This is a genomic window from Pedobacter gandavensis, assembly GCF_032677645.1.
Classification (GTDB): domain Bacteria; phylum Bacteroidota; class Bacteroidia; order Sphingobacteriales; family Sphingobacteriaceae; genus Pedobacter; species Pedobacter gandavensis_A.
The window spans coordinates 230,687-288,357 of record NZ_JAVTSB010000008.1 but is presented as its reverse complement, the minus strand read 5'-3'; the positions used below and the strand labels follow the sequence as shown (position 1 = coordinate 288,357).

Here is a 57,671-nt window from a genome sequence, read left to right as displayed (position 1 = left end):
CTCCGCTTACCGCGATTATGAATCCGTAGACGCTTCTTATGATCATTTTATTGAGTTTTTGAAAAGCAGGGCCACTTTTAACCCGATGTTCGACAAATACGACCAGTATGATTACCGCGCCTGGGCCAGAGGAATTCAGCGTGGAGGTTATGCCGCCAGTCGCTCCTGGGCCTCCCAAATCGTTGGTCTCATCAAAAAATACGAGCTTTACCAGTATGATGAAAGACCGGAAGATTATGTAGAACCCGCAGTTGTGGTGTCAAAAAGGCCTGCAAAAAAGGCTTCTACAACCTCCGGAAGGCGATATACAGTAAAAAGCGGAGATAATTTGAGTACCATCGCCAAACGTTACCACACCAGTACCAAAGCAATTATGAAAAAGAACGGATTGAAGAGCATACGCCTGAAGCCCGGACAAAAAATAAGAATCTAATGAACAATAATTTTCTAATTAAAAGTAGAATCGTACTTCTTGCACTGATTCTCCCGCTATTCTTTGCCTGTAAAACCAAACAATACAGTCGCAATAACAAGCAAATAGAGAAAGCAGCCACGAAAGCCAATCCAAATGCCCCTTCTTATACCACTTTAAACTACATTGATTCCTTTAAAGGGGTGGCGATTGAAGAGATGAATGCTTTTGGAATCCCTGCAAGTATTACCCTGGCACAAGGAATCATTGAATCAGGTAGCGGGAATAGTAGTCTGGCCAAATTTGCCAACAACCATTTCGGCATTAAATGTACTTCTGAATGGAAAGGAAAGGCTTATTATAAAGATGACGACAAAGCTGACGATTGCTTTCGCGTGTATAAAGATGCGAGAGAATCCTATAAAGACCATTCACAGTTTCTCAAAAGAAAACGTTACAGTTTTCTTTTTGAACTGGACAAGAATGACTATAAAAACTGGGCTTACGGGCTAAAGCAGGCAGGTTATGCCACCAATCCGAAGTATCCAACCATGTTGATCAATATTATTGAAAAGTATCAATTGAATCAATACGACCAATCGGAGACGGAAAGAGAGAAATTGAAAAGAGAAGACAAGGTGTTTTCAGAAATCAATGCAGGCATCACTCAGGAAAAGAAAAAGTTTACGCCGGTAGCTACTCCGCCCTCTAAACAAGTGATCAAAACGCCATCAGATACCACAGGAACCGTAGTTGCCAGACCAGATTCGGTAGACAATTCGGGCCTTGGCAGAACGTATACCGTACAAAAAGGAGATACCCTTTACAACCTTTCTAAAAGATTCACCATTAGCATTGAGGATATCAAAATGCTGAATAACCTTGCAGAAGAAGGAATAAAAATCGGCCAGAAACTAATCTTAGTTAAATAATGTTAATCTTTAATCCGGAGCGCTGGATATCTTGTAATTTTGTATTTAATGAAGCGGTTAGGTTTATTCTTTATACTTTCTTTTCTAAGTTTTAAAATCTTTGCACAGCAATCTGGTTTTCAGCAATCCGGATTTCAGCGACCTGGTACGCAAAAACCTGGCCTGGCCCCATCAGCTGTTCCACAAGATGGTGTGCGTGGTTTTGTGATTGATAATGACTCGAAATTACGTCTGGCAAAGGTTTATATCTATAATTCCAGTCAGGACGAAGGGATTTACAATAACCCCAAAGGAGAATTTACCATCAAAGCATCCGTTGGGGATACCTTATTCGCTGTTTTACAAGGCTATGCCCTGGACACCATGGTGTATAAAGGCCAGAAAGCCGTTTATTTTCAATTGAAATCTTTGGGAATTAACCTGCGGGAAGTGGCCATTTTAGGGGAGAAATATAATCCTCAGCAGCGCCATGAACAGACTTTAAAAGAATACAAATATGCCCTGGATAAAGGCAAGGCAAAAGACCTGTTGAATCTGGGAACCGGGGGCGTAGGGCTCGGTATTGATGCCATTTACAACCTGTTGAGCCGCGATGGTAAGAACGCCAGACACCTGCAAAAGATCCTTGAAAAAGACTATAAAGAAGCTATTATTGACTATCGGTTTAAGCCGGAATATGTCAAAAGAGTACTCCATATCAGTGATTATGAAGCCGCAGATTTTATGGAACAATACCGGCCGACCTATCAGTTTGCTTTAACGGCATCTGACTATGCGTTTATCGTGTTCCTGAAAAACAGTTATGCCAGTTATAAGCGTAATCCGGCCGCATTCAGACTGAAGCCACTCCCGAAATTAACCGTTGATGAGTTTTGAGGTATTTCTTTGTGATACGGCCCCGGATGTCTGCCAATGCAATGGCCATCTTTCCCTTTATCCTGCTGCAACATAAAAATCAAAAGAACAATGCGGTCTTAATCAATCATGAGCGGATTCACCTGCGTCAGCAACTGGAATTACTGATTCTACCCTTCTATATTTTGTATGGATTGAACTATTTACTGAACCTTTATCGCTTTAAAAATCACTATCTGGCCTACTTTAACATCCGCTTTGAACGCGAAGCCTATGCCAATGAGCGGAATTTGAGCTACTTAAAGCAACGTAAGTTCTGCGCCTGGTGGCCTTATCGTGCCGAAAAACCGTAATTACCTCAGCATCTGCAATTAGTTTGCTATTAAACTTTTAATAAGCCACATTTTTGTTTTTCTTTGTAGGAATGAAGATTTTTTACGCCAGCTTCTTATTGATTTTAGTCGTGTCCCTAAATTCCGCCTTTGCCCAGGAAGTAGATAGTATTCCTATTGACACTAAAGGTTTAGACATCAAACTTAAACGCAGTCCCCTGCCTTCCAGAACGGGGAACCTGAATTTCAAGCCTGTAGCACTCGCTCCGGTTGTAGTAGACGCGAAAGTGAATTACTGGAAAACCAGAACCTCTGTCGGCATCAATTTTAACCAGGCAACCTTTTCGAACAACTGGAAAGGTGGTGGGGTAAACTCTCTGGCTATCGGTGGATTGGTGAATTATAAAGCAGAATACAGCAAAGAAAGCTATAGTTATGTGAGCGAACTGATCCTGGAATACGGAAAAGTGAGAAATAAAGGACAACTTCAGAAAAAGACCAGAGATCGTATTTTCTGGGACAACAAGGCCGCTATCCAGATGTCTAAAAACTGGTACTTCTTTGGTTCCATCAACTTTGAATCTCAATTTGACAAAGGTTTTAAATATTCTACCAATAGTGATGGTGTGGAATCAGAGATCCTGATTTCCAGATTCATGGCTCCGGGGTATCTAACAGAATCCATGGGTTTTGAGTATAAACCGAATAAGTATTTCTCTACGAGGATTGGTACCGGTACCGCCCGTCAGACTTTTGTATTAGACACCACGATTTATAAAAATAACAACAGCAATTACGGTTTGGAAAGAGGCAAGAAGTTCAAGAATGAGCTCGCTTTCCAGGTGGTTGCCAATTTTGAGAAAGAAGTATTTACAAATACCTTCTTAAAATCAAGGTATCAGATGTTTATTCCATACGACAGGCCTTTGGCGCATATCGATCACCGTCTGGATGTAGAGGTAAGATCGAAGCTAAACAGGCTGATGAATGTATCCCTTACCTGCGTAGGACTGTTTGATAAGGATAATGATCCGCGGATTCAAGCCAGTCAGGTCCTCGCCCTCGGCGTGATGTTTGTTTTCCCGAGGTAATACTTTATAAATATTCCCCATTCATTCCGCCAAATTTAATAACTTTGGCTTTCACAAAAAATTGAACACTAAGCATTAAAGAAAATGTTTGAAAATTTACAGGATAAACTAGACCGTGCATTTAAAGTTTTAAAAGGACAAGGCAGTATTACAGAAATCAACGTGGCCGAAACCATGAAGGAAATCCGTAAGGCTTTGTTAGATGCCGACGTAAATTACAAAACAGCCAAGAGCTTCACTGATGAGGTGAAAGAAAAAGCACTGGGCTTAAATGTACTTACAGCTGTTTCTCCAGGTCAGTTGCTGACCAAAGTAATGAACGATGAACTGACTGCCTTAATGGGTGGTGAAGTGACAGAGTTAGATCTTAAAACCAATCCTACCATCATATTGATCGCCGGACTGAATGGTGCAGGTAAAACTACCTTCGCCGGAAAACTGGCCAATCACCTGAAAAGTAAAGGCAAAAAACCTTTATTAGTTGCCGGTGATATGTATCGCCCTGCGGCGGTAGACCAGTTGCAGATCCTTGGGGAGCAGATTGGGGTGCCTGTTTATGCGAATATCGCGTCGAAAGATCCGGTTGCTATCGCCATGGAAGGTATTGCTGAAGGTAAAAAGAACCACAACAATGTAATTATTATTGATACGGCAGGTCGTTTAGCAATAGACGAGGAGATGATGAACGAGATCGCTGCCGTAAAAGAACATACCAAACCTCACGAAATTTTATTCGTGGTGGATGCCATGACCGGTCAGGATGCGGTGAATACGGCAAAAACGTTCAATGAGCGCTTAGACTTTACCGGTGTGGTGTTAACCAAACTGGATGGTGATACGCGTGGTGGTGCGGCATTATCGATTAAATCGGTAGTGAACAAGCCGATTAAATTTATTGGTACCGGTGAGAAAATGGAAGCCCTGGATGTGTTTTATCCGGAAAGAATGGCTTCCCGTATCTTAGGTATGGGTGACGTGGTTTCCCTTGTTGAACGTGCACAAGAGCAGTTTGATGAGAAAGAAGCAGCAGAACTTCAAAAGAAAATCCGTAAGAACAAGTTCGATTTCAACGATTTCTACAGCCAGATTCAGCAGATCAAGAAAATGGGTAACATGAAAGACTTGATGGGCATGATTCCAGGCGTTAGCAAAATGATGAAAAATGTGGAGATCGAAGATGATGCTTTTAAAAATGTAGAAGCCATTATTCAGTCGATGACCAAATTTGAACGCGAAAATCCAGATAGCATCGAACAAAGCAGACGCTCTAGAATTGCGAAAGGTTCCGGAAACAAAGTAGAAGATGTAACAAAACTGATCAAACAGTTTGAAGATATGCGTAAAGTAATGAAGCAGTTCTCTAATCCTGCAGCAGCAGCGAAAATGATGAAGAACATGCCTAAAATGCCAATGGGCAGAATGTAGGTTCAGCGCTTAAAAAGAATATTTTTTGATAAATATGGAAAACCCGGTCCTTCAAGGCCGGGTTTTTTATTTGGAATTTATTTGCCGGATTCTAACCACTGTATCCGTTAGGCGCATAGATTAGACCAGAACCTGATCCTGTTAACTATGCTGGTAAAAACTTATGGAAGCGCCGTTTTTGGCGTCGATGCCCTGACCATTACAATTGAAGTCTGCATTGGCGGAGGCAACAAATACCATATTGTTGGTTTGCCGGATAATACGATCAGAGAAAGTTTAAGAAGGATAGAATCTGCGATCCAGTCGGCCGGGTTAAAGATGCCCCGGCAGAAGATTGTGATCAATCTCGCCCCCGCAGATATCCGTAAAGAAGGTTCTGCATATGACCTGCCTATTGCCATCGCCATTCTCGCTGCCTCCGGGCAAATCGAAGCCACAGAGACCGATCAGTACTTCATTATGGGAGAACTTTCCTTAGACGGCGGATTACAGCCAATCAGGGGTGCCTTGCCGATTGCCATACAGGCCCATGCGGCAGGGTTCAAAGGTTTCATCCTCCCCGGAGACAATTCCAGAGAAGCAGCCATCGTAACCGAATTGCTGGTTTATGGGATGAGGAACCTATTGGAAGTGGTTCAGTTTTTTAAGCATCCTTCGGAAAAACCAGCGCCTACTTTGCCACCTGAAGCATTCTTCCCCGAAACGCTCCCTTTACCAGCAGGATTTGAACATGATTTTTCTGAGGTAAAGGGTCAGGAGCAGATCAAGCGGGCTTTAGAAATCGCTGCGGCTGGTGGTCATAATTTGATTCTGATTGGCCCGCCTGGTGCCGGAAAAACCATGCTGGCGAAGAGGTTACCCAGTATTTTACCCCCCTTAAGTATTCCGGAAGCACTGGAAACAACGAAAATCCATTCCGTTGCCGGAAAGCTGAACGGCCTTGATGCGCTGATGACGAGTAGGCCTTACCGTTGTCCCCACCACACGATTTCGGACGTCGCTTTAGTCGGGGGTGGGGCAAATCCTCAGCCCGGCGAGATTTCTCTGGCCCATAACGGGGTGCTGTTCCTTGATGAACTGCCGGAATTTAAAAGAAGTGTGCTGGAAGTGATGCGTCAGCCATTGGAAGACCGGAACATCACCATTTCCAGAGCGAAATTAAGTGTGAGCTACCCGGCGAGTTTCATGCTGATCGCCTCTATGAACCCCTGTCCCTGCGGATTCTATAACCACCCAACGAAAGAATGTACCTGTGGTTCTGGCCTGGTGCAAAAGTACCTGAGCAAGATTTCCGGCCCTTTACTGGATCGGATAGACCTCCATGTAGAAGTGACACCCGTAAATTTTAAAGAGCTAACCTCTTCCGCTCCTGCCGAAAAAAGTGAGGAGATCAGAGCAAGGGTGATTGCCGCAAGAACGATTCAGGCGGGCAGATTTCAGGGCAGACCAGATCTGCATTGCAATGCACAAATGAATTCGGGAATGGTACGACAAGTTTGTCAGATCGATAAAAAAGGACAGGCCCTGATTAAAAAGGCTATGGAAAATCTGGGTTTATCGGCCAGGGCCTATGATAGGATATTAAAAGTAGCAAGAACAATCGCAGATCTCGCCGGAACAGAAGACATCAGAACGGAACATTTAGCGGAAGCGATTAATTACCGCAGCCTGGACCGGGATAGCTGGGCTTCTTAGAGGCCACAGTAAAAAGATCACAAACAGATCATGATCAAAGTTTGATAAGTTGACTTTAATTATGTAAATTTGGTTTAGACTAAAAATCAAATTTATGCAGAGAAAACCACCATAAAAACAACCTAATGAAAGTAAAAATTCAAGATGAATACCTTAATGTGATCCTCACATGCCAGGAGTTATTTGGCAAACAAGACTTTCCAGTTGAAGTGATAGAGAAATTTAAACAAAGAATTTTTCAGATCACTGAAGCAAAAGACACACGAGATTTAAGGGCCATTAAGTCCTTACATTTTGAAAAACTACGATCAGGCCGGTATAAAGGCCGATACTCCATTAGATTAACATTAGCCTATAGGATGATTTTCACCATCGAAAAAGAAGAAATTCATGTTGAAATCATTGTAGTTGAAGAAATAAACAATCACTATGCTTAAAGACAACCTATTATGAACAATCAAGTATTTGATAATAAAGGAACTGAAATCACCATTCAGGCATTTCATCCTGGGATATTCCTACTAGAGGAAATAGAAGAACGTAAGTTAATGAAAAAGGAATTAGCCAGGGAACTTGGTGTACTTCCAAATAATTTGAGCCAGATATTTACTGGTAAAAGGAACATATCTATCACACTTGCCTTAAAGCTGGAAAAGGTCTTAGGAATCAGTGCAGAATATTGGATTGGTTTACAGACCGCCTATGATTTGCAGGAGGCTCGTAAAGAAGCAATGGCCCATTAAAAAGCTATTTCAAAAGGATCAATAGAAAAAAGAGAATTGACGGACAGTTCTAGTATTAAGGCATGTTCAGTTTATCACCCTGTTCACTATTTAGTGAACAGGGTGATAAACTGAACATGGAAGAACGGATCTATCATATATTGCAGATTTTTCAAGAAAACATTGGTATTACAGCAACATTCGAGCCTAATACAAAGCGAAAAGATGTAAGTGGGTATATTGAGATAACAAACGATGATGAAAGACAGCGTATGCCTGCTGTATTCAAAAAGGATGTAAAGTATCTTCACCTTGTTCAATTCCTTGAACTAAAAGAAGAAATAGGCGACTTTATCATAGTTGCAGAAGTGATTTATCCTGCCACCAGGGAACAATTACGGGCACTGAAGTTGAACTATTTAGACCTTGCCGGGAACTCTTACCTTAGAAAAGAAGACTGGTTCTTTTTTTTGGAAGGATACAAGAATAAAGTCCCTACACCCCCTCAAAAAGCACCTGGATTTACGAAAACGGGATTGATGCTCATCTTTCATTTTTTAAATGACGAGACTTATTTGAACGCCACTTACCGCCAAATGGCGAAGGATTATGGAATTGCTTTAGGGAACATCACAAAAATCATCACCGCCCTTAAAAGACCAGTTTCCTTAAAAAAACAGAAGGTGTAAAACAAGTGTCAGCTATAACCTACACAGCCAAAGACACCAATGATTTTACACCCTCCTCTTTTTAACTATTAACTACGCTTCTTCTTCCTCGTCGTCCTGCCCTTCGCCTTCTTCGTCTTCCTCTTCTACTTCCGGCACATATGCCATAATCTCTCTACCGATATTATTGATTTCTTCATCGAACTCGAATAAAGGAAGCGCTGTTTCTTCATCCAGTTTCAACCATTGAAGGTCAGTATCTTTTTGAATATGTGCATATTCTTTACCTTCTTTAAAAATTACATAGGTATCATTTCCTTCTGGAAAAACCGCGTAACTCACATCCCCTATTTCAATATCAAAAGGCTCTTGCATAATTTTTATTCTAATTTATTGATCTGATAATCGCGACTAGCGCAAGCTGGAGTAGTCATAAAACTGCAACCTTCCTGTACCCGTCACTTCTATTGTTTTTGTTTCTTCTGTTCCATTCGCTGCTTTCAAATTCAGCGTAATGGTGTTTTTTCCTTTTTGCAAAGGGATCCGCGCAAAGTTAATCGTTGCGGGCAAAGATTGCCAGTTTCTGGTATCCGCTTTCTCCGAAAGCAGACTGTACAGCTGAACGCCAAAACCGAGTCCTTCTAACAGGCTGTTGTCCTTTCCGTTCTTTCCGGTTCCTTTGGAGCTTTCCTTCAACACATATTCCGCGCTTTTCTTTACCGCAAGGCGGGTTAAAAGCTTACTCATTTCCTTTACGAAACGCTGTTGTAAGGTTTTATAGGCCAGCTCGTTGATGTTTTCTGCTTGTTCAAAGCCAACCGTCGTGGTTCCATCCGTTAAAGTTGCACTGCTATAAAACGGCGCGCGACTCACATATTTCGGGTAGGTAGCTCTTAAACTCTGGATCGCATTGACGTTAAAATTATCGCCAGTACCATAACCACTGCCGAAAGGAATGATGATCGTTCCCCCAACATTGGTAAAGAACAAATTGCCATCTTCTCCTTTGACCAAAGAAAAGAAGAACTCTTCCTGTGCTTTTACCGGTGCTAATCCATTTTCCCAAAAGAAGACCAGTTCGCCACCTTCAGGTGCTTTTTCCGGGACATACTTCAGTTTAAACAGCTCCTCAAAACGGTATAGTTCTGCGGTAAAGCCCATGGCAGCGGCTGTCCGCAAGACATCCTTTTTCAGCGCTTCCGGCATTGGGGTGCCGTAATACGTCTGGTCTTTGCTGTTCAGGTAAACTTCCGCAGCATTACGATAGGCAATAAAAGCATTGTTCATATCGCCATCATACTCGTAAATCAAGCCTTGAAGCATTAACGAAAAAGCATCTTTTGAATAGCGGTTGTCCTTATTATTGAACTTATCGCCCTGCTCCTGTGCCGTTAATCCGATGCGTCTTGCTTCCACAATAGCATCTTCGGGTTTCCCCAGATAAACATAATTCAGGGCCTTATAATAATGGATCATGAACTTCTCAAAGTCTTCTCCTTTATACACCTGATTCATCGGGTTCACTAGAGTGCCAACTACGGCATCCATGGTGCCACCCAGTCCATCTTCCAACAGCTGATCGGCCTCATTAAAGTAGCGGTTGCTATTTTCATACTCGCCCATCAGGTGCGCAACTTTGCCCTTTTCCATCAGGAACAGCAGTTTATTCCGTGGTTTTTGCAGGAGTTTATTCTTTTCCAGCTCCTTCATTGCCTCGGTATAATTACCGGTAGCCATTTGCTTATAATATGGCGCAATCATCTCATTATAGCTGGAACAGCTAAAAAGAAAGAGCATCATTCCGATTAAGACTGATGCTCTAAAAGTATAATTTCGGATATTAACCATGTTATCTTTAGCCTGTTAAGCCAGACTAATTTTTAACGTATTTCGTGATTTTCTTATCGCCAATCCACACCACTTCATTGGTCTGAATGTTGGTCAGTTCCAGATTTACCTGGTAATAAACTACCTTTTGTCTTTTGTGCGAATCTACAATAGAATTGATAGATCCCTGCAAGATATAATCAGCTCCGTTTTCCAATCCGAATTTCTTCATCGTTGATACGGAAGCATTGTCTTGCTGATCTGCTTTTTCTGCACGCAATTCTTCTCTTTTTTTACCGCCCTGAACCAATCTTACACGGCCACTCTGGATAAAAGCCTGCTCTACATCTTTTACGAAAGTCTCTGCATCAATATGCTCATGGCTTTTGTTAGTCACCATACCCACGATCACCACTGGTTTTTTACCCGCATGTGATTCTAAGAATTCCGGCAACCATTTGCTTCCCAAAATGCTTTGTGTCATTTCCTGGGCAACCAATCTAGAATCTGTATTGTTCCAATTACCGCTGATATCGATCGTTTGATCTGGATTTACGCGGGTAACTTGTCTGGAGCAAGAACTGATCATGATTCCAGAAGCGGCAATCGCCACTAAGGTTATTATCTTTTTGAACTGCATATAATTAAAAAATAAATTTTCTGTTGTTGTGTTTTACCAGCTTCCCCAATGTCTGTTGAAGCCGATGTTAAAGCCTCCATGGCGACCATAATGTCCATACCCTAAACCTAAGGAATAGCCAAAGCGAGGGTAATAATTATTGAAAGAAGGGTAATAATAACCGCCATTATAGTCGTAAGGACTATACCAGTCGCTATTGTTTCTTTCTCTGCGCTGTTGACGACGCTCTTCTCTGGCGGTATACCAATCGTAAGCTTTATAGGTATTTTGAACAGTGCTCCCCTGAGTCTGGTTTAGAGAATCTGCCAGTGCCATATATCTGGCGCGGCTTTCCTGATACCTTGGATTCTGGTCGGGAACAAGCCCTGTTTTTTGCGCATAAGTCGTGGTAGAATAAACAAGACTGCTGAGGCAAGCTAAGATAAATATCAAATTTCGTTTCATCTTTTTATGTTTTTATCTGACTTATAAATTAGGACAACATTTATGCCAATCATTTCGCTATACAAAGGTAAACATGAAGCGCTTTCTAACTGCCATTTCAACGTTAAAAAATGTTAATTTTTAGGGTGTTAGTCGGCTTTTAGCTGTTTGATGAAATCGATAAATTTCTTGTTCGCATAATCCGCAGCGCCAACCTCATGGTAAGAGATCCGGCCATGTTTATCCAGTACTACGGTTGTGGGTAATGATCCCGCAAATAATTGCTGAGGAATGCGACTTGCAACCGCAAAAACCGGCATCTGGTATCCTTTTCTATCCATGTATTTCTTTGCTTTTGGAAAATCGCTATCAGCATCCACCATAATGAAAACTACATCAGGATCCGTTTTGAATTGCTCATATAATTTATTGACCGACGGCATTTCCGCCAGACAAGGAGGACACCAGGTCGCCCAGAAGTTAATGAAGATCACTTTTCCTTTTAAGTCGCCCAGATCCAACTCTTTACCCGCAGCATCTTTAAATTTGATACCTGCCAGACTTGCCGGCTGCTCCGTTTCCATCGCTTTTCTATGTTCAATACTGGTATCCGGTGCAAATAAGCCCACTTTCATCAGCCCCTGAATCATTAATGCTTTTGCCGATGGTACAAATAAAACCACCAGAATCAGCGCGCCCATCAGGACATTTATCACATTACTTTTATTGAACATCTTTCTCATCTCGACAAATCTTTAATTGGGATCACCCCAAATTAAAGAAATTATTCTATTTTGTAGAGAATATGCCCGAACCTTTACTAACTTATGATAAAAAAAACTCTTCCGGGATTACTGTTACTCAGCGTAACTTTGTCCTGTACAAACAAAGCGCAGAAAATGGAACCCTATAAATGGCCAAATGCTACTCCACCGGTAGCGGAAGTTAAACCTCTTATCAGAACGATTCATGGTGATACAGTGGTAGACAATTATTACTGGATGATTGACTACTTTAAAAAAGGTAAAGACAGTGCTGCGGTAGTCGATTACCTGACCGAAGAAAACAAATACCTGGATACGATGATGGCCGGAACGAAACAACTTCAGGCAGATCTTTTCAAAGAGCTGAAAGGTCGTATCAAGGAAAAAGATGAGTCGGTTCCGGTACTTAAAAATGGTTATTTCTATTATACCAGAAGTGAAGAAGGCAAACAATATTATAAATACTGTAGAAAAAAAGGAAGTCTGGAGGCCAAAGAAGAGATTCTTTTAGATGTGGATCAGGAGGCAGAAGGTTTACCCTATTATTCCGCAACAGGCTTTACCATCAGTCCAGACAATAAAATGCTGGCTTTTGGTGTAGATAAAGTATCGAGACGCCAATATGTGATCCATGTGAAAAACCTGGAAACCGGGGAGCTCTTTAACGATGCCATCCCTAATACGGAAGGTGATGCCACCTGGGCTGCCGATAATAAAACCATTTTCTACACGGCAAAAAATCCGGAAACTTTACTGAGTGAAAAGATAAAAAAACACGTGTTGAATACCGATGCTAAACTGGATGAGACCGTCTATGAGGAAAAAGACAAGTCAAATTATATCGGGGTAGGCAAGTCAAAATCTGGTAAATACCTTTTCATTTACTCGCAGGCTACGCAATCAAATGAGATGAGGATTCTGGACGCGGATAAACCGAATGAAGCCTTTAAAGTTTTTCAGCCAAGGGTAAAAGATGTGTTGTATGATGTGATCGCTTTAGAAGATAAATTCTTAATTCTAACCAATTGGGAGGCTAAAAACTTCCGCCTGATGGAATGTCCGCTGGATAAACCTGGCAGGGAAAACTGGAAAGAAGTTATTGCACACCGCAAAGATGTTTTACTGGAAGGTGTAGACGAATTTAAAACCCATATCGTAGTTACGGAACGTAAAAACGGATTGACACAACTGGAGGTTCGCCCGCTAAAAGCTGCGGCTTTCCATATCGCTTTTGAAGAGCCAACTTATATGGCGCAGGTAGGTTCAAATCCGGATTACCAAAGCAAAACGCTGCGTTATATGTATTCCTCGCTAACTACGCCAACGACGACTTTTGATTATAACATAGCTACTAAAACTCAACAGCTGATGAAACAGCAGGAAGTAGTAGGTGGCTATGACAAGCAGGATTATGTTTCGGAGCGCCTATATGCGAAAGCGAAAGATGGGACCTCAGTTCCGATTTCTCTGGTCTATAAAAAAGGATTTAATAAGGATGGTAAAGCACCCTTATTATTATATGCCTACGGTTCTTATGGCGCCAGTATGGATGCAACGTTCAATAGCAGCAGGTTGAGTTTACTGAACAGGGGCTTTGTTTATGCGATTGCACACATCCGTGGAGGTCAGGAAATGGGCCGCCAATGGTATGAGGACGGGAAATTGATGAAAAAGAAGAACACTTTTACTGATTTCATTGATTGCGGACAATACCTGATCGATCAGCAGTTTACCAGTAAAGGTCATTTATATGCGCAGGGCGGTAGTGCCGGTGGCTTATTAATGGGTGCGGTAGTCAATATGGCGCCGGATATGTGGCATGGAATTATTGCCCAGGTTCCTTTTGTGGATGTGATCAATACGATGCTGGATGAAAGCATTCCTTTAACCACCAACGAGTTTGATGAATGGGGAAATCCGAAGGAAAAAGCCGCTTATGATTACATGAAAAGCTATTCTCCCTATGAAAACATTGAGAAAAAAGCGTACCCGAATATGTTGGTCACCACGGGGCTGCATGATAGTCAGGTGCAGTATTTTGAACCCGCTAAATGGGTGGCAAAATTAAGAACCACCAAAACCGATAAAAATGTGTTGTTGCTTAAAACAGATATGGATTTTGGCCATGGCGGCGCATCGGGCAGGTTCGATTATCTGAAAGATATCGCCTTAAATTATTCGTTCTTATTTGCCCTGGAAGGGATTAATAAATAAGGATATTTCAAAAAAAGGCCGTTTCTACTGCTCTTAAAACAGCGGAAACGGCCTTTTTACTTTTTTGGATTCTTACCAAGAGTGGTTTTTACCCGCGCTTATTTCTTTGCTTTCAGCAATTCTTTTAACTCCGCAACGGCCTTTTTCAATTCTTCAACTTCTGATTTCAGGCTTTTCAATTCCCTTTGCTGAACCGCAATTTCCTCATCATGTTCCTGCCATCCTTTCAATAAAGGAACGGTCATCGACTGATAATTTAAGGAAAGGGTTTTCTTTTGATCCGTATCAGCTTTCACTAAAGAGGGAAAGAATTCCTGCACATTTTGTGCGATAAAACCAATCTGGTGAAGGGCTACATCGCGACGGTCGTAAGAGACTGCATGAAGTCTTCTCAGCTGTTCAGAAACCGGAGGAAGTGTTTCAATGTTCTTCTTCAAGCGGATATCGGAGTTCGCAGTCACATCACCGGAAGCTTTAATATCTCCGTTCACAATCACCTGCCCCGTTACCGTCAATTCTGAGTTCACATCAAGGGTGGTAAACTTTCCCTGTGCGGGGCTAGAATTACCAATCAACGTCCCATCGATTGCCCCTTTGGTGATTTCGACCGCATCTTTATTCTGAATGGCGAGTGTGCCCAGTCCGAGGTTAGTTCTTGCTTCCTCCGCAGTTGCAGCACCTGTTCCTCCTTTTTCTAAGGCAAGGATACCTGTCTCACCGCCACCAGCACCGCTGCCCATCTTACTTTCTACCCAGTTGCTGTTCGCAATACCGCCTTTCAGCTGGTAAAATTTCTCTTCCTGGATGGAATAGACCAACATCCCCGGCGACCTTCTGGCAGGTGTAATCTCATCTCTTTCCTTATTGCCGGCCACCGATCTGAAACCTCCTTTTCCATAGATATCGCTATGGGTGGAGTATTTATCCGTCAGGTCATTTGGCTCTAAAGCACCGATCACTTTCACTTGTCCGACAGCCGAAAATGAGGCCAGACACAGGAATACACAAAATGTATAAATCGCTTTCATTGGTATATATTTTTCAAAGTTCTTCATTGTTCTTTCAGATTTAGAATCAGGGGGACTATTGAATGGTAAAAGTTAAAGCCGCTGCGGTATTGTCTTTTTGTACAAAAATCACATAATCGATTACACCGCCTGCTGCATTTCTAAAAGACCTGCTGGTCCTTTCAAAAGCACCGGTAGAGTCCAGAATGCCGACCACAATTTTATTTCCGCCCCATTTCGAAGGATAAGCAATCACCAATTTCTGGCGCCCTGTAGGATTAGCCGTTTTATTAGCAACTGCCGCTCCGCTCCCAAATTCACTATGGGCCAGCCCCAGGATTTGTGCATCGCCGGGTGCAAAACTTTCGCCATCCTCTCCCCCGGTTAAGAAGCCATAATAGCGCTTCCACTGAAAGTTTAAAGCGGCATTGGTAGTCGTTTTTTTATTGTCGGCAGTTTTTACGGTCATGCTGAATGATTTGGACTGATTGTCGCCTCCCGCGACCGCAACCGATACGCTAACCGTTCCGCTCGTACTTGCGCCCGGAGCCGGAGAAGTCCCTAAAACTTCCTGTCCTTCTACATTGACACTGGTGATTTCTGCGGTCTCCATTGCCCTTCCGGCCGTCCAGTTCAGGGTAACGTTCGTATTCCCTGCGGGTCCCATTTCTATCGTACCCGATGGACTACTGGTTAAGTTGGCCGTAGGCCCCAGGGAAGGATAAAATACGGCTTCAATCCATTTGGCAAGGTCGTTGGTTCCTGGATTTACCCCCGCATAAGAGCCCCCTGTAATTGGTCGGCTTCCATTGAAAGGCCCCGGGCTTCCGCCACCACCGCCAAGCGTTGCTTTATCCACCCAGGTTACCGCGCCATCTGCTCGGCTGACCATTACCTGATCTGCGGCATCGGATTTTAAATTCGCTACGGTAATTACTTTTTCTGCAATCGAAGGATTCGGATAGGTTCCTGTTAAAGCGCCTCCGGCAGCACCGGCAGGAGTTCCCTGTACTAATAATGCGGGCCAGGTGGCATCTTCTTTCTTCGGACCAAAAAGCGTTTGATCTGTGGTGTTCACGTAAAAATCTCCGGTTTTTCCTGTTGCAGCAACTGGTATTCCCGCACCGTAAATCAGGTTGTTCCCCGCAGCTCCTGATCCGGCAGCCGCAAACAATACCCAGTTGGTATTATTTTCCAGTTCTACCGGCACATCTGCACAGATCAATTGATAGGTTTTTGTTTTCCCTGTTCCATCATCCATGACGGTACAGAGCATCCCCGGCTGGCGTCTTAGCGGACTCAGCCTATCCCGATCTGCTAGGGTGGCTACCTGATGGTGTCCGCCCTTCGCATCATTGGTATAGATGATCACTGATCCCGGAACCGGAATCAGTGGATTGCCCACAAATTGCGCGGCCCCTTGTTTTGGGGCAAAAAGCACAAAACCCATCGCAACCATCGCACATCTGATCCAATAATCTCTTCGTTTTTGTTTGATTTGCATATCCTTTATTTCTTTACAATTTCTATTAATCCATTTTCATTGATCAGGAAAGCCAGCTCATTTCCATAGGCCAGTCCCGATTTATTTACCGCATAAGCTTTCACATAATACGGGATTCCTGTGCTCAATCCTTCCAGATTGATGACCAGCGCATCCGCTCCGGCAATCACTTTAGCATCCGCCACTGTCGGATTTGGCACCGTACTCCAGCAGATTCCAGATTCAGAAATTGCCGATCCCCCATCATCAATTAAAGCCATGCCCGTTAGCACTGCCGTAATGCTGTTGGCTGTAACCGCCACCGTTTTTAGCAATGGCTTTTTAACCGGAGCATAACCATACCATTCCGTCAGTTTGAAAGGAGGCAACTGATCCTCCAGGTGGCTCTTTGCATTTAAGCCTGCCAGGGAGAAGGGTGCTTTTCTTTCTTTCTCATTTAGTTCTCCGATGGCGAGCATATAATCTGCGACCATCTTCATGCTGATTGCTCCTGACGTTGGCAATGGGTTTAGCTTCCAATCTGCATAAAGCGTAACGCTTTCTGTAATTGGGAGGCCAAAATTAAAAACAGTTTCCATATTCTGGTCACTATACCAGGCATAAAATACAGCCCCGGCCTTAGTACTGATACCCGGATTGATCAAAGTCTGATCTTCTACCACCTGTGCGGCCAGCACAGTACCGCCATTACTGTCCCAGGTAATGGTATGGTATGATCTGGAAATCTCCAGAGATCCGTTCACAAAAGTGAAGGCGTAATTGTCGGCTTGTAAAGTTCCAATACTCAGCACCAACGGATAAATGCCTGGTAAGCTGGCCTGGGTAGCTGTGCTGCTGATTTCTGGTTCCCCGATAAGTTTTGCCGCAGCCCTTAAGCCCTGTTCTGTTTCTCCATATTTGAAGTCTTTCATTTGATACGTAAATGAAGGGTTCTCATGGGCAAAGAAACGTTTCAAAATATCTCCATGAACGCTCAATAAAGCTTTACTGATTACAAATCGTTGTTCAGCTTCTGCTTTTTCATAAAAGGCATTTCCCGCCTGAATCGCTTTAATGACTACTGCTCCCGCGCCTTCAATGGTGGCCAGATCGCCATTCAGGTCAAGATGTCCGTCCAGCAATTCAAAAGTAACCGGCAAACCGGAAGTCGCTGTTGCCTGCAACTGGAAGGCTGCATCGCCATACTGCTTATTTGGAATGGCGCTGAAATTGATAACCTGTGTCCCTTTCTGAATATGAATGGTCGCTAACCCTGTTTGCAGCGTCGTGTTGACCGTATTTGGTGCTAAGGTTAGTTCGCCAACCATTAATAAATCGCCAATTGGAGCCGCGGCATAAGCTGCCTGATCCCAGGTTACGTTCAGTTTTTCTGTAGAACCATCATTATAGGTCACTTCGATCTGAGCCGGTAAGCCCAATCCGGAGAAAGGCGTACCGTAAGCCACCGTTATCGGGCTGATTACCGCTACAGAATCAATGTCCTTTTGCAAGGTAATCTTGATTTTTCCTTTGAGGTCTAAGGTATTTCTGATGTCGTTTGTCAATTGTAGTAAGCCCGTAATCGTTTGCTCTTGCAGCAGGTTATTTTGGTAACCTGCCTCTTCCCAAAGTACCGGTAGCTCGTCTTTAGTCCCGTCGTCGTAAGTTACCTTAACTGCTAAAGGCAATTCTAAAGCGCTAAACAGTTTGCCATAAACATCAACCAGGGCGGTAGATTCTTCGACTGAAACGATGTTTTTCTGATCGATGATTACCTCCACTTTTGCCGTGATTCCTGTTGGGTTTGAAGCCCCATCCGCAGGATCCAACAGACCAATAAAGTTATAGCTGCCTACCTCGTTTTCCATAAAGTCGGCAGATTCCCAGACTACTCCTGCAAGGCCTGATGTGCCTACGGTATACGTTACGGGCAAGGTCGCACCCAATTGCGTCATCACCGCTGCTTTGCTGGTTCCTAAAGGAAAATGAACCGGCGTATTTACCGTCACCGCACTGATTTGCAATAATGGAATTTGTACGGTAATCCGGATTGCTGCTGTTTTATTGTCCTTATTTTCTTCCGGACTATCGGGTAACAATACGCCATTTAACAAATAGCTTCCTGCGGTATTTCCGTCGAAAGTTCCAGCTTCCCAGAGTACCGATAGCGGCTCTACCTGTTGGTTATTGTAAGTCACATTCACGAGTGCCGGCAAGGCCAGATTGCTAAATAAAGTCCCATGAGGAACCGTCATATCTGGTATCGCTGCCACAGAAACTACAAATCTTGGTGCGACTTTAACTTCCATAAAGGCGGTTAAATCATTCGGGTTTTCTGTATTTACCGGCATGATCACCGTTCCAATGAACTCATAAGATCCGGTTTCCAGCCCGTTGTAATCTGCATTATCCCATTTGCTGATGCTTAACAATTCTGTAGAACCATCATCAAAAAGACCGGATACTTTAGCTGGTAAACCCAGGTTATTTAAGGCCGTTCCGTTGGCTACCGACAGCGAATCCGCCGTAATGGTCACCAGGGTTCTGATCTTTTCCGCAACCGTTATACTGATGGCAGGTTGCAGCGATTTAGGGTTTTCAATCTCCGAAGGGATCACCATAATCCCCGGAAGGATATAAGTACCCGCTAACATTTCATTGTAACTTCCTTTTGCCCAATCTACCGACAACACATCTTCCGACTGGTCATTGTAATTCACTTTTACTGATTCGGGTAAGGTTAAAGCATCGAATCCAGTGCCATAAGCCACGTTTAAAGGCTCAATTGGCGCGATCTTTACAATCTCTTTCTTCCCTACTTTAATCCATACCTGAGCCGGTAGATTGTTTGGATTTTGTATCCCTTGTGGCAATGACAATTCTCCTTCAAACAGGTAAGTTCCTGCTTGTGTTTCGTCGTAATCCAGACTTTCAAATGATGGGTTCATCACCGGAATATCCTGATTGGTGCCATCGTCTAATTTCGCATTGCGAGAAGTTGGGAAAACCAGGTCTTTTAATTTTGTACCATAAACTACGACTATCGTATCTGCTTTTAAACTGCGGATTTCTTTGGCCCTTGGCAGTACATTGATTTCTATTTTAGGAATGATTCCTTTAGAATTCTCTATATCATCCGGCAGGATAAACGTACCGGTAACCGCATATTTCCCTTCCAGGTTTCCATTGTAGTTTGTCAGATCCCAGGTTACGCCAAGGTCCTGCATGCCGCCACTTACAAACTCTGCTATCAAGGCATCCGGTAAGATCAGGCTTGCTGCATCTGTTCCAAAAAACACGGTTAGGGGATCCGGACTGAGGTAAGATTTAATGATTCGCTTGCCAATGTTTACTTTTAAATCTGCCTTTACACTATCCGGATTAACGAATCCTTCCGGTGTTTCCAGTTCACCGACCAGCTGGTAAGCGCCTGGTTCATCCGCCAGGTAATCACCTTCCAGCCAGGTTACATTTAAGCTTCCTGAAGTTCCATTGTCGTACGTTACCGCAGCCTTTTTAGGGAACAATGTCTTCGCCACATTAAATGGAGTACTGAAAGGAATGTTCACAGAATCGGCTAAGGCAGTAACTACCTTTAATGGTTTCGGGCCAACTTTTACAATCACCTCTGCATAGCGCAGGTTCGGGTTTTCAATCTGATCATGAATCACAATTTCTCCTTTAAAAGTATAGCTACCTTCCTGTAGACGGTTGTAAGTTTCGGAACTCCAAAGGACTCCTTCTGTTCCTGCCGACTGATCATTATAAGTCACTTTTACTTCATCTGGTAAGCCAATCTGATCCGTTTCCGTGCCATATTTTACGTTAATTAAAGCCGGATTTGTGACCGTTAAGATTTCTTTTTTACCCAGGATAACCGTAATGGTTGTACTGCGCAGATCTTTGTTCGCCACACCTGGAATCAGGATCGGATCACCATCAAAAACGTACCTACCGGATAGCTGCGGATTATATCCTTCGGTATCCCAGGTCATATTTAAACTACCGGTACTGCCATCATCATAAGTTACCGGAACCGCTAACTTTAAGGCTTCAATCGCGTTAATTTTAGTGCCGTAGGCTACATTTACTGAATCTGGTTTACTGATAGACACGATGTTTTTAGGTTTAGGCAGCACGGTTAAGACCAGTTTTGCTTCCAGATTCCCTGTATTGTCTACACTCGCATTGTGCAGTAATTTACCGCTTAGGTTATAGTCGGCGGAAACCATAGGATTGTATTTGCCCGGCCTCCATTCTACGCCTACCGTATCTGTAGTCCCATCATCAAACTTCGCTTTAATCGTTTGCGGCAATTCCACATCATCAAATACCGTCGCATAAGGCGTGCTTACCGGAAGAACCGGAAGGATAGAAACGATGTTTCTACGGATGATGACTTTCTGATTTGCGAATAAATTTTTGGTATTTGAGATCAGTGGTTTCAATTGTAAATCACCTTTTAAATCATATTCCCCACCTTTAGCAGGCAGGTAGATAGATTTATCCCAGATCACCGTCAGGAATCCTGTGGTCTGATCATGGTAAGTTACCCGGATCGAAGACTGTAAAGGCAGGTTCGCTGCGGTAGTATGTAAAGGCACCGTAATGTCTGCTAAAGGCTCTATTTCGATCACTTCATGTTGCGCGTATACATCTACACTGGCTTCAAATCCGGCTGGATTGGCATGAATTTCTTTCAATACCAGATCCGCATATAAGCGGTACACACCCGATTTCAGGTCGTAGGCCCCTTGTTTCCAGATTAAACTGAGCATATCTGTGGTGACGCGGTCATCATAAGTGACGCGAACCTGTTTTGGCAATAATGGTAAGACTTCTGAGAAAGGCGTTCCAGACCGTACATATACCGGAGCCAGCTCTTCGAGGGCAATGATATAAGGAAATACAGGGTCTAAAACGGCAACTTTAGCGGTGGCGGTCAGGTTGTTCCTGTTCATTTCCGGCTTAGGTACGGTAATATTTCCAATCAAGGTATAAACACCTTCTACGTTTCCGTTATAATCTCCCGGCAACCAGACTACAGGGAACTTCGCATGGCTCTGATCGCTCATCACCACTTCCACTTGTGCCACCAGTGTTAACTGATTAAAAGGTGTTCCCGTATCAATTTTAACCGGCAGCGGGTAAGGTTTTAAGACCTCTATAATGTAAGGTTCTCTGGTGTTCACTTTCAGTTTAATTTTCAGGGAACCACATACATTATCACCAGCCACGGCAAGGGTAAATTCGTACTCGCCAGACTCGGTTGCTTCTCCGGAAATCAAGCCTCCCGGACTAAGCGTCATCCCATCAGGCAACAGGCCCTGAGACAAGGTAAAGGTGTAATTTCCGGGCTTGGCTAAAGTCACCTGATGTGTATACGGGCTCCATTGATCGGCTTCCGGAAGTTGCTGTTCTGCATTTTCCAGGTACAATCCCTGGAACTCATAAGCCCCGATATCTACGGTATTGTGTTGAATCCTCGTTGCTCCGGCAAGGTCTAGTCCGACACCCGAAATCTTGCTGTTATCCCCCATATTGATGGCCGGAGAACATGGCGAAAGCGACAACTGATCTCCCTCAGGATTATTAAACTGAGGGTCTTTAATAAAGATCATCGTACCGGTTTTATAGCCATTTTCGACCGTGCTATTGGCCACAACGATTCCGGTAGTCAGCTGATCGGCTACCTGATTGCCACGTTTATTGCCCCATAAAATGGTATTGTAAATATTCAGCGTTCCCGTATAACGATATACTGCGCCACCATATTGATTGGCGGCAGAGGTGTTCGCATAGGCGATACTGTTGTTCGCAATAGACGTATTTATCAGATTGGTAACCCCGTTATAATGGTACAAAGCACCACCATAATAGCCAGCCGTACTCGTTACCCTGTTCCTGCTGAACACCGCATTCGTGATGTTTAACATTCCCGAATACTGGTAGATCGCCCCAGCATGTTGTACTGCCGTATTTCCAATAAACCTGGCATTCGTGATCGTTGGTCTTCCATTGCTGGCATTGTACAGTGCACCTCCGGAAACGGAAGCTGCATTGTCTTTGAAATCCACTTTATCCATCGTAATTGCCGAGCTGATGTTGTATAAACCTGCACCGGTTTTAGATTTATTGCTGAGGAATTTTACGTCTTTAAAAGTCGCCGCACCGGAGTTGTACATTCCACCACCTAAGGCATAACTACCCACAACAGCGGTGTTATTTTCCAGGATGACATTGATAAATTCAGCGGCACCACTATTGAAAACACCACCACCATAAGTATAGGCTACATTGTCTTTGATCCAAAGGTTTCTAAAGATGATTTTCCCCAGGGAGTTGTAAATACCTGCCCCATAATATAGCTCACTGCTGGAATTTGAACCTACTGCGGTCTTTCCTCCTACAATGCTAAATCCATCTACGATGGTTGCATTGGTTAAGGCAAGGCGGTTATAAAGGACATGGTAATTTCTGTTTTCTCCGCTTAAAATCGTCTCATTTGTTGTCGAAATTGTTTCCGCTTTCCGGTCTTCAAACTCATTTTCTGTTCCTGCAAAACCACCGAAGAGCTTCACATTTTCTTTGAGGGTATAGTAGTCGGTTAATTTCGGTCCCGGGTTATATTTTCCTTTCGCTACCCAGACCGTATCCCCGGCCAGGGCAGAAGTCATCCCTTTTTGAAGGTCGAGGTAACCATTGGTCCAGTCGGCACCATTGTCCATTCCGGTAGCTGCCTGATTCACATAAATCCGCACGCCACCGATACCTGGTCTCACCTCTACAGTGTACAATCGGTTTCCACAAAGCGTACCGTCATTTGCCGTCACATTAAAGGTATAAACGCCACTATTGATCGGGCGACCAGTAATTGCTCCTGCAGCATTCATCAACAATCCATCTGGTAATTTACCATAGCTGATGGCGTAGGTATAGGTTCCGCTGCCACCGGTAGCGTTTATTTGTTGGGTGTAACGTTGACCGCGGATACCTTCCGGTAATGCCGCTGGCCCTACCATGATTCTGTTTTGCTGATTTTCATAAGCCCCCAGATCTACGGCATCGGCCATGATTCTCGTTTTACCGGCAATATCTTTGGTTAATCCCGCAGCAAAAACATTATCCCCCATATTGATGGCTGGCGAACAATCTGATAAAGAAAGGTCGTCTGGATTGCTGAGGTTGAACATCGGATTGGCAGTGATCACCGTTTTTCCGGCAAGGTATCCGCCCTGGATCAGGGCATTGCTCACCGTCACATTCAGGTTCAACTCATCCGCTACATTGTTACCTCGTTTGTTGCCCCAAAGGATACTGTTTTTTAAGTTAATCGTTCCCGCATTGCGATAAATACCCCCGCCATATTTGGTTACTGCAGCATTCACATAAGCGATACTGTTGTTGCTAAAAGTAACGTTATTGAGGTTAGACGTTGAAGTATACTGATACAAACCTCCACCGAAATAAGCGCCCGTACCGGTCACTTTATTGCTGCTGAACACCGCATTATTTAAGGTTAATACAGAGACGTACTGGTATAAACCAGCACCATGTTGCGCAGAAGTATTTCCGATAAACTTAGCGCCGTCCATGGTAATCGTGCCGGTATAAGCATAAAAACCACCACCGGTTAAGGCTGCCTTGTTCTCTTTGAACACCACATTAGTTAGATTTAATGCCCCAGATACATGGTACAATCCCCCACCGGAATTTGCGCTGTTGTTCAGGAATTCGACCTGGTTCATTTTGATGGCTGCGGAGTTGTATAATCCACCCCCAAAAGAATAGCTTCCCCTGCTCACCGTATTGTTTTCAAAAGTGATCTTTGTTAATACCGATGCGGCCGATGCATTGTACATCCCGCCTCCGTAATTACTGGAATTGTTGTTTTTAATCCAGAGGTCGTTAAAGATCATCGCCCCGGAAACGTTATAAATACCAGCACCGATATAAGGTTCGCTACCGCTATTTCCAACTACTGAACGTCCGCCGCTGATGGTGAATCCATCCAGAACCGTTGCTTTCGTCAGTGCTTTATTATTAAAAACGACGTGTCTGCTGATATTTTTACCGTCTAAAATTGTTTGATGAAGTGTTCTGGTAGTTAAGGTATCTCTTTCTGAAAGCAAGGTTTCTGTGGCAGCAAAACCACCGTATATTTTAACCCCCTCTTTCAACTGGAAGGTAGAAGTGACGAGTGGCCCCGGACTGTAAGTCCCTTTTGCCACCCAGATTTCATCCCCAGTAATCGATACTTTCAGCGCGTTTTGCAGGTCGAGGTAGGCATTGTCCCAGGTGCTTCCGTTATTTTGTCCGCCAACTGCGGCTTGATTAACCAGGATGCGAACCACACCGCTTCCTGCTATAATTTCCATGTTGTACATCCGGTAGCCGCATAGGTTCCCATCTGTTGCTTTGACCACAAAAGTGTATTTGCCGATCACAAAAGGATTACCGCTGATGAGGCCTGTTGGGGTCATCGAAAGTCCGTCAGGAAGTTTCCCGGAAACGATCTGGTAGGTATAGTTGCCAGCGGTTCCTGTGCCTCCGGATCCATTGCCACCTGTTCCGTTGATTCCTTGTAACTGCACGGTAACAGTCTGCCCGCGATTCCCCAGAGGCATAGCCTCTGGTTTTACTTCAATCACACTGTTCTGGTATTCCAATCCACCCATATCTACCCATTCCGACTGGATTCTTTCCAATCCGGCAAGGTCTTTATTGCCTGCAACAACGAGGCTGTTTTCTCCTGTATTTATCGCTGGCGAACATCCGGTAAAGGACAAATCATCCGCTGCTGCGTTTGCAAACATCGGGTCGGCATCAATGATATTCAGGCCTGTTGGATAGCCTCCCTGAATCAGGGAATTGTTGACTTTAATGTTCAGGTTGAGTTGATCCGGGGTTAAATGCCACCTTGTATTCCCCCAAAGCACACTGTTATTTACCGTCACGGTTCCTGCATTTCTAAAGATAGCCGCGCCATAATTTACGAGCCCTGGTTTAGAATAATTGATGCTGTTATTGCTGAACGTCGTATTTGTGATCACTGCTGTTCCGGAGTAGACAAAAATTGCCCCCCCGTAATTGGCGGCAGAAGAAGTGACGCTGTTCCTGCTAAAAGTACTGTTGTCGAGCTTAAACACACTGTTCGTCCAGATCGCTCCACCATGTAATCCGGCGGTATTATTGGTAAATGAAGTTCTGTTTAAGGTTAGCGTGCCACTGGCATAAATTGCTCCACCGCTTCCTGTGGCCGTATTGTCTTTAAAGCTCACATTGGTAAATACCGGTGTTCCGTTGGCGACAAAAACTGCGCCTCCGGTAGTCGATTTATTGGCGGTAAAACTGGCATTGGTAATGGTTAGTGCTGCTCCGGAAGTACTGTAAATCGCACCTCCTTGTCCGTTGGTGATCGTGTTATTTAAGAATTTAACATCTGTTAATTCCGCCAGTCCGGCACTAAACATGGCCGATCCGTAACCCGGATAACTGGCCGATTCAATGATCTTATTGTTTTCAAAAACTCCTCCTTTAAGCTTAAATCCACCGGCATTGTAAACTGCCGAACCACGGGAATTTTGTCCGGTTGTACGGTTATTGCTGAAGATGATATTGCTATAGCTCGCTGCTCCCAAATGGTATAAACCACCACCATAACTGGCCACATTGTTCTTAATCCATAAGTGGTTAAAAATCGCTGCTCCGGCGGTATTGTAAATCCCTGCACCGTAATAATTGCCATTGTAATAGTAGCTGTTGTAGTTTGTTCCGGCATTTCCACCCTGGATAGAAAAACCATCCAGTACTGTTGCATTGGTTACTGCGGTTGTATTGTAAACCACATGGTAACTTGGTTTGCCCAGACTACCATCAAGGATGGTTTCGTTGACACCGCGAATGGCCGTGCTGTCTCTGTCTGTCAATACCGTTTCTGTTCCGGCAAAGCCCCCGTAAATCTTTACTCCTTCTTTTAAGGTGAAGAAAGATCCAACCAGTAAGCCCGGACTATAAGTCCCTTTGGCCACCCAGATCTCGTCTCCTGCAGAGGTTTGACCTAAGGCAACCTGTAAATCTGTAAAAGCATGTTGCCAGTTACTACCGTTGTTATCCCCTGTTGCGGTTTGGTGTACAAACAGCCTTCCGGTACCGTTTAAGATGTTCACCGTATACTGTCTGTTTCCGCCCATGATGCCATCTGTAGCACCGATTACGAAGGTATAACTGCCCACTACGGTTGGTGTTCCCCTTAGTTTTCCATCCGGCAGGAAGATCAATCCAGTTGGCAATTTACCTCCCTGTAAAGACCAGGTAAGCGGCAAAGTAGTGCCTGTTGCGGTTAACTGAATGTCTACATAGGCCCCTCTTTTCAAAGGAGCAATGGTTACCGGATTTAAGATCAGGCTTTCTCCGCCTTCATTTTCATAAGCCCCAAGGTCTACCAGATCGTTGATGATCCTCGGTTTTCCGCCAAGGTCTTTATCGAATCCCTGCCAGCTGTTTCTTCCGGCATCAATAGCCAGCGATCCGCCTTTAAGTTTCAGGTTATCCGCCGCTGCGTCTTCAAACATCGGATCTCCAAACTTGATATCCTCACCGGTAGCATAGTTGTTCTGGATTAAAGTGCTGCCGGCAATGATGCCTGCATTGAGTTGATCCATTACATTATTACCGCGTTTATTCCCCCATAAGATACTGTTGTGAAGCGTTACTACGCCTGAATTCCGGAACAATGCGCCTCCGTAATTTAAGTTGGCATTGGCGTTGATATAATTGATGCTGTTGTTGCTAAAAGTAACGTTATTGATTAGTGCTTCTCCGGAGTTGACAAACATTGCCCCTCCATAATGCCCTGCTGTTGAACTCACTTTATTGCGACTAAAAATACTGTTGTCGATTCTGATGGGACCACTGGTCCAGATGGCTCCACCATGTTGGCCAGAGGTGTTATCAATAAAAGAAACACGGTTTAATACCGGTGTTCCCGAGGTATACATTGCCCCTCCCATTCCTGTAGCCGCATTACCCTGGAAGGTCACTTCAGTGATTTCCGGGTAGCCATTGGCGATAAACAAAGCACCACCAGTAGTTGCTTTATTTCCGCTGAACTCCGATTTAAAGACCTTAATCCCTGCACCGGAGTTGCTGTAAATCGCGCCACCCTGTCCGTTGGCAATGATGTTGTTTAAGAATTTAACCTCCTCCAGTTCCAGCAAACCTGTGTTAAAGATGGCTGCCCCGTAACCGGTGTAACTGGCCGATTCTGTGATTTTATTGCCTTCAAAAACACCCTTGGTTAAATTAAATCCTCTACCGTTATACACTGCTGCACCACGTGCCGCATAACCTTTTGCGGTGTTGTTTGTAAACCTGATGTTGCTGTATGTTGCGTCTCCGGCATGGTATAAACCTGCGCCATACGTAGCAATGTTATCCTTGATCCATAGGTTTCGGAAGATCACTGTTCCTGCGGTATTGTAAATTCCTCCACCATAATAGTTGGCATTGGAAGAAGAGCCGTAACTCCAGGCTGCTTTTCCGCCCTGAATACTGAAACCATCCAGTACCGTTGCCGAAGTTAAGGCTGCGGTATTGTAGACAATGTGGTAGCTGATCACCGCAGCAGCACCGCCAAGAATTGTTTCATTTGTAGTCGCGATGTTTTCTGATATTCTATCCGTTAACAAGGTTTCCGTTCCTGCAAAACCACCATACATTTTGACGCCTTCTTTTAAAGTGAAGGTGCTGCTGGTTAATAATCCCGGCGAATAAGTCCCTTTTGCTACCCAGATTTCATCGCCTGTTTTGACTTGCGCCATGGCAGCTTGTAAATCAGGGAAGGCATGTTGCCAGTTACTCCCGTTATTGTCGCCGGTTGCTGTTTGGTGGACAAATAACCGGGCTGATCCTTCTTTTATAGTTACTGTATATTGTTTGTTTCCTGCGATTGTTCCGTCTCCGGCACCGATTACAAAGGTGTAGCTGCCGGTTAATGTTGGGGTTCCTCTTAATTTACCATCTGGTAAGAAGACCAGTCCGGTAGGCAGTTTCCCACCCTGGAAGCTCCAGGTAACCGGTGATGTAGTTCCGGTAGGTGTAAACTGAAGGTCCAGATAAGTTCCTCTGATGAGGTCTGGAATAACCGGCGGACTGATCATTAATTGTCCGGCACCATCATGTTCGTAGGCACCCAGATCGACTACGTCATTGACTACCCTTGGATTTCCTGCCAGATCTTTATCAAAAGTCTGCCAGTTGTTGCCGCCCACATTGATGGCTAAAGATCCTCCTTTAAGTTTGAGGTTATCCGCCAATTGATCTACAAACATCGGATCACCGATTTTAATATCGGTTCCGGTAGCATAGTTATTTTGAACAATGGAACTGGCAATTACGATTCCTGCGTTCAGCTGATCGGCTATATTATTACCGCGTTTATTGCCCCAAAAGATACTATTGTGAACGTTTACTGTTCCCGCACTGCGGAAGATTGCGCCCCCATAGCTTGCCGTTGCACCCGGGTTTACATAGCTGATGCTGTTGCCCCCGAAACTCACATTGCTGATATTGGTGGTCCCGGAGCCTACAAATATTGCCCCTCCAAAATAGTTGCCCGTACCCGTCACTTTGTTTCTGCTGAAAACGGTATTGTCGATTTTCATAGCACCGGTAGTCCAGATGGCTCCCCCATGCTGAACCGCCATATTTCCGGCAAACAAGATGCGGTTTAAAGCCATCGTTGCTGCGCTATAAATTGCGCCTCCGGTTGTGGAAGCAGCATTGTCTTTAAATGTTGCTGAACTCAGTTCCAGGCTTCCATTAGCCAGGAATAAAGCGCCACCAATTGTAGCCTTATTTCCGGTAAACGTAGCCTCTTTAATTTTGATCAACGATCCGGAGTTGGAGTAAATTGCCCCCCCTTGTCCGCTGTTAATGGTATTATTGATAAATTTAACGTCAGTCAGTTCTAAAGTTCCGGTGTTGAAAATACCGGCTCCATATCCGGTATAACTGGCCGATTCTGTGATCTTATTGTTTTCAAAAACACCGTTCTGCAATTTAAATCCACTGACATTATAAACGGCAGATCCCCTGGCCGCATAGCCTTTCGTTTCGTTATTGCTGAAGGTGATATTGGTATAGCTGGCCGTTCCCTGGTGGTATAAACCTGCCCCGTAAGTGGCGATGTTATTTTTAATCCAAAGGTTGCGGAATACCACTGATCCGGCAGTATTGTAAATCCCGCCGCCGTAATAATTGGCATTAGAAGAAGAGCCATAACTCCATGCTGATTTTCCACCTTCGATACTAAAACCATCCAATACCGTGGCCGCTGTTAAGGCTGCGGTATTGTAGACCACATGGTAACTTGCGATACCTTTACTTCCATCGAGAATGGTTTCATAAAGCCCGCGGACCGCCGCAGAATCTCTTTCTGCGAGCAAGGATTCAGTCCCTGCAAAACCACCGTATATTTTTACCCCTTCTTTTAGGATGAAGTAAGAACTGGCGGTAAGTCCGGCACTGTAACTTCCTTTTGCTACCCAGATTTCGTCCCCTGCCGAGGTTTGTGCCAATGCAGGTTGTAGATCGATAAAGGCATTTGCCCAGTTGCTGCCGTTATTTCCTCCGCTTGCCGCCTGGTTTACGAATAAGCGGGTGGTCCCTCCGGTTACGGTAACCGTATATTGCTTACTCCCGATCAGCTGTCCATCCGTTGCCGCAGCTACAAAAGTATAGCTCCCGGTTAAAGTCGGATTGCCGGTGATTAAGCCTTCCGGCGTTAAGATTAAACCTACCGGCAAGCTTCCCGATTGTACGATCCAGGTATAGTTTCCTGAACCACCGGTAGCGGTCATTTGAATCAATGGATTGATCCCCCTTAAGAAAGGACTAAAGCTCGCTGGCTGAATTTTCAAGCCTGATCCACCTTGATTTTCGTAAGCACCAAGGTCGATCTGATCATTGACTACCCTTGGATTTCCGGATAGATCTGTGGTACTGTTGTTCTTCGCATTGTCTCCGGCATCAATCCCCGGAGAACCTGCTTTTAGCTGTAGGTTATCGGCCTCTGCCTGTTGAAATAAAGGATCACCGATCAGTACATTTGTTCCGGTAGCATATCCGCCCTGCACCAACGATTGAGTCAATACGATGTTGGCATTGAGCTGATCGATCAGGTCGTTACCGCGTTTATTTCCCCAGAAAATACTGTTGTTCACATTGATGACGCCCGTACTTTTGTACAAGCCTGCACCCCCTAAAGTAGTCGCATGTGTGAAAGCGATTTTGTTATTGCTAAAGGTTACGTTGTTCAGCGTTGCAGCTGCGGCAACAAATAAACCACCACCATAGTAATTGCCTGCGGTGGTTACCTCATTTCTGCTGAACAGCACGTTTTCCAGATTGGCTGTTCCTGCGAGGTGGTACATCCCACCGGCCTGCTGACCGGCAGTGTTATTGATAAATGAACTGTTAACTACGTTTAATACGCCACCATTGTGGGCAAATCCACCGGCATAAAGTTTGGCGGTATTTTGTTTGAAAGTGGCATTGTTTAAGGTAATTCCGATGTTTAAGTTGTACATCCCCCCTCCATAAGCAGAGGCTTCGTTATGCTGGAAGAGCAGTTTCGTAAACACTGCTGGCCCCTGATTGTAGATTCCCGCACCGCGGTCTGCTTTATTATTTAGAATTTGCAGGTTATTAAATACTGCTTTAACGGTTGCATAGTTGTAAATACCCCCACCTCGATGGTTGTCGGTATCGCCATTGGCCAGCGCTTGTCCGCCGCTCACTGTAAATCCATCCAGTACCGTGGCATTGGTTAAAGGCAGGTTGTTAAATACAACGTGTCTGCTGGCTACTCCCTGACTACCATCTAAAGTAGTTTGGTTTTCGCTATGGATGTTATTTGCCTGGCGTTCTTCAAGGGTCTTTTCTGTTCCGGCAAAACCACCGTAAACTTTCACGTTTTCCTTCATGGTAAACCAGTCGGTGACCAATGGCCCCGGACTATATTTCCCTTTCGCCACCCTGATCTGATCTCCGCTGATGGATTTATTCCAGGCGTTTTTCAGGTCTGTGAAACCATGTTCCCAGCTGCTTCCATCATTGTTACCCATAGTTGCAGCGACGTTAGCATACAAGACTGTACTGGCCGGGTTGACCACTAAAGTATATTGCTTGCTACCCAGTAAGGTGCCATCGCTTGTGGCTACCACAAAAATGTAAGCGCCCGCAACCATCGGTCTGCCCGAAAGCTCGCCAGTAGGTTTCAGAACAATCCCTACCGGTAAATTTCCAGAGGTAATTCTCCAGGTTAGCGGTTCTGTAGAACCGGTTACCGTTAAAGGAACTTCCAAAGAATCTCCTCTGTTATATGCCGTCAGACTTACAGGCGAAATGATCAGACTGGCTGTCCCTTGATTTTCATAGGCACCCATATCCACCGTTTCGTTCACTAAACGCGGATTGCCATCCAGATCTTTTGAGGTAGATATTTTAGTATTGTTCCCCATATCTATCGCCGGAGATCCTCCTTTTAGACGCAGGTTATCCAGGTCGGCATTCACAAATAAAGGATTTCCGATCACGATATTTGTTCCGCCGTTATAATTGCCTTGTACAATACTCTGGTCGATGGTTACTACTCCTGAAATCTGATCCGGAAGGTTAGCGCCAAAAGTATTTCCCCAGAAAATGCTGTTGTAAACGCTTACCGTACCACCTCCGCGGAACAAACCTCCGCCGCCTGCCGTAGCTCTGGCCACGCTGTTGTTACTGAAAGTGGCATTGATTAAACTGGTATTGGCGCCAGCATACATTCCCCCGCCATAGTAGTTTCCGGTGCCCGTTACCTTATTCCTGCTAAAGAGCACATTGTCTAATTTGGCAACACCGGAAGAAAATAATCCCCCACCATGTTGTACGGATTCGTTGGCAATAAAAGATACCCGGTCTAATACCGGTGTACCGAGATTGTGCATGCCACCACCCGCTGCGGCGGCCTTATTTCCGGTAAAGACAACATCCCTCAATTCCAGGACCCCGCTGGAAGCATAAAGCGCTCCACCGGCTAGGGCCGTGTTTTCGGTAAAGGTGGTTTTTGATATTTTTGAAGAAGCACCTCCGGCATGGTGATAAGCACCTCCCTGTCCATAAGTAGTGCCCTCGAGTCTGTTGTTTTTAAATGAACTGTTGGTCATGGTTACCGTACCGTTGTTCATCATGGCACCGGCAGTGGTGTAGGAACCCATCGTCACCAGGTTGCTTTCAAAACTGGCACTGTCCAGGTTTACCGTAGTCCCGGAACCTACAAATAAAGCGGATGCCCGACCATAACTTCCGTTCGTGGTATTGCCAATAAACTGCGTATTGTTAATGGTCACTATGCCGCCAAGTACCATCATTCCTCCTCCATAAACGGCATTGTTGCCGGTAATGATCAGGTTACTAAATACTGGATTTCCAAGGCTGGTATAAATCCCTCCCCCATAATGATTCGCATTTAAACTGCTGCTGTTCGTGATTAAAGCTTTTCCTCCGCTGATGGTAAATCCATCTAGTATCGTGGCATTGGTTAGGGCGATGGTATTGGAAACCACATGGTAACTTGCTACGCCCTGACTCCCATCCAGGGTACTTTTATTTAAGGTATTTACTGCTGATATTTTTCTTGCGGCTAAGCTTGCTTCTGTTCCGGCGAAGCCTCCGTATATTTTCACATTCTCTTTTAAATTGAAAGAAGAAGTGACGAGTAAGCCGGGACTATAATTCCCTTTCGCCACCCAGATTTCATCTCCGGAAAGGGACTGGGTTATGGCCGATTGTAAGTCGGTATATCCATTTTCCCAATCGCTGCCATCCTTTTTCCCTGTCGCCTTTTCATTGGTGTATAAATGTGTGCCTGCGGTATTGATGAGGTAAGTGTATTGCTTGCTGCCGATAAACTGGCCGTCGGTTACGGAGAGGACAAAAGTATAACTGCCTGCGACCATCGCTCTGCCGGTTAACCATCCTCCGGCACTTAAAGAAAGTCCTGCCGGGAGATTCCCGGAAGATACTGCCCAGGTTAATTTCCCTTCCCCGCCTGTTGCGGTAAATTGCTGGTTTAAGATTGCGCCACGTGTTCCCGGAGGAAGCGTTGCCGGAAGGATGCTCAGACTTGAGCCACCCTGATTTTCATAAGCCCCCATATCTACCTGACCATTTACCACCCTTTCGTTGATGTCCAGATCTCTGGAAGTTCCGGTCGCAGCATTGTCTCCGGCATCGATTGCTGCCGATCCCGCTTTAACGCGTAGGTTATCCTGCGCTGCATCTATAAAAGAGGGGTTGCCGATAGAGATGTTTGTGCCTGCTACATAACCGCCTTCTACGATAGAGTTGGCGATGGTTAAACCTGTACCGGTTAACTGATCCGCCACTTCTCCGCCACGTTTATTGCCCCAGAAGATACTGTTGTAAATGGCCACCGTTCCTGATGCTACTTTGAAAAAGCCTGCACCGGTTGCTGTTGAAGCATGGGTATAGGCCGTGGTATTGTTGCTGAAAGTGGTGTTGGAAAGCGTTGCTGTTCCGGAAGCATGGTACATTCCGGCCCCATATCCGGTGGTATTTGTATTGGTGGTTTTGTTTCTGCTAAAGATCGCATTATCTAACCTGACGATGGAAGAATTGTAAATTCCGGCACCATATTGTGCACTGCTGTTGGCGATAAAAGAACCGCGGTTTAGCGTAAAAGATCCGGTAGTATGTACTGCTCCACCGGTAGTGCCGGCAGTGTTCCCTTTAAAGGTTAAATCTTCTGCGTCGATGACCCCGGCACTTAATATTGCTCCACCGGTAAGGGCAGAAATATTGCCTTCAAAAATTGCTTTTCTGATGGTCAGCAAGCCTGTTCTATGGTACAAACCAGCACCACCACCAGTACTGGCTTTATTGCCTGTAAAGGTCAGGTCTTCCAGCCTGACGTCGCCAATGTAATTGTACATCCCCGCGCCTTGTGAAGCCTCATTCCCGATGAACGTCAGCTTTCTGAAAGTTGCCAGGGCATTGTTGTTGTATAGTCCGCCGCCCATTCCATTACTGGCTGAAACTATGTTTTTTTCCATCCGGATATTTTCGAATGTTGCCGGCGCATTGTTATAAATCCCCGCAGCTATATAAGCCGAATTGTTGTTTTTAACCCAAAGGTTTCTGAATATCGCGAATCCTGCACTGTTGTAAATTCCCGCAGCATAATAAGCCAGTGAAGTACTTCCAGTCAGGGTTTGTCCACCGGTAATACTGAATCCATCCAGCACTGTTGCTGCTGTTAAGGCCAGGGTATTGCTAACCACATGGTAGCTTTTTCCATTCCCATTCAGTACGGATTCATGAGCAGTATACAGTGTATTTGCATCTGCCTGGCGTTCTGTCAGCGCGTCTTCTGTACCTGCAAAACCACCATACATTTTAACGCCTTCTTTCAGGGAAAAAGTGGAAGCCACCTCCGTTCCCGGCAGGTAATTTCCTTTAGCTACCCAGATCTCATCGCCCGTTCCGGCTTGTGTCAGCGCGAGCTGTAAATCAGTAATCGCATGCTGCCAGTTGATCCCTGTCTTTGCTCCCGTAGCGGCTTCGCGCACATAAATCCGCGTTGCTGCCTGTTGTACTTCTACGGTATATTGTTTTGATCCAACCAGGGTACCATCGGTAACGGCAATGGCGAAAGTATATCCGCCAATGACAGAAACCATGGCACGGCCATGGATTTTACCCTCCGGACTGATAAAAAGTCCGGTAGGAAGATCTCCGGAAAGTAAGCTCCAGGTATAGGTTCCGGTTCCGCCAGTAGCCTGTAACTGGACATTTTGTTCTTCGCCACGTATCATGACGGCCAGACTTGCCGGTGTAATTTTTAGGGAAGCACCGCCCTGATTTTCATAAGCACCCTGGTCTACCAGTGTATTGTAAAAACGCGGATTTCCTTCGATATCTTTTGTGGTACTGGTATAAGAATTGTTTCCTTTATCGATGGCCAGCGAGCCGTTTTTCAGACTAAAATCGTCGGTTGCCGGATTGGTAAATAAAGGGTCACCAACCAGAATTGCCGTTCCGCTGGTATAGCCATCTTCTACCGTACTACTCATCAGCGTGATTCCCGTATTCAATTGGTCGGATAAGCCACCGCCTCTGGTATTACCCCAGAAAATACTGTTGTAAACCTTTACCGTTCCACCATTTCTGAACAAGGCTCCTCCAGCATTAACCGTTGCAACGGCAACACTGTTATTGCTAAAGGTGGCATTGCTGATGTTTAAAGTACCACTATAAAAATATACAGCTCCACCGTTAGCGGTTGGGCCTGTTACTTTATTGCGGCTAAACAACACATTGTTCAGGTTACTCGTGATTGTACTATAATAAGCTCCTCCATTTTGCACTGCGGTATTGCCCAGGAAAGACACCCTGTCCATATCCACAGTACCCGTGTTATTCATTGCTCCGGCATAGGACAGCGCTGTATTTTCCCTGAAGACAACATCGCTTAGGGTTATTGTACCTCCGTTAACTACTGCCCCGGCAAAGGTTTCTGCGCGGTTCCTGTTGAATTCGGTATTACTGATGGTCATGATCCCGGCAATATGCACGATTGCTCCACCGGAAGTGGTCACCACATTGTTTTCAAATACAGAGTTACTGATGGTAACACCAGTTGCGTTGTTGTAAATCCCGGCTGCCTGCGCTCCCTGATTTCCTTTGAAAACCGCCTTATTGATCAGCAAATTGGCTCCGGTATTGTAAATTCCGGCACCGTAACGATTTCCTCCAATAAGTACATTGTCTTCAAAAAGAACATTGTCGATTTTTACTGCGGTTGCCTGATTTAAAAAGGCTGCTCCATGATGATAACCTTTATTATTTTTAAGGATCAGGTTTCTAAAAGTACCGTTCGTTGCGGCTGCAAGGTGGTTAATCCCGCCTCCGGAATGGTTAGAATTTCCATCAGCAATGGTAAAACCATCCAGCAAGGTTTCGGGGTTTATCAAGGTGGCATTGGTGATGACATGGCGGTTATATTCATTTCCGCTTAACAAGGTTTCGTTGGCGGTAAACTTACCATTGGCATCGGCTAAGCGCTGATTTAAACTCGTTTCTGTGGCCACAAATCCACCGTACATTTTTACACCGGAAACCATATAAAATGCAGAATCCAGCTCTGCTACAGGAATATATTTCCCTTTAGCCACCCAGATCTCATCTCCGGCTTTTGCCAGTGTCAATGCACTTTGTAGCTTGATGAATCCGTTGTTCCAATCTACCCCATTATTGATGCCTTTAGCGCCGATATTAACATGTAATCTGGTTGCTCCGGGATTTACAACCATTGTATATTGTTTGGTTCCCGCCAGATTTCCCTGTTGGGCACGAAGTACGAAAGTGTAATTTCCGGCGATCATCGGGATCCCGCTGATGATCCCTGTCTGACTGTTTAAAGTCAGGCCCAAAGGCAATACCCCGGTAAATACCGACCAGGTTGCCGGAGCCGTTCCGGTATTCAATGTAAAGGGAAGTTCAACAGCTGTACCGCGCGGTAATGCGGTTAAAGAACCCGGAAGAATCGCTAAAGAAGCAGACATTCCCAGTGGATTTTCAAAGGCGCCAAGATCGACCAGGCCGTTTACAATTCTGGTTTTTCCGGCCAAATCTGTTGCGGTATATACCTCTTGATTTAAACCGGCATCAATGGCAATAGAGCCGTTTTTTAACCTCAGGTCATGTTGATCCGGGTTTTCAAAATCCGGGTTAGCAATCAGGTTATTTGTTCCGGAAGTATAATTGTTCTGGACGATGTTGTTCGCCATGTTTTTAAGTATCGGTCCTCCAATCTGATCCTCCAGCCCATTCCCTCTTTTATTTCCCCAGAAAATACTGTTGTAAATATTTACCGTATTTGAACCATTCCATAGCCCCGCCCCAATAAAGGTTGGCTCGGGAGCCGTTAAGGCTACCGTATTGTTACTGAAAGTACTATTCTGAATATAAACTGTTCCATTTTCTACGAACATCCCTCCCCCGGAATTTCCTGCCAGCACTCCAGTGACTCTATTTTTACTAAGGATCACATTTCGCAGCGTAATTGCCGCATGAGCATGAATCCCTCCCCCTTTTTGTTCCGCTGTATTTTCTATAAAAGACACACGATCCAGGTTTGCGTTTATGGTACTATACAGACCGCCTCCAGTAGTTTTGGCGGTGTTGTTTTTAAAGATTACATCGGTCAGGCTGATCTCCCCGACATTGGAGATTCCACCACCCATACCATCACTGATATTCCCTTCAAAAGTGCTTTCCGTCAGGCTTACATTTTTCCCCGTTGAGGTATTGTGCATACCACCGCCATTAGCTGCTTTATTATTTCTGAACACCACCTGATTCATACTGGTATTAAGGCCTGTGTTATACAATGCTCCACCAATCCTGGGGGTAGTAGTTACTTCATTACCCTCAAAAAGAACATTATTTAACTTTAAGCCCGAAGCCAGATTATAGATCGCTCCACCATAGGAATTGGCCTTATTATTTTTAAAGATTATGTTATTGAAAACCGCATTCGCAGCCACAGCTGCCTGATATACGGCCCCTCCATTAAGATCTATTCCCGGGCCGGTTGCATTACCATCTGAAATGGTAAAACCATCCATTGTCGTGTTTACAGAAAGGGCTAATGTATTGTTTAGGATGACATGTTTGTTGACCCCATTACCGCTTAAAATAGTTTCATTGGCGGTAAATTTACCCGATTGACCTGCCTGGCGTTCCGTTAAATTCGTCTCTGTCCCCGCAAAACCGCCATAAATTTTAACGCCTGAAACCATAGCAAAAGCAGAGTCTATATGCGGACTATATTTCCCTTTGGACACCCAGATTTCATCTCCGTCTCTGGCAATGGCTAAAGCAGATTGCAATCTGTTAAAACCATTGCGCCAGTCGATTCCGTTATTGTCTCCGGAAGCCGATAAATTGACATGTAACCTTGTTAATCCTGGATTAATAACCACCGTATATTGGCGGGTACCCACCTTATTTCCCTGCAATACGCGCAACACAAAAATGTAAGTACCGGCAACGGTTGGAATCCCTGTTAAGGCCCCTGTTTTCGCATCCAGATTAATTCCGTAAGGTAAACTACCTGTCAGCAATGACCATTCTGCAATACCAGAACCACCGGTCAGGATCAGTTCCTGTACCAGGTTTGCTCCACGAAGCTGTGGCGTAATGGTTAAAGGCATAATGGTTAATGAACCCGGCATACCTAACGGATTTTCCAAAGCACCGATGTCCACTGTTCCATTGATCATTCTGGTATTACCGGCAAAATCCGTTGCCGAAGCCACTTTTAAATTATTACCGGCATCAATGGCAATCGAACCGTTTTTAAGTTGGAGATCATGTTGTTCCGGGTTTTCAAAATCAGGATTACCAATCAGGTTGTTTGTTCCGGAGAGACTGTTGTTCTCGACAATGTTATTGGCCATATCCTTAAGGACGCTACCTCCAAGCTGATCCGCAACCTCATTAGCCCTTTTATTACCCCAAAAAATACTGTTGTGAATACTGACTGTAGCTACCCCGGCCCATAACCCGGCACCGGCAAAAGCTGGTGCAACAGCCGTTGAGGCAACCGTATTGTTACTGAAAGTACTGTTCAGAATGGTCGCTGTTCCATTTTCTATAAACATCCCTCCCCCGGTAGGGCCTGCTATGGTTCCGGTTACACTATTTTTACTGAGGATCACATTACGCAGCGTGATTGCTGCATAGGAATGAATCCCTCCTCCTTTTTGTTCCGCGGTATTTTCTATAAAAGACACCCGATCCAGGTTTGCGTTTATGGTACTATACAGACCGCCACCAGTAGTTTTGGCGGTATTGTTTTTAAAGATTACATCGGTCAGGCTGATCTCCCCGACATTGGAGATTCCACCCCCCGTTCCATCACTGATATTCCCTTCAAAAGTACTTTCCGTCAGGCTTACATTTTTCCCTGCTGCGGTATTGTGAATACCACCACCATTAGCTGCTTTGTTATTCCTGAACACCACCTGATTCATACTGGTATTGAGGCCTGTATTATACAATCCACCACCAAAGCTGGTTGTCGTAGTTACCTCATTACCCTCAAAAAGAACATTGTTTAGCTTTAAGCCCGAAGCCAGATTATAGATCGCTCCACCATAAGTATTGGCTTTGTTATTTTTAAAGATCATATTATTGAAAACCCCATTCGCAGCCACAGCCGCATGATATATGGCCCCACCATTAAGATCTATTCCAGTGCCGGTTGCATTACCTTCTGAAATGGTAAAACCATCCATTAAGGTGTTTACAGATAGGGCTACCGTATTGTTCAATATCACGTGCTTATTGACCCCGTTACCACTTAAAATGGTTTCATTGCTTGTGAATTTTCCGAATTGATCTGCTATTCGTTGGGTTAAAACCGTTTCTGTACCGGTAAAACCGCCATACATTTTAACGCCCGAAATCATGGAAAAAGCAGAGTCTATATGCGGACTATACTTCCCTTTTGACACCCAGATTTCATCTCCGTCTTTGGCAATTGCCAAGGCTGTTTGTAATCTGGTATAGCCATTTGCCCAGTCGATCCCATTGTTCGCTCCTGTTGCCGCCAGGTTAACATGTAATCTGGTTGCGCCGGGACTGATCGCAAAATTGTATTGTCTGCTTCCTGTAACCGAGCCATTGCTTGCTTTTATCCCGATTAAATAATTGCCGGCGATGGTTGGAATACCAGTCAACTGTCCGGTTTTCTGGTTTAAGCTAATTCCCGGAGGTAATGCGCCAAACGAAAGCTCCCAGTTGCTTGCCGAACCTCCTTTGATACTGAGCGGCAGGTTAAAAGGTAATCCACGTTGCTGCACGCTGATTGTTGCCGGCAGAATGTCTAAAGTACCGGTCATTCCGGAAGGATTTTCAATCGCTCCAAGGTCGATTTCCTGACCGATTAACCTGACATTTCCAACGATATCCGTTGTTCCGAATTGTTTGGAATTGTCTCCTGCATCGATTGCGATAGAGCCATTTTTTAGTCTCAGGTCGTCCTGATCCGGATTTACAAAATCAGGGTTTCCGATGATATTGTTGAGTCCATAGGTGTAATTGTTCTGCACCAAACTACTTTCCATGGTGATTTTTAGTCCTCCAATCTGATCTGCGATCTCATTTCCCCTTTTGTTTCCCCAGAAAATACTGTTGTAAATCGTTGAGGCAATGTTGGCATGTACAGCCCCTCCGAAAGTGGTATTAGGATCCGCTGCAACATAGGAAATGGTATTATTGCTGAAGCTACTGTTGATGATGTTCATCGCGGTATTTGTGCCATATATTGCCCCACCGAGATTGGCTACAAGTAAGCCCGTGATCTTATTTCTACTGAATATGGAGTTACGAACGGTTAATCCGGAGGTCGAATAAATTGCGCCTCCTTGTAATCCCCCTGTGTTTTGAATAAAAGTTGCACGGTCCAAAGTCAGGATCAAAGAGCTGGAAGTACCGAGGATACTGGTTAATCCACCACCATTTCCTGTGGAGGTATTGTTTTTAAATAGTACATTTTCCAGGGTGGCTGGAACCGTAATGTAGAGTCCGCCACCTGAACTTGCTCCGGTATTGTTCACAAATGAAACGTCTTTGAACACCGCCGCTCCGGAAGAATACATCCCCGCTCCGAAAGTAGCACTGAAAGTTGAATTATAAAAGCTGTTACTTTCGAGTAGGACATTGCTCAGAGTAGGCGTGCCACTGTTAAAAAATCCTGCGCCATAATTACTGGCGATATTGTCTTTAATCCACAGGTTTTGAAAAACCGCAGATCCGGCTGTATTGTAGATTCCGGCACCTCGGTTTGGTATGCCCCCCACATTCGTGTTTAAGGCTCTGCCGCCACTAATGGTAAATCCATCTAAAACCGTTTCTTTGGAAACCGCGGCTGTGTTAGTCAGCACATGGTTGTTGATATTACTACCGGTTAAAATACTTTGATTGATGGTAAACAGGCCATTCGCCCCGGATACACGCTGTGTCAGCGCGTTTTCTGAACCGGCAAAACCACCGTAAATTTTAACTCCTGTTTTCAGGATAAAGGTATCTCCAGCTCCCGGCCCCGGACTATAAGTTCCTTTAGCCACCCAGATTTCATTTCCGGTAACCGATTTAGTAATGCCATTGAGCAAGTCAGTATAGGCATTTGCCCAATCCACACCGGTGTTTGAACCCGTTGCAGTGGCATTTACATAAATTTTTGTTTGAGCGGAAGTTTGAAGAGCGGTAAAGAAAAAAATAGAAAAAGCAATGGCCTTAAAAAGGGAGGTACGCATAATTTGATGAAGGGATTTCTTCTTGAAAAAATTAAGATTCAATATGTATGGGGCAAAATATTTTGTTCGCTTTCCACCAAAGAAAGAAAATTGTGTTTTAGCAATTATTTTCAGAAAAGCATCCCTATAAATGACTACAAGAAAATTGCTTTATCAATGATTTAAACAACAAAATCAACCCAGTAGCAAAGTTATAAAATAAAGTTTGCCTCACAATAGAATTAGCCCTGCTTATAGTAAAAATTTAGCTAGCTAAATCAATAAGTTAGAATAAGTTAGCTAAAATTAGACCCCAGCTTAATAAATAGAAAATTAAACTGGTCTTAAGTATTGATACACCGGTTTTTGAGAACATAAAAAGCAGGCAAAAAAAATGACCAACATCGTCTTATTCGAAGATGTTGGTCATTTTTTAGAATATTGGCCAGGAATACAGCAGATACCGGGCCCAAAAAATTAAAGCTATGGTTAAAGTGCCTTATCCAGCCCTCTGTCTTTTAGCAGATATTTCATGTTTGGTTCTTTTCCTCTAAAGGCTTTATATAAATCCATTGGCTCTACAGTACCACCTTTTTCCAATACATTTTTACGGAAAGAACTGGCCACTTCCGGATTAAAGATGTTCCCACTTTCCTTAAAAGCAGCAAAAGCATCACTATCTAAAACTGCCGACCAGATATAGCTGTAATAGCCCGCTGAGTATCCGGAAGCAAAGATATGTTGGAAGTAAGTGCTGCGGTAACGAGGTGCAATTTGTTTGATCAATCCGTATTTATTCATTTCCGAACTTTCAAATTCCGTTGCATTCACTGCTTTGCCGGCAGGTACGGTATGGAATCCCATATCCAGTAGAGAAGCCGCAAGGTATTCTACGGTTTCAAAGCCCTGGTTAAATTTCGAAGCATTCTTCATGCGCTCGATTAATTCCTGTGGAACAACCGCTCCTGTTTTGTAATGTTTTGCATAAAACTGAAGTACTTCCGGCTCAAAAGCAAAATGTTCCATCACCTGAGAAGGCAGTTCCACAAAGTCGCGGGGAACAGATGTTCCAGCCAGACTACGGTATTGCACATTAGACAATAAGCCATGTAGGGCATGTCCCATTTCATGGTAATAAGTGGTCACCTCATCTGCGGTAAACAAAGCAGGCTCGTCGCCATTAGGTCCGGAGAAATTACAAACGATAGAAACTACCGGTGCAACGCGTTTTCCTTTCTCATAAGATTGAGTGGCATAAGAGGTCATCCATGCACCGCCACGTTTAGACGCGCGGGTAAAGAAGTCCATATAGATGACACCAATATGAGTTCCATCAGCTTCTTTCACCTGGTAGGCAGCAACGTCTTTATGGTATACCGGAACTTCCGGAAGTAAGGTAAAAGTGATGCCATACAATTTGTTCACCACCTTGAAGAAACCATCTCTTACATTGTCGATCTGGAAATATGGCCGTAATGCTTCCGCATCATAATTGTATCTTTCTTTACGTACTTTATCTGCATAATGTGCCCAATCCCAGGCTTCCAGCTTTTCGCTACGGCCTTCTTTGTCCATCACTTTCTGCATGTCTGCTGCTTCCTGTTTAGCCACCGGTAATGCCGCGTCCCAAAGGCCGTTTAGCAAGTCGTAAGCTTCTTTCGGAGACTTGGCCATACTTTCTTCCAGTACAAAATCTGCGTGACTGTTATAGCCCAATAACGCTGCTTTTTCTGCACGTAAGGCTACAATACGGGAAATGATCTTTTTGTTATCATTTTCATCGTCATGATTGGCGCGATTGATATAAGCGTTGTACATTTTTTCGCGCAGGGCACGATTTTCTGAGTATTGCAGAAAAGGCGTTACACTTGGCGTATGCAGGGTAAATCTCCATTTGCCTTCTTTTCCGGCTTGCTTTGCGGAAGCCGCAGCAACTGCTTTTACCGATTCCGGTAAACCGGCAAGATCAGCAGGATTATCGATGATCAGTTCGTAAGCATTGACTTCAGCCAGCAAGTGCTGTCCAAAGTTTAAGGTCAGCAAAGAAAACTCTTTATTGATGGCTCTCATTTGTTGTTGCTGTGCGTCATTTAAGTTGGCGCCACTTCTCACAAAAGATTTATAGGTTTTCTCTAACAAGCGCTGTTGCTCTGCGCTCAGTTTGGCAGCAGCACGTTTATCATATACCGTTTTTACTCTTTTGAATAATTCGGAGTTCAGGTAGATATCGTCACTATGTTTCGACAATTCCGGAGCCATTTGCTGCGCAATTTTTTCCAGTTCAGGGGAAGTATTTGCAGAACTCAGGTTGAAGAATACGGTACTTACTTTCGACAATAATTTACCGCTTTCTTCTAAAGCCACCACCGTGTTTACAAAAGTTGGAACGGAGCGTTGTTTATAAATTGCGGCAACGGCTTGTTGCTGTTGCTTCATACCTTCCTGAAAAGCCGGCACATAATCCGCATTGGTAATTTTGTTAAATGGAGGCACTCCATAGGGAGTGGTATACGTTTCCATAAATGGATTTGTGCTTTGTCCCATAACTGTTTTATCGGTCACCAGAAGCATACCGCAAACGATAAGCATAGAAGGGATTCCTTTTTTTAAGTTCATTCTCTAATAAGTTTATTAATCAGCCAAAAAGCCCGGTAGCCCGGGCCTTCACAAAGATAATTTTTAAAACGGCTGGTGCTATTTTTAAAAAGTATCATTGTTGCAACAATATATAAAATATAGGTATTTAAACAGCGATAGCGCTGCTTTTATGACTTAGAAATCAAATTTCAACCGCAGCCCTGTTCCAATCAGGTAAAGGTTTTCCTGGGTAAACTCCTTAATCGGGAGTTTCACAAATGGCTCTAAGGAAACGGATTTCCCCCTGGAGATTTGCTGTTTGTAACCCAGCGAGAAGTTATAAAACCCAAGGTAAGGGTCTGTTTTAAGATCGGAGGTTTGCTGCTCCTGCGTCACGGTGGTGCTCAATACATTGGCTTTAAAGGTCATTGAGGCTGAGCTCCCCGGATCAACCGGACCGCTTTGCACCTGACTTTCCAGGAAAGTGTTTTTTTGTTTTTGATTCAGGACGGCAAAGGCCGATACGCCAACATTGGCATATAGATTTTTAGTCAGGCGATACCGGATTTCTAAAGGAATATCTATCCCCCGAAGGTTGGCATCTACCGCTTTCAGTTCTTTGCTGTTGCCAGCCAATCCTTTGGTCGTGGTGGAAGGCATATCCATTTGTCCCCCGCCCGGAGCAGAAGGTGTGGTTCTGGAGGCACCCATTTCATTGTAGGAGATTCCCGAATTGATGGAAATCTTTTTACTTAAGGCATAGCCCATGCTCAGACCGTAGCCCATATTTAATTTCTTGCTGCTCCCAAAAGATGGAGCCACCATCACGCCCATTTCCCATTTGTCGTTATTCATGGCTAATGCGGCAAGATGATCAGGAGTTCTTCGTCCTCTGGCATTGCCGTTCTTAGATTCCTGTGCTAAAAACTCTTCCAGACTTTGTGTTTTCAGGGCTACCGGAGCTTCTGCTACTACTGCTTTCTGCTCCTGGCCTACTACAGCTATTGCAGTATTTTCCGGAATAGCCACCGTGCTGGCATGCTCCAAATTATTTGCCGGATTATTTACCGGACGCTGCTGATCCAAAGTACCAGCTACCGTATTTACTTCTTTTCCTGTTGCCACAAATTTTGGATCAGAGCCGCTAACCTTCACTGTTGCGCTGGTCATTTCCGCAGCTTTTAAATCCGCTGCCCCTTCCTCAGGCTTCATAGCGCCCGCCAATGCAGCGGGCTTTGAAGCATTGTCCGCTCTCTCTTTCGGAAATTCTATTTGTTGATTTGAAGGCTTAGTCCCGGTTAATACTTCCGGCTTTAGTCTTTCTTTTTTGTCATTCATAAAAAATACAGCGAAGCCGATCATGATCAATGCGGCAGCACTACTTAAACTTCCCAGCCAGAAAAACATCCCTCTTTTTTTGGCGGGCTTTTCGGAATTGAAATTTTCCCATGAGCCAGGCGCATAGTCTTCCTCATGAGCCATTAATTGCCCCTTGATATGAGCGATCAGCTCATCATCAGGTAACTTTATATGTTCATTCGGTTTCATCCTTATATTTTTATTTTTGTCAATTCCCCTATTCATCCCCTGTTACTCTTTTCGCTCCCGCCTGTTAGTTTGGTTCAAGATCCGTAACCAATGATCTCGAATACAATATTCTTAGTTTATTCTTTGCTCTGGTCAGGTAAACCCGACTAGAACTTACCGGTATATTTAATAGTTTAGAAATCTCCTCATGAGAGAAGCCTTCCAGTTCATACATATTGAAAATCAGTTTATGCATTTCCGGCAAGTCATTTAATAACTTCATGATGTCTTGTACCTGGAGTTGAGAAATGGCATTTAGCTCGGTGATTGGTTGTGGCGGCTCTTCCATATCATCCACGTATAAAAATGTCTTTTTACTTCGTAAAAAATCAATTGCGGTACGGGAAGAAATTTTGGCCAGCCAACCTTTAAATGCTTTTTGTAACTGTTCCGGATCATTGGGCGCCCCAAACTGCCCTAATCCTTTAAAAACCTTAATAAAGCAGTCATTAATCAGCTCTTCTGCATCATGACGATCATTGACATATCTTAAAATAACGCCCATTAAATACCCGTAAAATGATTTATAGATCACCTCCTTGCATTTATTGTCATTTTTCAAACATCCCGTTAAAACGTCCTCAAACTTGAGCATTCTTCTTTAACACCATTAAGATTTTTAAATTCTTGATTATTGTCCGGAGCAACAGCAAAAGAATGCCCTTTTCTCCGGGCTCATCTAAAACAGGAATACCCTGGACTGCTAATTTACGCATTTCCAAATAAACCGTTTTAGAAGCTGGCCCTTTAAAGAGCCAGCTATTTTATGGTGTTATTGTTTTAACGAAACATTGTAAACTGATGCTTTGAATTTTAGAGAATCAGTCTCTGCTTTACCATTATATCCTTTAGCCCAAACGGTATAGAATTTACCTTTTTCAAGCTTCATTGCCGCTATTGTTGCTTTAACTTCTTTGGTTACGTGGTCTTTTACTTCCAGCGTTACATTTTCACCTGGCTCTACATCGGTAAAGATGCTGTATTGTTTAAATGCTTTATTGGTGGCAATTTCTGTTGCTGAACCTGCGATCGTTAAATCTAAAGTTTGTGTTTCAGGGCTGGTATTGATGAAACGAACTTTCGCTTTTTCATTTACTTTGATACTATCTAACTTATCATTGATGGTTAGGAAGGATCTGAGTTTACCGGTATCGACTAAAAAAGTAGTATAAAACTTTCCTGACTGGTACAATTCATTTTTTGTCAAAAGGAAGTTGTTTTTACCTTGTGGCGTGATGCCGATACTACTGGTTCCAGGGTATAATCCCAGGTAGCCAAATCTGGCACCATATTTAAAAGACTCTTTATTTGCTCTCTGCGTACCGACAATAAAGTCAAGCTCCTGAGTATCCGGGCCAGCATGAACAACAGTTAATGCAGCAAGTTCAATTGGCTCCATATCATCGAATTTCTTTTGACATGCAGAAAAGACTACCGAGACAGCAGCTACTGCGATGAAAGTCTTCGTTATTGTTTTAATTTGGTTTGAAACGCTCATAATTAAATTTTTAATATATAAATGGTTAATTGTTGGCCCTTAGCCTTTTCCTTCTTAAACGGGGCTCCATTTGAAAACGCTACAGGCCCAAATAAATTAAAATGAAAAACCCCGTTACATTGCTGTAACGGGGTTTTCGTATCCTATAAAAAAAGACTAGATCAGATTTACACTTCTACTTACAAAAGCAGTTAGTTCCGCACCTGTTAACATTCCCTGTGCCAATAAAGCAAGGTCTATAGCTTGTTTAGCCAATAATCCCTGTTCTTCTTCATTGTCTGTCAAGAGAATCTTACCAATCAGTTTATGGTTACCATTGATGGCTACTTTATAGCTATCCGGCATACTGCCATATAAGCCCATTCCGCCACCCATTTGTGCCATTTCTTTCATGCGGCGCATAAACTCGTCCATCGTTACCGTTACTGGCAACTCTTCCGGGTTTAAACCAACAACCTCTACCTGCATCCCTGGTTTGGTAATCGCTTTAGTAAAGATATCCGTTACCTTTTTCGCTTGTTCTTCTGTTAAAACAGATTCAATAGCCTCATCAGTTTCGATCAGTTTATCGGCAACGCTGGAATCTACACGTTTCAACAAGGTTTTCTCCAGTTTATTTTCTAAGAAGCTGATAAAGTGATTATCGATTGCTGAGTTCATCAACAAGACATCATAATCTTTTTTATTGGCCGACTGGATAAAGGTATCTTGTTTAGACGGGTCCGTTGAATAGATATATACTACCTGACCATTTTTGTCGGTCTGGAAGTCTTTTACCTTATCATGGTATTCATCTAAAGTATAATTTTCGTTTTTAGTATTGGTTAGCAAGGCAAAATCCTTCGCTTTATCGTAGAATTTCTCTTCGCTTACCAATCCGTATTTCACGAATAAACCGATATCTCCCCATTTCTCTTCATAACCTTTACGGTCTTTATTGAAAAGCTCCTGAAGTTTATCTGCTACTTTCTTCGTGATATAGCTATTGATTTTTTTCACATTGCTGTCTGCCTGAAGGAAACTTCTGGAAACATTCAAAGGAATATCCGGTGAATCAATTACCCCATGTAACAACATTAAGAATTCAGGAACGATGTCTTTTACCTCATCGGTGATGAATACCTGACGAGAGAACAACTTGATTTTGTTGCGTTGCATATCGAAATCATTCTTCACTTTCGGGAAGTACAATACGCCTGTTAAGTTGAAAGGATAATCTACATTCAGGTGAATCCAGAATAAAGGATCTTCTGCGTAAGGGTACAATTGCTTGTAAAACGCAAGATATTCTTCATCTGACAAATCAGCAGGTGCTTTAGTCCAGATTGGGTTGGTGGTATTGATGATATTATCTACCTCAACAGCTACTGTTTTTGGTTTTCCTTCTTCATCTTCACCATCGGCAACGTGCTCAGTTCTGGTACCAAATTTAATCGGCACCGGTAAGAACTTACCATATTTTTCCAGAATCTCTTCCAGTTTATTTTTGCTTAAGAATTCTTCTGATTCTGCATTGATGTGCAGGGTAATTTCAGTACCACGAGTGGTTCTGTTACCGGCAGAAATTTCGAAAGAAGTACTACCATCACAAACCCAACGTACAGGTTCTGCACCTTCCTGGTAAGATAAAGATTGAATTTCTACTAAATCCGATACCATAAAGGCCGAATAAAAGCCTAAACCGAATTTACCTATGATTTCATTCGCATCTTTTGCGTCTTTAAACTTCTCTACAAACTCGCTTGCGCCCGAGAAAGCCACCTGATTGATGTATTTCTTAACCTCCTCAGCAGTCATACCTAAACCATTATCAGTAATGGTAATGGTTTTTTTATCTGCATCAACCGCAACTTCTACCAATGGGTTACCCAGCTCTCCGTTGTATTGTCCTAATGCAGCAAGACGTTTAATCTTTTGTACCGCATCTACTGCATTGGATACCAGCTCGCGCAGGAATATCTCATTGTCTGAATACAGGAATTTTTTGATGATCGGGAAAATGTTCTCCGTGTGAATGGAAATGGTTCCTTTTTCTTCTATGCTCATATGTTAACTCATTTTTAAGTACATAGCCTACCTATCAATGGCCATTCCAATTCAAAAATCTTGTCAAATTGACAGTAAATCAGCGTTTAAGAATGACAAATCATTCCCTTATTTTTATGTATCATTGTATAACATACTAATTTATTTTCGCCTGATGATACCTGATGACCTCTATAAATCACTAAAAGATAACGGCACAATTTCCTCCGAATCTTTTGAAAAGTTAACTGAAAAACGGCAGGTTCCTTTATTTTCTTTGCACTGGGAATTAAAGACCATGTTGTATCTGGGCGTCATGATGTTGAGTACCGGATTAGGCCTCCTGATTTATAAAAATATAGACACGATTGGCCACCAGGCGATATTGGCACTGATTGCGGCCATTTGTGGCGGATGTTTTTACTATTGCTTCCGACATAAAAAACCATTCAGCAAGGAATTGGTCAAAGCACCCGACGTACTTTTCGATTACCTGCTGTTGCTCGGCTGTCTGAGTTTTCTAACCTTTACCGGCTATTTACAGTATCAGTATGAGGTTTTCGGAACGCATTACGGCCTGGCTACCTTTATCCCGATGGTGGTTTTATTTTATGTGGCTTATGAGTTCGACCATTTAGGCATCCTCAGTATCGCTATTGCCAACCTCGCGGTCTGGATGGGTGTATCTGTAACACCAAACCGACTGCTTTCTATGGGTGATTTCGACAATAATACCCTTGTTTATACCTATTTGCTTTTAGGCTTGATGTTGTTAGCTGCCGGTTTCCTTTCTGAGCGTTTTAATTTCAAAAAGCATTTTCGCTTCAATTACCTTCATTTTGGGATTCACCTCAGCTTCATCGCTTTGATTTTCGCTTACTTCAACCATTACGATACCAACCTGGGCTTTTTATGGCTATTGATCTTATTTGCCCTGGCTTTCTTCCTCTACCAGGATGCCTTGCTTCATAAATCTTTTTACTTCATGCTGCTGGTGATTCTTTATAGTTATGCGGCGGTCAGCATACTTATTTTCCGACTATTAGACGGCGTAAACAACATGGGGGGAATGTACCTGCTGTGCTTATATTTCATCGTTTCCGCAGGCGCTTTAATGCTACGCATCATCCGTTTAAACAAACAAATTAAAGCCTCATGATCATTTACAATACCACCTGGCTAAAGCACCTGATCATTCAGGGTCAAATGAAAAAAGCGCATGCTGCAAAACAGCTGAGTACGGAAGAATTACAGGCCGTATTAGAAAAATATCCGGTAGGCTTTTACAGTTCTCACCTGTTTTTACGGATTGGCCTGTTTTTGGTGACCACCACGCTGACTTCTTTTGCCTTTGGCTTTATAAGTCTGGTGTTCAGCAATACCAGATTACTGGAATCTCCGGGCTACTATGCTTTCCTTGGGATCTTATCTTATATCGCGCTGGAAATCGCAGTGCGGATGTTTCATCATTATAAATCCGGGGTAGATGATGCCCTGATGTGGACCTCGGGTATGCTCCTGCTCGTATCACTTTACCTTTTTCTGGACAAAGGAATCCTTACTTTTAAATATTATATTGATGATCTGCTGATTTCCGGACTGGTATTCCTCCTAGCCACTTATTTTACCCTCCGCTTTGCGAATATGCTGATGACAGTGATCAGCTTTTGTGCCTTTCTTGCTTTTGTCTATTTTGCCTGGAATCGATATGGTATTTACCCTTTCCTGAGCATGCCTTTTCTGATGATCATCCTTTCCGCAACGATCTATTTCTTAGCGGTACAACTCGATAAAAAATACTGGATTTATAAAGATTGCCTCAGCATATTACAAGTTGCCACCTTACTGATGGTCTATGCTGCCGGAAATTATTATGTAGTGAGAGAATTTGGCAGCATAGTTCTCGGAGTAGATCAACCGATTTCTTTAACCTGGTTTTTCTGGCTCTGGACGGTTTGCATTCCCTGCTTATATATTGGTATCGGCTTAAAAAGGAAAAATGTGATCCTGCTTCGCGCTGGCTTAATCTTAGTTGCCGCTGCCTGTTTTACAGTTAGAAAGTATTACCATATTGCTTCCATTGAAGTGATCCTTGTGAGTTCCGGAGCGGTATTATTAGGCCTTTCTTACGGATTGATGCGCTACCTGAAAACCCCGAAATACGGCTTTACAGTGGAGGAACTTGAGGATGATCATTTCTTAGACAACCTTAAAGTAGAGTCGCTGATTGTTGGCGGAGTTTATGGGAATGGAGCTACTGCGCCAGAGGGAAGCCGTATGGGTGGTGGTAGCTTTGGAGGAGGAGGTGCGTCCAGCGATTTTTAGTATAAATCCTGGGCCACATAAATTTCTTGAATATTATTTAGAATAATTATAAATAGTTTGTTTCTTTGTAAAAAAGAAACACCATGAAATTCAACCTCAAGACCTTATCTATACTCTCGATTTCCCTTTTCGCTGGCCAGGCGGTTTTCGCGCAGGCGGCAAAAACAGAGAAAAATCTGGATGCCAAATCTAAAACTACCTTTTACAGTCTGACGGAAGGAAAACCGGTGAAAGAAACAGAAAACTGGGATCTGGCCTTCAACAACACCGCGATCAAACTGAACAGCAAGCATAAAGTTGCCGGACAAGTACTCAGCAATACCAGCTTTGACAAAGTGGTTAAAGCAGCGGAAAGCGGCTATAGAGAAGATACGCAAAGCAGCAGCGTTATTCCTAACGGATCAGGCAAAGGCTGGTACAATTACGATATGGCTACCCATGCTTTAACACCAATTGAAGGCAAGATCTTTTTGATCCGCAGCGCAGCAGGAAAACAATATAAATTTCAGGTATTGAGCTATTATTTTGATGAGCTTGATTATAATGATACTGGCTTTTATACCTTCAAATATGCCGCGATAAAATAAGGGTGGCAAACAGGCTTTTTTTTCGCTAAAGCCTTCATCCAGATACAGAAATGACCGGAATGCTACACAATTATTATCCTGCGTACGGTTATTTCTTGCGTATCTTTGTCCCCTGATGGAATACAATGTTCACACTTTGCCAAATGGCATCCGATTACTTCATGTCCCTTCTGCTTCTGCGATTTCTCATGCCTGCATTATTGTAAATAGTGGATCCAGGGATGAAAAGGACGAAAAAGCAGGTTTGGCTCACTTTATTGAGCACTTAATCTTTAAGCGCACCGAAAAAAGAAATACCAACCAGATCTTAAACCGCCTGGAAAGTGTGGGTGCGGATCTAAATGCCTATACCACCAAAGAATATACTTGTATTCATGCCTCTTTTTTAAACCCTTATCTGGATAGAACATTAGAGCTTTTCCATGATATTGTGTTCCATTCTACCTTTCCGGAAGACGAGATGGACAAGGAAAAGAGTGTGATTCTGGATGAGATCAGTTCTTACCTGGATCAACCGGAAGAAGCGATTTACGACGATTTCGAAGACCTTGTTTTTAAAGGCCACCCACTGGGCAGGAATATCCTGGGCAGTCCGGAGACCGTGAACGACATTACGCAGGCAGACATCCATGAGTTCATCGAAGAAAACTACCATACCGACAAAATTATTGTTGCCGTTATCGGCAACTACAGTCTGAATAAACTGGTTAAAACCGGCTCTAAATATTATGCAGAGATTCCGGAAAACCTACATAAAAACACCAGAGTAGCACCTCAAAAAGCTCCTTTGGCGAAGGTGATCATTGAAAAACCGATCATGCAGGCACATGCGATGTTAGGCTCACAGGCTTATTCTTTGCACCATCCTTATAAAACAGGCTTGTTGTTACTGAACAATTTACTTGGCGGTACGGGAATGAGTTCTATCCTGAATTTACAGATCCGCGAGAAATACGGCATTGCTTATACCATCGAAACGGGCTATAGTCCGCTGAGTGATACCGGCATCTTTACCTTATATTTTGGTACGGACAAGGAAAAAGTGGACAAAGCCTGGTCGCTGATCTTCAAGGAATTTAAAAAGATAAAAGACCATCCGCTAACGGAAGTCCAGCTTCAAAAAGCGAAAAATAAGTTCATCGGACAAATTGCTTTAGGCGAAGAAAACAGGATTGGCCTGATTATCTCTATGGCTAAGAGCCTGATAGACTACAATAAAATTGACGATTTACAGACTGTATTTAACAGAATTGAGGCCGTTACGACTACAGATATGGCCAATATTGCCAATGAAATCTTAGATGAAAGTAATCTTAGCGCCTTAACCTTTTACCCTTTAGCCTAATATTTGTATTTTTGCATTATGAAATTACCCATTGTAGCATACGGCGATCCGGTACTTAAGAAAGTTTGCGCTCCTATCGACGAGACTTATCCGGATTTAAAACAATTGATCAGCAACATGTTTCAAACCATGTATAATGCTCATGGAATTGGTTTGGCTGCCCCTCAGATTGGCCTACCGATCAGATTATTTATTGTAGATACGGGAGTTGATGAAGAGGAGAAGCAGGGCTTCAAAAGTGCTTTCATCAATGCAGAAATCCTGGAAGAAACAGGTGAGCCCTGGGCTTTCAACGAAGGCTGTCTAAGCATTCCTGATATCAGAGAAGATGTTTTCCGCAAGCCAAACATCCGCATCAGATATTATGATGAGAACTGGGACTTACAGGAAAAAGAACTTAATGGCATCCTTGCGCGTGTAATTCAACATGAGTATGATCACATTGAGGGCAAGCTATTTACAGAAACTTTGAGTTTATTGCGTAAGAGAATGCTGCAAAGCAAACTAGATGCGATTTCTAAAGGGAATATAAGAGTAGATTATAAAATGCGTTTCCCGCAGCAGACTAGAAAGCGTTAATTTCCTTCGCTTCTGCTTTTATCACCTTTGAATATGGATTGCATCAACTTACCCCATGCGAATGGGTTTAAAAGCGGGTTGGTTTGCACCATATTCTTATTTAAGGCCCTATCGTGATTTAGACGGAAGTTGATTCCGGAGATCTCTGAGGCATCTCTAGGCAGGGTTTGAATACGTTCCGTAATACTTTCCTGAGAAAGATTCCTGATGGCGATTGCAAAATCATCATCAGCAATCTTCATGGCCATAAAATCTCTGGTAAAGTCTTCCACCGTAGCCCATGGGTATACCCGAACTGTTGGCAGATTGACAATCTCCGATTTTAGTTTCACCATTGCTGTATATTTACTGTCGTCGATTTGTGCAGGAATTGCCTGTAGCACATCTCTGTACCCAACCGCAGTATATAGAATGGTATCACCGGGATGTGCGATAAAAGAGAAATACCCTTTAAAATTCGCTGCATACCGCTGGCCTTTATTTGTTAAATTGGTCACCGTTACATAAGGCACCACAGTATTACTGTCTACATCGGTGATAATCCCGCTAAACTGAATCAACTTTTTACTTCCCGTACCTTCTTGTGCGAAGGCCGTAGAAATGAAAAGGAGCAATAATAAGGTGAGTGAATACTTCATATACAAAAATAGCTGTATTAATTAAAACGGCTAGTTAAATAGTGTTAAAACGATTATACTGGTTCTGTAAGGTTGATCGCCTCAACACCAGTGATTTGAGGTACCGCTTTCATGATCGCTTGCTCAATACCCGCTTTCATGGTCATGAAGCTCATTTTACAAGATCCACAGTTACCTAATAATCTCAATTTAACTACATTTTCCGCCGTAATCTCTTCTATAGCCACATCCCCACCATCAGCTTTTAAATACGGTCTGATCGAGTCTAGTGCCTGCTCTACTTGTTGTGTTAAATCCATTTTGTTAAATTATTAAAGTATAAAAATAGTATTTTTTTAGCAATTAACGGTCAGCGCATTGTTAATTGCGACCTGTTGTGCAACCTTTCCTGCAATTTCTGCAAAGACAGTTGACATTTTACTGGACAGGTCTAGTGTAATCGGCGCACCATTATCACCAGCAGCGGTAATGCCCTGAACGATTGGTATTTCGCCTAAGAATGGCACATCAAATGATTTTGCCAGCTCTTTACCGCCATCTTTACCGAAGATATAGTATTTATTTTCCGGCAATTCCTCTGGTGTAAAGTAAGCCATATTTTCGATTACACCTAATACCGGGATATTAATACTTGGCATTTTGAACATCGCCAGTCCTTTTCTCGTATCCGCAAGGGCTACCTGCTGAGGAGTGGTCACAATAACCGCACCTGCAATCGGGAAACTCTGGGTAATGGTGATGTGAATATCGCCTGTGCCCGGAGGTAGGTCAACAATCAGGTAATCCAGCTCGCCCCAATCCGCATCATTAAATAATTGCTTGATTGCATTCGAAGCCATCGGTCCTCTCCATGGTACGGGCTGATCCGGATCTGCGAAAAAGCCTAGTGACAATAGCTTGATGCCATATTTTTCAATAGGAAGAATCAGCGTTTTACCATCTTCAGTTTCTCTGGCACTAGGTTTTGCACCTACCAGACCGAACATCGTTGGCACCGAAGGGCCGTAAATATCAGCATCAATCAATCCTACTTTTGCACCATCAGCAGCCAAAGCCACCGCAAGGTTACTCGCAACCGTAGATTTTCCTACGCCACCTTTTCCGGAAGATACCAGCAAAATATTGCGGATCGCTTTCAGTTGAGTGGTATCCATAGGCTTGGTTACTCTCGAAGTGATGTTGATCTCCACTTCTGCTTCCTTGCTTACAAAATGTTTTACCGCATTTAAACACGCGTTTTTCAGCATATCTTTCATCGGACATGCAGGAGTGGTTAATTCCAAGGTGAAACTTACCTTCTTATCTTCTATTTTCAAATCCTTGATCATGTTCAAAGTCACCAGATCTTTTTTAAGATCAGGGTCTTCAACATTTCTCAGAGCGGCTAGAACTTGTTCTGGACTAATTATCATTAGCCAAAATTAACAAAAGACGGCCACAATTAATTGACTTTAGGCTTTTTAAGTGTAATTTTAACACGAAATAAACATTTGCGTTTAACGTTTAGCAACTATATCTACTTTATCGTATGCAACTTCCCAAAATTAACATCCCCAAAAAATATATAAAAATAGCGGCCTGGGTGTTTGGAGTTTTTCTATTGATCTCTGTTATTCTAGGCGGTATTGCCTATAGTAAAAGGGATGCTTTGTTACAAAAAATGATGGCGAAAGCCGTTGCTAAAGCCGATAAAGACTATGATCTTGACCTCAAAATCGGGAGTTATGGCTTCAGCGGACTGAGCACGGTACACCTGACCGATATCTCTGTGGTGCCAAAAGACCGCGATACACTGGCCACAGTGGATGATTTCACGGTTGGCGTAAAGCTACTCCCACTGATCTTTGGAAATGTTAAGCTTTCCGAAATCATCCTCAATAAAGGAAACTTAAATGTGGTGTTTAAAGATTCGCTGAGTAACCTGGATTTCTTATTGAAACGTAAAAAGAAAGACACCCTGAGTACCAAAAAATCAGACCTTGCCGACCTTGCACATAACCTGCTAAACCAGGTCTTATATAAAATCCCCGACCAGATGGAGGTCAAAGACCTGATGCTTCGGATTAATGACAATGATACCGCAAAGCTGAGTTTTTTAACCACTACCGCCACCATTACCGACGGAGAATTACTTTCCACCATTAAAGTAAACGGCAATTATGCCACCTGGCATGTCAATGGATCTGTGTATCCGGGCAAGAAACAGCTGGATGTGATGCTCTTTGCGGAAAACAAAAAAGTAGATCTTCCTTACCTGGAAAACAGGTTTAAAACGAAATTCAGCTTTGATACCGTAAGAACAGAAATGAAAAGCGCCGATTATAGCGGTGATGATTTCAAGATCAAGGGCTCATGGGCAGTGAAAAACCTGTTGCTCAACCATCCAAAAGTAGCTTCCAATGACATCGTGATTGAAGATGCAAAGATTGATGCGGATATGCGCATCGGTGCAAATTACATCGCACTAGACAGCTCTTCAACCGTATTTGTTAAAAATGCAACGATCCAGCCCTACCTAAAATATACCTTATCACCGAATAAAATTTATGAAGTAAAAATCCAGGCTCCTGAACAGGATGCCCAGGCGATCTTAAACGCGTTCCCACAGGGATTATTTGAGTCGCTGGAGGGTTTAAAGGTAAGTGGCAAG

General features: G+C 43.6%; 33 protein-coding genes (2 of these 33 running past the window's edge). 17 read left to right on the top strand and 16 right to left on the bottom strand.

All coding sequences use genetic code 11. The features are described 5' to 3' along the window. The 10 genes from R2Q66_RS15250 to R2Q66_RS15205 form a co-directional block, all read left to right on the top strand. Window positions 1-433, top strand: partial view of a glucosaminidase domain-containing protein gene (locus R2Q66_RS15250; protein ID WP_316750458.1) — the 3' portion only. The gene continues 251 nt to the left of window position 1, outside the view; only the last 433 of its 684 coding nucleotides appear in the window; its start codon lies off the left edge, out of view; its stop codon occupies window positions 431-433. Then, window positions 433-1,344 carry a glucosaminidase domain-containing protein gene (locus tag R2Q66_RS15245; RefSeq protein ID WP_316750456.1) on the top strand — a complete coding sequence of 304 codons (912 nt, stop codon included), beginning with the start codon at window positions 433-435 and terminating at the stop codon, window positions 1,342-1,344. The genes R2Q66_RS15250 and R2Q66_RS15245 overlap by 1 nt, the downstream gene beginning before the upstream one ends. Before the next feature lie 48 nt (window positions 1,345-1,392). Continuing rightward, window positions 1,393-2,220 carry a hypothetical protein gene (locus tag R2Q66_RS15240; RefSeq protein WP_316750454.1) on the top strand — a complete coding sequence of 276 codons (828 nt, stop codon included), beginning with the start codon at window positions 1,393-1,395 and terminating at the stop codon, window positions 2,218-2,220. A 26-nt stretch (window positions 2,221-2,246) separates the two neighbouring features. Further along, complete coding sequence (locus tag R2Q66_RS15235; RefSeq protein WP_316750452.1) at window positions 2,247-2,552, top strand: hypothetical protein; 306 nt, start codon at window positions 2,247-2,249, stop codon at window positions 2,550-2,552. A gap of 71 nt (window positions 2,553-2,623) precedes the next feature. Then, on the top strand, window positions 2,624-3,622 hold the full coding sequence (locus R2Q66_RS15230; protein WP_316750450.1) for a DUF3078 domain-containing protein: 999 nt from the start codon (window positions 2,624-2,626) through the stop codon (window positions 3,620-3,622). An 84-nt stretch (window positions 3,623-3,706) separates the two neighbouring features. Further along, on the top strand, window positions 3,707-5,047 hold the full coding sequence (gene ffh, locus R2Q66_RS15225; RefSeq protein ID WP_316750448.1) for a signal recognition particle protein: 1,341 nt from the start codon (window positions 3,707-3,709) through the stop codon (window positions 5,045-5,047). A gap of 147 nt (window positions 5,048-5,194) precedes the next feature. Then, window positions 5,195-6,742: a YifB family Mg chelatase-like AAA ATPase gene (locus R2Q66_RS15220; RefSeq protein ID WP_316750446.1), complete on the top strand. Its 1,548-nt coding sequence runs from the start codon at window positions 5,195-5,197 to the stop codon at window positions 6,740-6,742. 125 nt (window positions 6,743-6,867) lie between these two features. Then, the gene (locus R2Q66_RS15215; RefSeq protein WP_316750444.1) at window positions 6,868-7,179 is read left to right on the top strand and encodes a type II toxin-antitoxin system RelE/ParE family toxin; all 312 of its coding nucleotides are present in this window, start codon (window positions 6,868-6,870) and stop codon (window positions 7,177-7,179) included. Between the two features lie 12 nt (window positions 7,180-7,191). Continuing rightward, on the top strand, window positions 7,192-7,485 hold the full coding sequence (locus R2Q66_RS15210; protein ID WP_316750442.1) for a HigA family addiction module antitoxin: 294 nt from the start codon (window positions 7,192-7,194) through the stop codon (window positions 7,483-7,485). A gap of 116 nt (window positions 7,486-7,601) precedes the next feature. Beyond that, window positions 7,602-8,153 carry a hypothetical protein gene (locus tag R2Q66_RS15205; RefSeq protein ID WP_316750440.1) on the top strand — a complete coding sequence of 184 codons (552 nt, stop codon included), beginning with the start codon at window positions 7,602-7,604 and terminating at the stop codon, window positions 8,151-8,153. A gap of 72 nt (window positions 8,154-8,225) precedes the next feature. Here R2Q66_RS15205 and R2Q66_RS15200 read toward each other — a convergent pair whose 3' ends face one another. From R2Q66_RS15200 to R2Q66_RS15180, 5 genes are all read right to left on the bottom strand, one after another. Then, window positions 8,226-8,507 carry a hypothetical protein gene (locus R2Q66_RS15200; RefSeq protein WP_316750439.1) on the bottom strand — a complete coding sequence of 94 codons (282 nt, stop codon included), beginning with the start codon at window positions 8,505-8,507 and terminating at the stop codon, window positions 8,226-8,228. Between the two features lie 36 nt (window positions 8,508-8,543). Continuing rightward, window positions 8,544-9,980 (bottom strand): hypothetical protein, encoded by a 1,437-nt coding sequence (locus tag R2Q66_RS15195; protein ID WP_316750437.1) that lies wholly within the window; start codon window positions 9,978-9,980, stop codon window positions 8,544-8,546. 25 nt (window positions 9,981-10,005) lie between these two features. Next, entirely contained in the window at window positions 10,006-10,599 is a 594-nt protein-coding gene (locus tag R2Q66_RS15190) for a penicillin-binding protein activator LpoB (protein ID WP_316750435.1), read from the bottom strand. A gap of 33 nt (window positions 10,600-10,632) precedes the next feature. Continuing rightward, entirely contained in the window at window positions 10,633-11,043 is a 411-nt protein-coding gene (locus tag R2Q66_RS15185; protein WP_316750433.1) for a hypothetical protein, read from the bottom strand. Window positions 11,044-11,171: 128 nt separating this feature from the next. After that, window positions 11,172-11,765 (bottom strand): TlpA disulfide reductase family protein, encoded by a 594-nt coding sequence (locus R2Q66_RS15180; protein ID WP_316750431.1) that lies wholly within the window; start codon window positions 11,763-11,765, stop codon window positions 11,172-11,174. Between the two features lie 84 nt (window positions 11,766-11,849). Here R2Q66_RS15180 and R2Q66_RS15175 point away from each other — a divergent pair, with 84 nt between their 5' ends. Next, on the top strand, window positions 11,850-14,000 hold the full coding sequence (locus R2Q66_RS15175) for a S9 family peptidase (RefSeq protein WP_316750429.1): 2,151 nt from the start codon (window positions 11,850-11,852) through the stop codon (window positions 13,998-14,000). A 98-nt stretch (window positions 14,001-14,098) separates the two neighbouring features. On the opposite strand, the gene R2Q66_RS15170 is transcribed toward R2Q66_RS15175, so the two are convergent. The 8 genes from R2Q66_RS15170 to htpG all read right to left on the bottom strand — a co-directional run bounded on the left by R2Q66_RS15170 (window position 14,099) and on the right by htpG (window position 49,568). Then, window positions 14,099-15,055, bottom strand: coding sequence for a tail fiber domain-containing protein (locus R2Q66_RS15170; RefSeq protein WP_316750427.1), 957 nt, complete (start codon window positions 15,053-15,055; stop codon window positions 14,099-14,101). Between the two features lie 28 nt (window positions 15,056-15,083). Continuing rightward, a complete protein-coding gene (locus R2Q66_RS15165) occupies window positions 15,084-16,511 on the bottom strand; it encodes a hypothetical protein (protein WP_316750425.1) in 1,428 nt (475 codons plus the stop codon). Between the two features lie 5 nt (window positions 16,512-16,516). After that, complete coding sequence (locus tag R2Q66_RS15160) at window positions 16,517-41,881, bottom strand: choice-of-anchor Q domain-containing protein (protein WP_316750423.1); 25,365 nt, start codon at window positions 41,879-41,881, stop codon at window positions 16,517-16,519. A gap of 468 nt (window positions 41,882-42,349) precedes the next feature. Beyond that, window positions 42,350-44,476: a M3 family metallopeptidase gene (locus R2Q66_RS15155; RefSeq protein ID WP_316750420.1), complete on the bottom strand. Its 2,127-nt coding sequence runs from the start codon at window positions 44,474-44,476 to the stop codon at window positions 42,350-42,352. Window positions 44,477-44,632: 156 nt separating this feature from the next. Next, window positions 44,633-45,985: a hypothetical protein gene (locus R2Q66_RS15150; RefSeq protein WP_316750418.1), complete on the bottom strand. Its 1,353-nt coding sequence runs from the start codon at window positions 45,983-45,985 to the stop codon at window positions 44,633-44,635. A 64-nt stretch (window positions 45,986-46,049) separates the two neighbouring features. Then, complete coding sequence (locus R2Q66_RS15145; protein WP_316750416.1) at window positions 46,050-46,619, bottom strand: RNA polymerase sigma factor; 570 nt, start codon at window positions 46,617-46,619, stop codon at window positions 46,050-46,052. A 177-nt stretch (window positions 46,620-46,796) separates the two neighbouring features. Beyond that, a complete protein-coding gene (locus R2Q66_RS15140) occupies window positions 46,797-47,522 on the bottom strand; it encodes a DUF4397 domain-containing protein (protein ID WP_316750414.1) in 726 nt (241 codons plus the stop codon). Window positions 47,523-47,678: 156 nt separating this feature from the next. After that, window positions 47,679-49,568, bottom strand: a complete 1,890-nt coding sequence (gene htpG / locus R2Q66_RS15135; protein ID WP_410479434.1) for a molecular chaperone HtpG — start codon at window positions 49,566-49,568, stop codon at window positions 47,679-47,681. A 154-nt stretch (window positions 49,569-49,722) separates the two neighbouring features. On the opposite strand from htpG, the gene R2Q66_RS15130 reads away from it, so the two are divergent. The 5 genes from R2Q66_RS15130 (at window position 49,723) to def (ending at window position 54,383) form a co-directional block, all read left to right on the top strand. Beyond that, on the top strand, window positions 49,723-50,706 hold the full coding sequence (locus R2Q66_RS15130) for a DUF2157 domain-containing protein (protein ID WP_316750412.1): 984 nt from the start codon (window positions 49,723-49,725) through the stop codon (window positions 50,704-50,706). Then, window positions 50,703-51,872: a hypothetical protein gene (locus R2Q66_RS15125; protein ID WP_316750410.1), complete on the top strand. Its 1,170-nt coding sequence runs from the start codon at window positions 50,703-50,705 to the stop codon at window positions 51,870-51,872. The genes R2Q66_RS15130 and R2Q66_RS15125 overlap by 4 nt, the downstream gene beginning before the upstream one ends. A gap of 83 nt (window positions 51,873-51,955) precedes the next feature. Beyond that, window positions 51,956-52,459: an HmuY family protein gene (locus R2Q66_RS15120; protein WP_316750408.1), complete on the top strand. Its 504-nt coding sequence runs from the start codon at window positions 51,956-51,958 to the stop codon at window positions 52,457-52,459. Between the two features lie 115 nt (window positions 52,460-52,574). Next, complete coding sequence (locus tag R2Q66_RS15115; protein ID WP_316750406.1) at window positions 52,575-53,804, top strand: pitrilysin family protein; 1,230 nt, start codon at window positions 52,575-52,577, stop codon at window positions 53,802-53,804. An 18-nt stretch (window positions 53,805-53,822) separates the two neighbouring features. Further along, window positions 53,823-54,383: a peptide deformylase gene (gene def / locus R2Q66_RS15110; RefSeq protein ID WP_316750404.1), complete on the top strand. Its 561-nt coding sequence runs from the start codon at window positions 53,823-53,825 to the stop codon at window positions 54,381-54,383. Here def and R2Q66_RS15105 read toward each other — a convergent pair. The 3 genes from R2Q66_RS15105 to R2Q66_RS15095 are packed head-to-tail and all read right to left on the bottom strand — an operon-like array spanning window position 54,380 to window position 56,433. After that, entirely contained in the window at window positions 54,380-55,021 is a 642-nt protein-coding gene (locus R2Q66_RS15105) for a hypothetical protein (RefSeq protein ID WP_316750402.1), read from the bottom strand. The two genes, def and R2Q66_RS15105, sit on opposite strands and share 4 nt — an antisense overlap. 53 nt (window positions 55,022-55,074) lie before the next feature. Further along, entirely contained in the window at window positions 55,075-55,320 is a 246-nt protein-coding gene (locus R2Q66_RS15100) for a NifU family protein (RefSeq protein ID WP_316750400.1), read from the bottom strand. Window positions 55,321-55,356: 36 nt separating this feature from the next. Continuing rightward, on the bottom strand, window positions 55,357-56,433 hold the full coding sequence (locus R2Q66_RS15095) for an Mrp/NBP35 family ATP-binding protein (protein ID WP_316750396.1): 1,077 nt from the start codon (window positions 56,431-56,433) through the stop codon (window positions 55,357-55,359). Window positions 56,434-56,549: 116 nt separating this feature from the next. On the opposite strand from R2Q66_RS15095, the gene R2Q66_RS15090 reads away from it, so the two are divergent. Next, window positions 56,550-57,671 carry the 5' portion of a biosynthetic peptidoglycan transglycosylase gene (locus R2Q66_RS15090; protein ID WP_316750393.1) on the top strand. It continues 1,050 nt past the right edge of the window, so the window shows 1,122 of its 2,172 coding nt (coding positions 1-1,122); it begins with the start codon at window positions 56,550-56,552; its stop codon lies off the right edge, out of view.

What these genes read in the sequence shown, in the direction of transcription:
- R2Q66_RS15115 (WP_316750406.1), top strand. Translation starts at nt 52,575, where the DNA reads ATGGAATACAATGTTCACACTTTGCCAAATGGCATCCGATTACTTCAT.
- R2Q66_RS15095 (WP_316750396.1), bottom strand. Translation starts at nt 56,433, where the DNA reads ATGATAATTAGTCCAGAACAAGTTCTAGCCGCTCTGAGAAATGTTGAA.
- R2Q66_RS15155 (WP_316750420.1), bottom strand. Translation starts at nt 44,476, where the DNA reads ATGAACTTAAAAAAAGGAATCCCTTCTATGCTTATCGTTTGCGGTATG.
- ffh (WP_316750448.1), top strand. Translation starts at nt 3,707, where the DNA reads ATGTTTGAAAATTTACAGGATAAACTAGACCGTGCATTTAAAGTTTTA.
- R2Q66_RS15245 (WP_316750456.1), top strand. Translation starts at nt 433, where the DNA reads ATGAACAATAATTTTCTAATTAAAAGTAGAATCGTACTTCTTGCACTG.
- R2Q66_RS15165 (WP_316750425.1), bottom strand. Translation starts at nt 16,511, where the DNA reads ATGCAAATCAAACAAAAACGAAGAGATTATTGGATCAGATGTGCGATG.
- R2Q66_RS15105 (WP_316750402.1), bottom strand. Translation starts at nt 55,021, where the DNA reads ATGAAGTATTCACTCACCTTATTATTGCTCCTTTTCATTTCTACGGCC.
- R2Q66_RS15205 (WP_316750440.1), top strand. Translation starts at nt 7,602, where the DNA reads ATGGAAGAACGGATCTATCATATATTGCAGATTTTTCAAGAAAACATT.
- R2Q66_RS15175 (WP_316750429.1), top strand. Translation starts at nt 11,850, where the DNA reads ATGATAAAAAAAACTCTTCCGGGATTACTGTTACTCAGCGTAACTTTG.
- R2Q66_RS15160 (WP_316750423.1), bottom strand. Translation starts at nt 41,881, where the DNA reads ATGCGTACCTCCCTTTTTAAGGCCATTGCTTTTTCTATTTTTTTCTTT.
- R2Q66_RS15190 (WP_316750435.1), bottom strand. Translation starts at nt 10,599, where the DNA reads ATGCAGTTCAAAAAGATAATAACCTTAGTGGCGATTGCCGCTTCTGGA.
- R2Q66_RS15235 (WP_316750452.1), top strand. Translation starts at nt 2,247, where the DNA reads ATGTCTGCCAATGCAATGGCCATCTTTCCCTTTATCCTGCTGCAACAT.
- R2Q66_RS15130 (WP_316750412.1), top strand. Translation starts at nt 49,723, where the DNA reads ATGATACCTGATGACCTCTATAAATCACTAAAAGATAACGGCACAATT.
- R2Q66_RS15145 (WP_316750416.1), bottom strand. Translation starts at nt 46,619, where the DNA reads ATGCTCAAGTTTGAGGACGTTTTAACGGGATGTTTGAAAAATGACAAT.
- R2Q66_RS15125 (WP_316750410.1), top strand. Translation starts at nt 50,703, where the DNA reads ATGATCATTTACAATACCACCTGGCTAAAGCACCTGATCATTCAGGGT.
- htpG (WP_410479434.1), bottom strand. Translation starts at nt 49,568, where the DNA reads ATGAGCATAGAAGAAAAAGGAACCATTTCCATTCACACGGAGAACATT.
- def (WP_316750404.1), top strand. Translation starts at nt 53,823, where the DNA reads ATGAAATTACCCATTGTAGCATACGGCGATCCGGTACTTAAGAAAGTT.
- R2Q66_RS15215 (WP_316750444.1), top strand. Translation starts at nt 6,868, where the DNA reads ATGAAAGTAAAAATTCAAGATGAATACCTTAATGTGATCCTCACATGC.
- R2Q66_RS15170 (WP_316750427.1), bottom strand. Translation starts at nt 15,055, where the DNA reads ATGAAGAACTTTGAAAAATATATACCAATGAAAGCGATTTATACATTT.
- R2Q66_RS15185 (WP_316750433.1), bottom strand. Translation starts at nt 11,043, where the DNA reads ATGAAACGAAATTTGATATTTATCTTAGCTTGCCTCAGCAGTCTTGTT.
- R2Q66_RS15180 (WP_316750431.1), bottom strand. Translation starts at nt 11,765, where the DNA reads ATGAGAAAGATGTTCAATAAAAGTAATGTGATAAATGTCCTGATGGGC.
- R2Q66_RS15150 (WP_316750418.1), bottom strand. Translation starts at nt 45,985, where the DNA reads ATGAAACCGAATGAACATATAAAGTTACCTGATGATGAGCTGATCGCT.
- R2Q66_RS15240 (WP_316750454.1), top strand. Translation starts at nt 1,393, where the DNA reads ATGAAGCGGTTAGGTTTATTCTTTATACTTTCTTTTCTAAGTTTTAAA.
- R2Q66_RS15100 (WP_316750400.1), bottom strand. Translation starts at nt 55,320, where the DNA reads ATGGATTTAACACAACAAGTAGAGCAGGCACTAGACTCGATCAGACCG.
- R2Q66_RS15120 (WP_316750408.1), top strand. Translation starts at nt 51,956, where the DNA reads ATGAAATTCAACCTCAAGACCTTATCTATACTCTCGATTTCCCTTTTC.
- R2Q66_RS15140 (WP_316750414.1), bottom strand. Translation starts at nt 47,522, where the DNA reads ATGAGCGTTTCAAACCAAATTAAAACAATAACGAAGACTTTCATCGCA.
- R2Q66_RS15230 (WP_316750450.1), top strand. Translation starts at nt 2,624, where the DNA reads ATGAAGATTTTTTACGCCAGCTTCTTATTGATTTTAGTCGTGTCCCTA.
- R2Q66_RS15195 (WP_316750437.1), bottom strand. Translation starts at nt 9,980, where the DNA reads ATGGTTAATATCCGAAATTATACTTTTAGAGCATCAGTCTTAATCGGA.
- R2Q66_RS15200 (WP_316750439.1), bottom strand. Translation starts at nt 8,507, where the DNA reads ATGCAAGAGCCTTTTGATATTGAAATAGGGGATGTGAGTTACGCGGTT.
- R2Q66_RS15220 (WP_316750446.1), top strand. Translation starts at nt 5,195, where the DNA reads ATGCTGGTAAAAACTTATGGAAGCGCCGTTTTTGGCGTCGATGCCCTG.
- R2Q66_RS15210 (WP_316750442.1), top strand. Translation starts at nt 7,192, where the DNA reads ATGAACAATCAAGTATTTGATAATAAAGGAACTGAAATCACCATTCAG.